Annotated in this window: 48 protein-coding genes, 1 tRNA gene and 1 pseudogene (2 of these 50 cut by a window edge); 21 read left to right on the top strand and 29 right to left on the bottom strand. The window is 70.2% G+C overall.

The features are described from left to right. The 6 genes from Microterr_RS02675 to Microterr_RS02650 form a co-directional block, all read right to left on the bottom strand. On the bottom strand, window positions 1-385 hold the beginning of the coding sequence (locus Microterr_RS02675) for an ABC transporter ATP-binding protein (protein WP_263796283.1). It extends 386 nt beyond the left edge of the window; 385 of the gene's 771 nt are visible here — the first part of the coding sequence; it begins with the start codon at window positions 383-385; its stop codon lies off the left edge, out of view. Further along, a complete protein-coding gene (locus tag Microterr_RS02670) occupies window positions 382-1,104 on the bottom strand; it encodes an ABC transporter ATP-binding protein (RefSeq protein ID WP_263796284.1) in 723 nt (240 codons plus the stop codon). The genes Microterr_RS02675 and Microterr_RS02670 overlap by 4 nt, the downstream gene beginning before the upstream one ends. A gap of 200 nt (window positions 1,105-1,304) precedes the next feature. Then, window positions 1,305-2,039 (bottom strand): glucose 1-dehydrogenase, encoded by a 735-nt coding sequence (locus tag Microterr_RS02665; RefSeq protein WP_263796285.1) that lies wholly within the window; start codon window positions 2,037-2,039, stop codon window positions 1,305-1,307. Beyond that, window positions 2,036-3,037, bottom strand: a complete 1,002-nt coding sequence (locus tag Microterr_RS02660) for an NADPH:quinone oxidoreductase family protein (RefSeq protein ID WP_263796287.1) — start codon at window positions 3,035-3,037, stop codon at window positions 2,036-2,038. The genes Microterr_RS02665 and Microterr_RS02660 overlap by 4 nt, the downstream gene beginning before the upstream one ends. Then, the gene (locus Microterr_RS02655) at window positions 3,024-3,614 is read right to left on the bottom strand and encodes a TetR/AcrR family transcriptional regulator (RefSeq protein ID WP_263796288.1); all 591 of its coding nucleotides are present in this window, start codon (window positions 3,612-3,614) and stop codon (window positions 3,024-3,026) included. Before Microterr_RS02655 ends, Microterr_RS02660 begins: the two co-directional genes overlap by 14 nt. 19 nt (window positions 3,615-3,633) lie before the next feature. Beyond that, window positions 3,634-4,407 (bottom strand): SDR family oxidoreductase, encoded by a 774-nt coding sequence (locus Microterr_RS02650; protein ID WP_263796289.1) that lies wholly within the window; start codon window positions 4,405-4,407, stop codon window positions 3,634-3,636. Window positions 4,408-4,560: 153 nt separating this feature from the next. Between Microterr_RS02650 and Microterr_RS02645 the strand changes: the two genes are divergently transcribed. Genes Microterr_RS02645 through Microterr_RS02630 form a run of 4 tightly spaced genes read left to right on the top strand, consistent with a single transcriptional unit; the run spans window position 4,561 to window position 8,288 of the window. Next, entirely contained in the window at window positions 4,561-5,796 is a 1,236-nt protein-coding gene (locus tag Microterr_RS02645) for an acyl-CoA dehydrogenase family protein (protein ID WP_263796290.1), read from the top strand. A gap of 55 nt (window positions 5,797-5,851) precedes the next feature. Then, a complete protein-coding gene (locus Microterr_RS02640) occupies window positions 5,852-6,028 on the top strand; it encodes a hypothetical protein (protein ID WP_263796291.1) in 177 nt (58 codons plus the stop codon). A gap of 59 nt (window positions 6,029-6,087) precedes the next feature. Then, window positions 6,088-7,242: an AI-2E family transporter gene (locus tag Microterr_RS02635; protein WP_263796292.1), complete on the top strand. Its 1,155-nt coding sequence runs from the start codon at window positions 6,088-6,090 to the stop codon at window positions 7,240-7,242. A gap of 2 nt (window positions 7,243-7,244) precedes the next feature. Continuing rightward, a complete protein-coding gene (locus Microterr_RS02630) occupies window positions 7,245-8,288 on the top strand; it encodes an ATP-dependent DNA ligase (protein WP_263796293.1) in 1,044 nt (347 codons plus the stop codon). Between the two features lie 2 nt (window positions 8,289-8,290). On the opposite strand, the gene ligD is transcribed toward Microterr_RS02630, so the two are convergent. The 9 genes from ligD to Microterr_RS02585 form a co-directional block, all read right to left on the bottom strand. Further along, window positions 8,291-9,334, bottom strand: a complete 1,044-nt coding sequence (gene ligD, locus Microterr_RS02625; RefSeq protein WP_263796294.1) for a non-homologous end-joining DNA ligase — start codon at window positions 9,332-9,334, stop codon at window positions 8,291-8,293. A 32-nt stretch (window positions 9,335-9,366) separates the two neighbouring features. Continuing rightward, window positions 9,367-10,425, bottom strand: coding sequence for an SseB family protein (locus tag Microterr_RS02620; protein WP_263796295.1), 1,059 nt, complete (start codon window positions 10,423-10,425; stop codon window positions 9,367-9,369). Between the two features lie 136 nt (window positions 10,426-10,561). Further along, complete coding sequence (locus Microterr_RS02615; protein WP_263796296.1) at window positions 10,562-12,127, bottom strand: MSCRAMM family protein; 1,566 nt, start codon at window positions 12,125-12,127, stop codon at window positions 10,562-10,564. 173 nt (window positions 12,128-12,300) lie between these two features. Continuing rightward, window positions 12,301-16,314 carry a carboxypeptidase regulatory-like domain-containing protein gene (locus tag Microterr_RS02610; RefSeq protein WP_263796297.1) on the bottom strand — a complete coding sequence of 1,338 codons (4,014 nt, stop codon included), beginning with the start codon at window positions 16,312-16,314 and terminating at the stop codon, window positions 12,301-12,303. 200 nt (window positions 16,315-16,514) lie between these two features. Continuing rightward, a complete protein-coding gene (locus Microterr_RS02605) occupies window positions 16,515-19,013 on the bottom strand; it encodes an ATP-dependent helicase (protein WP_263796298.1) in 2,499 nt (832 codons plus the stop codon). Window positions 19,014-19,054: 41 nt separating this feature from the next. Next, entirely contained in the window at window positions 19,055-19,822 is a 768-nt protein-coding gene (gene ppk2 / locus Microterr_RS02600) for a polyphosphate kinase 2 (protein ID WP_263796300.1), read from the bottom strand. Window positions 19,823-19,869: 47 nt separating this feature from the next. Beyond that, window positions 19,870-22,881, bottom strand: a complete 3,012-nt coding sequence (locus Microterr_RS02595) for a hypothetical protein (protein ID WP_263796301.1) — start codon at window positions 22,879-22,881, stop codon at window positions 19,870-19,872. Window positions 22,882-22,935: 54 nt separating this feature from the next. Then, on the bottom strand, window positions 22,936-23,718 hold the full coding sequence (locus tag Microterr_RS02590) for an ABC transporter permease (RefSeq protein ID WP_263796302.1): 783 nt from the start codon (window positions 23,716-23,718) through the stop codon (window positions 22,936-22,938). Next, a complete protein-coding gene (locus tag Microterr_RS02585) occupies window positions 23,715-24,749 on the bottom strand; it encodes an ABC transporter ATP-binding protein (protein ID WP_263796303.1) in 1,035 nt (344 codons plus the stop codon). Before Microterr_RS02585 ends, Microterr_RS02590 begins: the two co-directional genes overlap by 4 nt. A 61-nt stretch (window positions 24,750-24,810) precedes the next feature. On the opposite strand from Microterr_RS02585, the gene Microterr_RS02580 reads away from it, so the two are divergent. From Microterr_RS02580 to Microterr_RS02565, 4 genes are all read left to right on the top strand, one after another. Then, complete coding sequence (locus Microterr_RS02580; RefSeq protein ID WP_263796304.1) at window positions 24,811-25,806, top strand: helix-turn-helix transcriptional regulator; 996 nt, start codon at window positions 24,811-24,813, stop codon at window positions 25,804-25,806. 128 nt (window positions 25,807-25,934) lie between these two features. Beyond that, window positions 25,935-26,010, top strand: a tRNA-Met gene (locus Microterr_RS02575). 169 nt (window positions 26,011-26,179) lie between these two features. Further along, window positions 26,180-26,611 carry a hypothetical protein gene (locus Microterr_RS02570; RefSeq protein WP_263796306.1) on the top strand — a complete coding sequence of 144 codons (432 nt, stop codon included), beginning with the start codon at window positions 26,180-26,182 and terminating at the stop codon, window positions 26,609-26,611. Between the two features lie 63 nt (window positions 26,612-26,674). Beyond that, window positions 26,675-27,010 carry a helix-turn-helix domain-containing protein gene (locus tag Microterr_RS02565; RefSeq protein WP_263796307.1) on the top strand — a complete coding sequence of 112 codons (336 nt, stop codon included), beginning with the start codon at window positions 26,675-26,677 and terminating at the stop codon, window positions 27,008-27,010. Window positions 27,011-27,042: 32 nt separating this feature from the next. Here the strand turns inward: Microterr_RS02565 and Microterr_RS02560 are convergent. Continuing rightward, window positions 27,043-27,438, bottom strand: a pseudogene (locus Microterr_RS02560) (tyrosine-type recombinase/integrase); the annotation flags it as partial. A gap of 137 nt (window positions 27,439-27,575) precedes the next feature. Here Microterr_RS02560 and Microterr_RS02555 point away from each other — a divergent pair. Then, entirely contained in the window at window positions 27,576-29,612 is a 2,037-nt protein-coding gene (locus Microterr_RS02555; protein WP_263796308.1) for a heavy metal translocating P-type ATPase, read from the top strand. Between the two features lie 68 nt (window positions 29,613-29,680). Here Microterr_RS02555 and Microterr_RS02550 read toward each other — a convergent pair whose 3' ends face one another. After that, a complete protein-coding gene (locus Microterr_RS02550) occupies window positions 29,681-29,995 on the bottom strand; it encodes a YkvA family protein (RefSeq protein WP_318528810.1) in 315 nt (104 codons plus the stop codon). Between the two features lie 280 nt (window positions 29,996-30,275). Here Microterr_RS02550 and Microterr_RS02545 point away from each other — a divergent pair, with 280 nt between their 5' ends. From Microterr_RS02545 to Microterr_RS02530, 4 genes are all read left to right on the top strand, one after another. Beyond that, complete coding sequence (locus Microterr_RS02545; RefSeq protein ID WP_263796309.1) at window positions 30,276-31,328, top strand: DMT family transporter; 1,053 nt, start codon at window positions 30,276-30,278, stop codon at window positions 31,326-31,328. Window positions 31,329-31,526: 198 nt separating this feature from the next. After that, window positions 31,527-32,108 carry an N-acetyltransferase gene (locus Microterr_RS02540; RefSeq protein ID WP_263796311.1) on the top strand — a complete coding sequence of 194 codons (582 nt, stop codon included), beginning with the start codon at window positions 31,527-31,529 and terminating at the stop codon, window positions 32,106-32,108. Between the two features lie 86 nt (window positions 32,109-32,194). Next, complete coding sequence (gene dinB / locus Microterr_RS02535) at window positions 32,195-33,391, top strand: DNA polymerase IV (protein ID WP_263796312.1); 1,197 nt, start codon at window positions 32,195-32,197, stop codon at window positions 33,389-33,391. Between the two features lie 72 nt (window positions 33,392-33,463). Next, a complete protein-coding gene (locus Microterr_RS02530) occupies window positions 33,464-34,351 on the top strand; it encodes a zinc-ribbon domain-containing protein (protein WP_263796313.1) in 888 nt (295 codons plus the stop codon). A gap of 33 nt (window positions 34,352-34,384) precedes the next feature. On the opposite strand, the gene Microterr_RS02525 is transcribed toward Microterr_RS02530, so the two are convergent. From Microterr_RS02525 to Microterr_RS02515, 3 genes are read right to left on the bottom strand one after another with little or no spacing between them, the layout of a single operon-like run. Beyond that, entirely contained in the window at window positions 34,385-34,978 is a 594-nt protein-coding gene (locus Microterr_RS02525; protein WP_263796314.1) for a hypothetical protein, read from the bottom strand. Window positions 34,979-34,983: 5 nt separating this feature from the next. Further along, on the bottom strand, window positions 34,984-35,274 hold the full coding sequence (locus tag Microterr_RS02520) for a DUF1330 domain-containing protein (protein WP_263796315.1): 291 nt from the start codon (window positions 35,272-35,274) through the stop codon (window positions 34,984-34,986). 46 nt (window positions 35,275-35,320) lie between these two features. Further along, window positions 35,321-36,517, bottom strand: coding sequence for a glycosyltransferase (locus Microterr_RS02515; RefSeq protein ID WP_263796317.1), 1,197 nt, complete (start codon window positions 36,515-36,517; stop codon window positions 35,321-35,323). 276 nt (window positions 36,518-36,793) lie between these two features. Here Microterr_RS02515 and Microterr_RS02510 point away from each other — a divergent pair, with 276 nt between their 5' ends. The 7 genes from Microterr_RS02510 to Microterr_RS02480 are packed head-to-tail and all read left to right on the top strand — an operon-like array spanning window position 36,794 to window position 44,850. Continuing rightward, complete coding sequence (locus tag Microterr_RS02510; RefSeq protein ID WP_263796319.1) at window positions 36,794-36,883, top strand: potassium-transporting ATPase subunit F; 90 nt, start codon at window positions 36,794-36,796, stop codon at window positions 36,881-36,883. Beyond that, window positions 36,883-38,565 (top strand): potassium-transporting ATPase subunit KdpA, encoded by a 1,683-nt coding sequence (gene kdpA, locus Microterr_RS02505; RefSeq protein WP_263796320.1) that lies wholly within the window; start codon window positions 36,883-36,885, stop codon window positions 38,563-38,565. Before Microterr_RS02510 ends, kdpA begins: the two co-directional genes overlap by 1 nt. A gap of 3 nt (window positions 38,566-38,568) precedes the next feature. Next, the gene (gene kdpB, locus Microterr_RS02500; protein ID WP_404810170.1) at window positions 38,569-40,764 is read left to right on the top strand and encodes a potassium-transporting ATPase subunit KdpB; all 2,196 of its coding nucleotides are present in this window, start codon (window positions 38,569-38,571) and stop codon (window positions 40,762-40,764) included. A gap of 22 nt (window positions 40,765-40,786) precedes the next feature. Next, window positions 40,787-41,392, top strand: a complete 606-nt coding sequence (gene kdpC / locus Microterr_RS02495; RefSeq protein WP_263796321.1) for a potassium-transporting ATPase subunit KdpC — start codon at window positions 40,787-40,789, stop codon at window positions 41,390-41,392. 8 nt (window positions 41,393-41,400) lie between these two features. Beyond that, window positions 41,401-43,905 carry a DUF4118 domain-containing protein gene (locus Microterr_RS02490; protein WP_263796322.1) on the top strand — a complete coding sequence of 835 codons (2,505 nt, stop codon included), beginning with the start codon at window positions 41,401-41,403 and terminating at the stop codon, window positions 43,903-43,905. Beyond that, window positions 43,902-44,579 (top strand): response regulator, encoded by a 678-nt coding sequence (locus tag Microterr_RS02485; RefSeq protein ID WP_263796323.1) that lies wholly within the window; start codon window positions 43,902-43,904, stop codon window positions 44,577-44,579. Before Microterr_RS02490 ends, Microterr_RS02485 begins: the two co-directional genes overlap by 4 nt. Window positions 44,580-44,595: 16 nt before the next feature. Continuing rightward, window positions 44,596-44,850, top strand: a complete 255-nt coding sequence (locus Microterr_RS02480) for a hypothetical protein (protein WP_263796324.1) — start codon at window positions 44,596-44,598, stop codon at window positions 44,848-44,850. Window positions 44,851-44,933: 83 nt separating this feature from the next. Here the strand turns inward: Microterr_RS02480 and Microterr_RS02475 are convergent, their stop codons facing one another. The 4 genes from Microterr_RS02475 to Microterr_RS02460 form a co-directional block, all read right to left on the bottom strand. Next, window positions 44,934-48,026: a S8 family peptidase gene (locus Microterr_RS02475; RefSeq protein ID WP_263796325.1), complete on the bottom strand. Its 3,093-nt coding sequence runs from the start codon at window positions 48,024-48,026 to the stop codon at window positions 44,934-44,936. 102 nt (window positions 48,027-48,128) lie between these two features. After that, complete coding sequence (locus Microterr_RS02470; RefSeq protein ID WP_263796326.1) at window positions 48,129-49,181, bottom strand: ABC transporter permease; 1,053 nt, start codon at window positions 49,179-49,181, stop codon at window positions 48,129-48,131. Beyond that, window positions 49,178-50,113 (bottom strand): ABC transporter ATP-binding protein, encoded by a 936-nt coding sequence (locus Microterr_RS02465; protein WP_263796327.1) that lies wholly within the window; start codon window positions 50,111-50,113, stop codon window positions 49,178-49,180. The genes Microterr_RS02470 and Microterr_RS02465 overlap by 4 nt, the downstream gene beginning before the upstream one ends. A 9-nt stretch (window positions 50,114-50,122) precedes the next feature. Beyond that, on the bottom strand, window positions 50,123-51,139 hold the full coding sequence (locus Microterr_RS02460; protein ID WP_263796328.1) for a glycerophosphodiester phosphodiesterase family protein: 1,017 nt from the start codon (window positions 51,137-51,139) through the stop codon (window positions 50,123-50,125). Between the two features lie 161 nt (window positions 51,140-51,300). Here Microterr_RS02460 and Microterr_RS02455 point away from each other — a divergent pair, with 161 nt between their 5' ends. Next, window positions 51,301-52,218, top strand: coding sequence for a Bax inhibitor-1/YccA family protein (locus tag Microterr_RS02455; RefSeq protein ID WP_263796329.1), 918 nt, complete (start codon window positions 51,301-51,303; stop codon window positions 52,216-52,218). Window positions 52,219-52,276: 58 nt separating this feature from the next. On the opposite strand, the gene Microterr_RS02450 is transcribed toward Microterr_RS02455, so the two are convergent. From Microterr_RS02450 to Microterr_RS02430, 5 genes are all read right to left on the bottom strand, one after another. Then, window positions 52,277-53,668 (bottom strand): glycosyltransferase, encoded by a 1,392-nt coding sequence (locus tag Microterr_RS02450; protein ID WP_263796330.1) that lies wholly within the window; start codon window positions 53,666-53,668, stop codon window positions 52,277-52,279. Window positions 53,669-53,786: 118 nt separating this feature from the next. Then, on the bottom strand, window positions 53,787-54,230 hold the full coding sequence (locus Microterr_RS02445; protein ID WP_263796331.1) for a nitroreductase family deazaflavin-dependent oxidoreductase: 444 nt from the start codon (window positions 54,228-54,230) through the stop codon (window positions 53,787-53,789). Between the two features lie 48 nt (window positions 54,231-54,278). Further along, the gene (gene guaA, locus Microterr_RS02440) at window positions 54,279-55,862 is read right to left on the bottom strand and encodes a glutamine-hydrolyzing GMP synthase (protein WP_263796332.1); all 1,584 of its coding nucleotides are present in this window, start codon (window positions 55,860-55,862) and stop codon (window positions 54,279-54,281) included. Further along, window positions 55,859-56,359 (bottom strand): DUF3817 domain-containing protein, encoded by a 501-nt coding sequence (locus Microterr_RS02435; RefSeq protein ID WP_263796333.1) that lies wholly within the window; start codon window positions 56,357-56,359, stop codon window positions 55,859-55,861. The genes guaA and Microterr_RS02435 overlap by 4 nt, the downstream gene beginning before the upstream one ends. A gap of 9 nt (window positions 56,360-56,368) precedes the next feature. After that, window positions 56,369-57,093: the 3' portion of an SURF1 family protein gene (locus Microterr_RS02430; RefSeq protein WP_263796334.1), read on the bottom strand. Its footprint extends 118 nt past the window's final position; the window shows 725 of its 843 coding nt (coding positions 119-843); its start codon lies off the right edge, out of view; it ends in the stop codon at window positions 56,369-56,371.

Raw genomic sequence — 57,093 nt, 5'->3', positions numbered from 1 at the left:
GGCCGCGGTGCCGCCAGAGGGCGCCGAGGCGCAGGTTCTCGTCGACGGTGAGCTCGGCGACGACGCTCTGCCCGTCCGGGACGAGGGCGAGCCCGCGGCGTGCGCGGTCTTCGGTGCGGGTGCGGGTGAGGTCGGTGCCGTCGAGCCGCACGGTGCCGGATGCGACATGCACCAGCCCGGCGAGCGCACGCAGCAGGGTGGTCTTGCCTGCGCCGTTCGCGCCGAGGAGGGCGACCACCTCGCCCGGGTGCAGGTCGATGGAGACCCCGTGCAGCACCGGAGCCCCGCCGTAGCCGACCGTGAGCCCCTCGATCTGGAGGGCGGCGCCGGTGGCGGTGGGCACGCCCGTGGCGGTGGGCGCGCCGGTCGCGGTCCGGCCGCTCATGCCGACACCGTCACACCGAGGTAGGCCTCTTCGACGCGCGGGTCGGTCCGCACCTGGGCGGGCGTGCCGCGGGCGATCACGCGACCGAAGTCGAGCACGACGATGCGATCGGCCAGGCCCATCACGAAGTCGACGTGGTGCTCGACGAGCAGCACCGCGCAGCCGGCGCCGGCGACGGCGCGGATCACGTCGCCGAGGGCGGAGATGTCGTCAGCGCCGAGGCCGCCGGCCGGCTCGTCCAGCAGCAGCAGGCGGGGCGTGGTGACGAGCGCACGGGCGAGCGCGACGCGCTTGCGGTCGGGATACGGGAGCGCGGCGACCGGCAGGTCGGCGACCGCCGCGAGGCCGCGCTCCTCGAGCTGCCGCTGCACGAGTGCGCCCGCGTCGCGACGCCCCGCCACGGGCACCCGCACGTTCTCGCGGACGGTCATGCCGGCGAACAGCCCGAGTCCCTGGAGTGTGCGCGACACCCCGCGTGCCGTCAGCGCGGAGGGACGGTGGGGAGCGGGTTCGCCGTCGATCAGCACGGATCCCCGCCGGCGGACCAGGGCGCACACCGCGTTGAACACGGTGGTCTTGCCTGCCCCGTTCGGGCCGATCAGCGCGACGATCTCGCCGGAGGCGACGTCGAAGCCGACACCGTCGACCGCCGTGAGGCCGCCGAACGACACCGTGAGATCGGCCACGGCGAGCCGCGGAGTGGACGGAGTGGGAGACATCGGCACCTCTTCGTGTCGGGTGCGCCCACTATACCCAAGAAACCGACCAGGCGGTATGTTTCAGTTGCACGGGTGTCCTCGGCGTCCTCGCCCGCCCCGAGCCGGCCCCCGTTCACCTGTCACGAACGGCGCGCGAACGCGCACTTCGCGACAGGCGAGCAGAACCCCCGAAGGGGGACGAGCGGATGCGGCGGCCGCCGCTACTTGTGGGGAATCCCCGCGATCATGCCGCCGTCGACCACGAACTCGGCGCCGCTCGTGAACGCCGACTCATCGCCGGCGAGGAACACGATGGTGCCCGCGACATCGGCGGGCACTCCGGCTCGCCGGAGCGGGATGTCGAGGTGCGCGGGGTCGATCCGATCGGTCATCTGCGTGCGGATGAAGCCGGGGTGCACCGAGTTGACGCGGATGCCGGACGGCCCGAGTTCGACGGCGAGCGACTGCGAGAGCCCGCGGACGCCGAACTTCGCCGCCGTGTAGCCGTGCAGGCCGGGACTCCCCCGCATCCCCTCCACGGACGAGATGTTGATGATGGAGCCGCTCCCCTGCGCCTTCATGGTCGGCACGACCGCCCGGCACCCGAAGAAGACGCCCGTGAGGTTGACGGCGATCACGGCGTCCCACTTGGCGGTGCTGAGGTGCTCGATCGGCGCGGCGTTGGCGATGCCCGCGTTGTTGACCAGCACGTCCAGACGCCCGAACGCCGCCAGGGACGCCGCGACGGCGGCATCCCACTGCTCCTCGTCCGTCACGTCGAGGTGGACGAACCGCGCACCCTCACCGAGCTCGTCGGCGAGCGCGGCGCCCTCGGCGTCGAGCAGATCGGCCACGACCACCCGCCCGCCCGCAGCGTGCAGCGCGCGGACGTACGCCTCGCCGATGCCGCGAGCCCCGCCGGTGACGAGGCAGACCCGGCCGGCGAGATCGCTCATGACGCCGCGAGCACGATGACGACCCGGCCCACGGTCGCGCCTCCGGCAAGAGCCGTGAGCGCCTCAGGAGCGCGCTCGAACGGGACGACATGGTCGACCACCGGCTGGAGCGCGCCCGCATCGGCGAGCCGAGCGAGCTCACCCCGCGCGACGTCGATCAGGTCGGGCCGGATGCCCGGGTACATCCCCCAGTGCAGTCCGAGCACCGAGTAGTTCTTGACCAGCACGTGACCGGCCGGCAGCTGCTGGATCGTGCCGCCGGCGAAGCCGACCACCACGATGCGCCCCTCGAACGCGATGCACTTGGTCGAGGCGTCGAACGCCGCCCCGCCCACCGGATCGAACACCACGTCGGCGCCGTGACCGCCGGTCGCGGCCTTGACGCCGCCCACGAGATCGTCGGCGCCGCGCACCAGCACGACCTCGCAGCCCGCGGCGCGGGCCACCTCGGCCTTGGCCGCCGAGCCCACGACGCCGATCACGCGGGCACCCGCGGCGACGCCGAGGTGCACGGCCGCCAGCCCGACACCTCCGGCTGCGGCGTGCACGAGCAGCCATTCGCCCTCCTGCAGGGCCGCCCGGCGATGCAGGCCGAACCATGCGGTCTGGTACGCCACGGTCAGCCCGGCGGCCTCGGCATCGCCGAGGCTCTCCGGCGCGGTCCAGACATCGGATGCGGGCAGCACCGCGTACTCCGACAGCACGCCGATCTTCGAGCCGACGACGCGGTCGCCGATCGCCCGATCGGCGACACCCTCGCCGAGCGCGACGACCTCGCCGACGAGCTCGATCCCGGGAGTGAAGGGCAGCTCCGGCTTCACCTGGTACTCGCCGCGGCACAGCAGCACGTCGGGGAAGTTCGCGGCGACGGCGCGCACCGCCACGAGAACCTCACCCGCCGCGGGAGCGGGCAGCGGGACGTCGTCGAGCGAGAGCGCATCGGCGGGCTCGCCGAGCCGGGTCACGCGCCAGGCGCGCATCGTGTCAGGCAGCGGCATCCGGACTCCTCAGACTCACCAGGAACAGCTCGGTCAGCTGGCTCGCGACGAGCGACTTGCTCTCCGGCCCCTCCGGCGAATACCAGTGCGAGAGGTAGTGCACGTCGCTGAAGAAGTGCGCGACGAGCATCGCGACCGGGATGTCGGTGCGGTAGCGCCCCTCGCGCTGGCCGCGCTCGATCAGCGCGGCGAACTCGACGTGGTACTCCCGCCGGCGGCGGGTGACCTCCTGCTGGCGCGGTGCCGAGAGCATGTGCGCGCTCCGGAAGAACACCGTGCCCTCCGGCAGCGAGTCGATCGACGTCTCGAGCACGTCGATGCAGACGGCTCGCAGCACCTCATCTACCTCGCCGCCGCGCCCCACGATCTCGTCGAGCCGGTTCTTCTGCAGCGACAGCAGCGAGTCGTAGATGCCGAAGAGCAGATCGTCCTTCGACTCGAAGTAGTGGTACATCGCGCCCTTGGTGACACCGGCCGCCGCGACGATCTGCTGCACGCTGGTGTTGGCGTAGCCCTGGGTGGCGAACAGGTCGACCGCGGCACGCATGACGTCGTCGGCGACGTGGGAATCCCTCATGCTCTTATCTTTCACCCGGTCAGAGGAACGGGCGGATGCCCGCGCCGCCGTCGATCGGCAGGGTCTGCCCGGTGATCCACGCGGCGTCGTCGGAGAGCAGGAACGCCACCGGCCCCGCGACGTCAGCCGTCTCGCCGAGCCGCGCGAGCGGATAGGCGGCGGAGGCCTCGGCCTCGTGTCCTTCGTAGAGTGCGCGCGCGAACGCCGTCTTGATGACCGCGGGGGCGACCGCGTTGACCCGGATGCCGGGGGCCAGCTCGTACGCGAGCTGCATCGTCAGGTTGATGACCGCCGCCTTCGAGATTCCGTAGAACGCGATGCCGGGGCTGGCGCCGAGACCGGCGACCGAGGCGATGTTGACGACCGAGCGGCGCAGACCCGCGGCGACCGCGGCGCGCGTCCAGTCCAGGGTGGCGACGACGTTCACCTCGAGGATCTTCCGCGCGGCATCGGCGTCGATGTCGACGACCGGGCCGTACACCGGGTTGATCCCGGTGTTGTTGACCAGGTGATCGAGCCGGCCGTGCCGCTCGGCGACGTGAGCGAAGACGGCGGCGCGGTGCTCGGCGTCGTCGGCGCGACCGGCGACAGCGGTCGCCGCATCCCCGAGGCGATCGACCGCCGCATCCAGTGCGTCCTGCTTGCGACCGGTGAGGATGACGGCGCCGCCCTCGGCCACGAGGCGCTCGGCGATGGCGAAGCCGATGCCCCTGCTCGACCCGGTGATGACCGAGACGGTGCCGGCGAAGCGCGCGGGTCCGGACGGCACGGCGGACGGATCGGGAACGGGCATGGGCGCCTCCTTGCGCTGGCACATACCGGACGGTCGGTTTCGGGATCGACAGTAACACGCCGAATCGTGTGACACTCAGTTCCACTGGCGTTGGGATTGAGTTCCGCTAGAATCGCCGTGGCGGACGACGCCGACGATCGAAGGCAGCATCCCATGAGCGATTTCATCCCCGTGCCCGGTCAGCAGGTCGATTCCTACGACACCGCGGCCCCGCTCGACACCGACTACTACGCGGTGTTCGCCGACCTCTCGCCCGTCGAGCGCGACGCCTGGGACCGCGCCCGCATCTTCACCGGCGAGGTCGTTCCCGAGGTCGACGAGTACTGGGACCGCGGCGACTACAACCTCGCCTTCGCCCGCCGGATGGGCGAGCTCGACCTCTTCGCGGACGGCATCCAGCATGAGGGCCTCACCGCCCTGTCGCCCCTCGCGGCCGGGCTGATCAATATGGAGATCTCGCGCGGCGACGGCTCGATGGGCACGATCCTCGCCGTGCAGGGCGGCCTCGCACTGCGCACGCTCGCCCTGTTCGGCAGCGAGGAGCAGAAGGCGCAGCACCTGCTGCCGATCGCGCGCGGCGAGGAGCTCGCCGCCTTCGCCCTCACCGAACCCGACCACGGCTCCGACTCCGTCTCGCTGGAGACGCGCGCCGCGCGCCAGGCTGACGGCTCGTGGGTCGTCGACGGCGCCAAGAAGTGGATCGGCAACGGCTCCTCCGGCGGCGTCACGTTCGTGTGGGCACGGGTCGACTCCCCCGGCGCCGACGACCACGGCGCCGTGCGCTGCTTCCTCGTCCCGCAGGAGACGGAGGGGTACCGCGGCGTCCCGATCCTGGGCAAGGCCTCGCTCCGCGCGATCCACCAGGCGCACATCACGCTCACCGGCGTCCGCCTGCCCGCCGACGCGCTGCTGCCGGGGGCGCACAGCTTCAAGGACGCCTCGACCGTCCTGTACTCGACCCGCTCCGGCGTCGCGTGGTCGGCGCTCGGGCACGCGACCGCCTGCTACGAGGCCGCCCTCTCGTACGCGCAGCAGCGCGTGCAGTTCGGCAAGCCGCTGGCCAAGTTCCAGATGGTGCAGGAGCGCCTCACCCATATGCTCGAGGACCTCACCGCGATGCAGCTGTACTGCCGCTGGATGGCCGACCTCGAAGCCGCCGGCGACCTGCGCCCGACCCAGGCGTCGCTCGCGAAGTTCCACAACACGCGCGCGGCACGCCGCATCGCCGCGACCGCCCGCGACCTGCTGGGCGGCAACGGGATCCTCCTGGAGTACCGGGTCATGCAGCACATGACCGACATCGAGGCGATCCACACGTACGAGGGCACCGAGAGCGTGCAGGCACTGCTTATCGGCCGCGACATCACCGGGATGAGCGCGTTCGTCTGATCCTTCGCGGCCGCCGGCCGCGTATCAGGGACCGCGGCACGGCCTCCTGACAGACATGAGCCACACCATCGATCACCTCGGCATCCGCGCCGCCGACCGCGATCCCGCAGCCCGACCGCAGCGCCTGGAGCGCCCGGCGTCGCCGATCGAGCGCCTCATCGTCGCGATGCCGTCGGCGCGTGAGATGCGCACCCGGATCGCCCACCCGTTCCATCTGCACGGCGCGCACTGATCCGCGACTTCGGGGCCGACCGGATGCCGCCCCGCACCGCGGGCGGTTAGCCTCGGCCTATGGGCCTCTTCCGCAACGATCCCCAGCGCGTGCAGCTGGAATCCACCCAGACCGAGCTGCGCGCCACCGCTCCGCCGTGGAGTCTGTGGGCTGACGGATTCGGCAGGCTCGGCATCCGCTCGATCCAGCTCATCGTCGTCGTCGCGGTCGCCGCGGGGATCATCTTCGTCATACAGTCGCTCACCCTGGTGACCATCCCGCTCGTGATCGCCCTCATCCTCTCGTGCGCGTTCGCGCCGGTCATGCGGTGGATGAGGCGCCGCGGGGCGCCGGCTGCGCTCGCGACAGTCATCACCCTGCTCGCGATCGTCGTCATCCTCAGCCTGCTCGGATGGCTGATCGTCTGGGCGGTCCGCGATCAGTGGGATGACCTCTCCACCCAGGCCGAGGAGGGGTTCGCGCATCTGCTCGCCTGGGTGCGGACGTTGCCGTTCGACTTCGTGCAGCCCGATCAGATCGATGAGTGGGTCGAGACGCTGAAGGACTTCGTCACGAGCTCGCAGTTCGGCTCCGGCGCGCTCGCGGGCGTGAGCGCCGTCGCGAACTTCGTCACCGGACTGGTCCTGATGGTGACGATCCTCTTCTTCTTCCTCAAGGACGGCCCGCAGATGTGGGAGTTCCTGCTGCGGCCGTTCCATGGCGGTCACTATGTGCGGGCCCGGCGGATCGGCGACAAGACGGTCGGAGTGCTGGGCTCGTACGTGCGCGGTACGGCGACGGTCGCGTTCGTGGATGCCGTGGGCATCCTGATCGGTCTGCTCATCCTGCAGGTCCCGCTGGCCGTGCCCCTCTCCGTCCTGGTGTTCCTGCTCGCCTTCATCCCCATCGTCGGCGCGACGCTCGCCGGCATCCTGGCCGCCCTCGTCGCCCTCGTCGCGAACGGCTGGGTCAACGCCTTGTTCGTCGTCGGCGTGGTCGTGCTCGTCAACCAGCTGGAGGGCAACTTCCTGCAGCCGGTGCTGATGGGCCGATCGATGAAGCTGCACGCGTTCGTGATCCTGGTCGCCCTGACCGTCGGCACGGTGCTCGGCGGCATCGTGGGCGCGATCCTCGCCGTTCCCATCGCCGCAGCAGCCTGGGGTGTCATCCAGGTGTGGGACGGCCCCGACCTGCCCGCCCGCTGGGCGCGGCCCAAGTCGCCGATCGAGGCCTAGCCATGTCGTACGAGATCCCCGCACCGATGCTCGCCAAGGCAGTGCCCGCCATTCCCGACCCGGCCAAGACCCCCGGCGGGCTCAGCTTCGAGCCGAAATGGGACGGCTTCCGGGGCCTGGTCTCCTGGGACGGCGAGAACGTCGAGATCGGCAGCCGGGGCGCCAAGCCGCTCACGCGGTACTTCCCCGAGCTGGTCGAGGCGTTCACCCGGCTCCTCCCCGAACCGTGTCTGATCGACGGCGAGATCGTGGTGCCCCGCGGCGAGGTCGGCGCTCAGCGCCTGGACTGGGAAGCGCTGTCGCAGCGCATCCACCCCGCCGCCTCACGCGTCGAGAGGCTGAGCGTCGAGACACCCGCGATGTTCATCGCGTTCGACCTGCTCGCCCGCGGCGACCGCGACCTGCAGGGCGAACCGTTCTCGGTGCGCAGGGCCGAGCTCGTCGACCTGATCGGCGACCTGCCCGACCCCGTGCACGTGACCCGCACCACCGACGACCCCGCGCGCGCCGAGCGCTGGCTCGCCGAGTTCGAGGGTGCGGGGCTGGACGGCGTGGTGGCCAAGCCGCTCGCCCAGCCGTACGCACCCGGCAAGCGCACGATGCTGAAGATCAAGCATGCGCGCACGGCCGACGTCGTCGCGCTCGGGTACCGCATCCACAAATCAGGCCAGGGCGTCGGCTCGCTCCTGGTCGGGCTGTACGCGGCAGACGGCGCGCTCGTCCCGGTCGGCGGGGTCGCCGCATGGAGCGACAAGCGGCGTCTCGAGCTGATCGACGAGCTCGAGCCGCTCGTCGACCGCGACGCCGAGGGCGGGGCGGCGACCGGCGAGACCGAGCGCTCGCGGTTCAGCGGGTCGAAGGACGTGTCGTTCGTCAAGCTGCGCCCCGAGCGCGTGCTCGAGGTGCGCTACGACCAGCTGGAGGGCTGGCGGTTCCGCCACACCGTGCAGTTCGACCGCTGGCGGCCCGACCGAGACCCGGCCTCGTGCACGTACGAGCAGCTCGAGACGGTGTCGGCGTACGACCTGGGCGACGTCCTCGACTGACGTCACTCCGAGGCGGCCGGCCAGTTCTCCGGGTTGATGCGGCTGGGCTGCACGCGCGGCGGCTCACCCGGCATCTTGGGGAACTCGGGCGGGAACGGCAGCTCGCCGAGCCCGTTGTCCAAGTCGCGCTGCCACCACTCCAGGAGCGTGTCGATGCGTCCTGGCGCGCCCTGCAGGTCGGCCCAGGGGTCGCCGATGTCGGCGAGGCGCTGCGGCACGGTCCGCACGGTGAAGACGGTCGGGTCGACGCCGGCGGCCAGTTCGTCCCAGGTGACCGGCGTCGCCACGGTCGCCGTCGGCAGCGCGCGGGGGCTGTAGGCGCCCGCCATCGTGCGGTCACGGTTGGCCTGGTTGAAGTCGATGAAGATGCGCTCGCCCCGCTCTTCCTTCCACCAGTTCGTGGTCACCTTGTCGGGCAGGCGGCGCTCGAGCTCGCGGCCGGCGGCGATCACCGCGTGCCGCACATCCAGGAACTCGTGGGTCGGCTCAATCGGGCAGAACACGTGGATGCCCCGGTTACCGCTCGTCTTCAGCCACGGCTCGAGCCCCGCCTCCTGCAGCACCTCCCGCAGTGCGGGGGCGACGGCGGCCGCGTCGGTGAAGTCGGTGCCCGGCTGTGGGTCGAGGTCGATGCGCAGTTCGACCGGGTTGTCGGTGTTCGCGGCGAGGGAGGCCCAGGGGTGGAACACGACAGTGTTCATCTGCGCGGCCCACACGATCGCGGCCGGCTCGTTGAAGACGATCTGCGGATGCTTTCGCCCGCTGTTGTAGGTGCAGATGACCGAGTCGACGTAGTCGGGCGTGCCCTTCGGGGGGTTCTTCGAGAAGAAGCGCTCGCCCTCGATCGACTCGGGGAACCGCTCGAGCGACACGGGCCGGTGGCCGTTCGCGGAGAGGAAGGGACCGGAGACGGCGAGGAAGTACTCGGCGAGCTCGTGCTTGGTGATGCCGAGCTGGGGCCACAGCACGCGGTTGGGGCTGGACAGCCCGACTTCGCGATCGCCGTCCGCGCCCGGGACGGTCAGGGTGATGCGCTCGCTGGCCATGCTCCGACCCTAGGGGCGGGGCGCAGCATCCGTCACCCCTCGGTGCCCTCCTGCGCGAGGACGGGGCCGAGGTCGGCGCGTTCGATCTGGATCCATGGTCCGGCGGGATCGACGATGACGCCTGTGATCTCCTCGTCGGTGCGCAGCAGATGCGCGAGCTTCTCGACCGGGAGCGCGGCGGACTGGTCGCCACGGGCGGTGCCGGCGATCTCGACCGGGTGCGAGTACAGCTCGAGATAGCGACGACCGTCCGGGAGCCGGGTCTCGGCGATGCCGGTGCGCTGATCCGCGTCGGTGTTCACCGCCACCCAGACCGGCGCGGTGGCGAGGGCCGCGGCGACGACGGCCGCGGTCTCCGGCGTGCGTTCGCCCGCGAGCAGGGTCTTGACGGTCAGCTCGGGGTCGACGCTCGCGAGCAGTCGCTCGATGAACGGTCGAGGCAGGATCGCGCGATGCGGAGCGGACGCGTGGTCGATGATGAGTCCGCCGTAGGTGCCGCCCATGACGTACCTCAGCACGGTCAGGACGGGCTGACCCATCGCGGAGGTGTCGGCGTCGCCGTCGCCCGTGACGCTCGCCTGCAGCGCGGCGCCGCTCGCGTAGGCGAGCACATACTGCTGATCGTTGAGGATCGCGACACCGAGCGGCAGCTCCTTGCCCGCGGCGAGCAGGGCGCGCGCGTCGCCCTTCACCCGGAGGAACAGGTGGCCCTGCAGGAGGGCACGGCCGATGTGGATGAGATCCTGCGGCTTCGACTCCGCAGTGAGCTCCGACAGCGCGTGCCGCAGCAGCACATTGTCCTTGAGCCCGGGCACCGTCTCGGACGGCGCGGGCGCCTCGGCCGGCGGCGGCATGAATGTCGGGCGCGCGGGAGGCTGCTGCACCCCGAGGCCACGGAACGATGACGTCGAGATGCCGACCGCCGGGCTCGCGGGCGCGGGCCCTCTCTCCGTGGCGTGCTCTGCCTCGACTGCCGGATCGGGTGTCGGTGCGGGTGCGGGCTCCGGTTCGCCGGACGGGGTGGGCGCGCTCGTCGTGGCGGGCTCGACCTCAGCCGAGTCATCCTTCTTGCGCCGCGAGAACATTGCCATTCGGCCAGCCTACGTCGCCGCGCCGCACCCCTGAACCCACCGGCATCCCCGCGGGAAACCACTCCTCGTCCGAGACATCACGCGTGGCACGACGTCTCGGTGCAGGAGTGGTTTCCCGCGGACTGGGGGATGCCGGTCAGCCGACCTTGGCGGTGGCCTTCGAGGTCTTCGCCACCTTGGGGTAGCCCGACAGCTTCCCGGTCACCTTCACCGTGATCGTCTTGCCCTTCTGCGCACTCGTGAGCTTGAAGGTCGACTTCGTGGCCTTGCTGATCGCCTTGCCTGACGCGTACCACTGGTACGTGAAGGTCGTCTTCGCCGTCCACGTGCCGGGCTTCGCCGTCAGCGTCTTCCCGACCTTCGCGGTGCCCGAGATCGTCGGCGTCGCGACCACCGCCACCTTCAGCGTCTTCGCGCTCGTCTTCGCCACGACTCCGTACCCCGGCTTGATGCCCGTCACGGTCACGGTGATCTGCTTGCCGCGCTGGGCGGAGCCGAGCGTCAGCGTCGACTTCGTCGCCCCGGAGATCGTCACCCCGTTCGCGTACCACTGGTACGAGAACGTGGTGCCGGTGGACCAGGTGCCCGGCTTGGCGGCCAGCTTCGAGCCCGAGACCGCGGTCCCGGTGATCGTGGGAGTGCCGGCCGAGAGCTTCTTGGTGAGGACGGCGTTGACGCCGGTCTTCGCCTGTCCGGCCGTGAGGGCGAAAGTCTTCGCGGTGGTGAACGAGGTGCCGCCGCCGTAATACACGTCGGAGTAGCCACCGCCCGACGGGCCGACGATGCGGACCGCCCACGTGCCCGCGGGCAGGCCGGACACCGCGTAGACGCCGCTGTCATCGACGGACGTGTTGTAGTACTCCCAGAACGGACTGCCGTCGACCGTGATCTTGCGCGCGACGTACGCGTAGCTGTTCACGAGCGGCTCGCCCGCGGAGTCGGTGACCTTGCCCGAGACGCTCGCGCCCGCGACGAGCGATCCGTTGATGCCCGAGCGGGTCGTACCCTTGCCCACGGTGAAGGAGCCGGCGAGCGTGATGTTGTCGGTGCCGCCGTAGAACGAGTGGCTGAGACCGGATTCCTCGCTGCCGAAGAAGGCGGCGGTGTAGGTGCCGGCGCGCAGCCCGTTGACCGAGAAGTTCCCTGATGCGTCAGTCTGCGCGACCGCTCCGGACACGCCCTTCCACCGGTAGTAGCCCGTGGGCTGGTCGGGCTCGAAGATCTGCACGTACGCGCCCTGGAGGTTCGCGCCGCCCGTCGTCACCTTTCCGGTGACCGTCGCGCCCGTTGCGAGCGCGACATTCGCGCCGATGGCCGTCGAGGTCGCCGAGATCGCCGTCGCACTGTCGCGCGTCGCCTTGTCGTTCCACCACTCGTCGACGTAGTTCTGCCCGCTCGGTGCCGTGATCTCGAGGGTGTAGGAGCCGGCATCCAGCGCGGTGAAGGCGTACGCCCCTGCGCTGTCCGTCCGCACCGACTTCTGGTACGACCAATAGGCAGATGTGCCGGAGCCCGATCGCTTGTAGAGCGTCACGCTCGAGTTCGCGATAGCGGCGCCCCCGGACTCGGCGCTCACCGTCCCGGTGATGCTCGCGGTTCCGGCGGCGTGCGCGGCCTGCGGCAGGACGAAGGTGAACAACGACAGGACAAGCGCTGCGGCGACGGCGAGCGCCGCCGTCCGAGCGCGCGAAACGACACGCATGAAACTCCCCAAGTACCCGCCCCAGCGGGTGACGAACTCCCAGGGCCCGAGCCGTGGCTGCGAGCCGGCGTCACGAGGTCGTGGCGCTGGCTCCTTCCTAGCACGGAGACATCACGCGAACGGTCCACTCTTCGCGCCGACACGCGACGCGCGGCGCGGAGAGGGGATGCCGGTCAGCCGACCTTGGCGGTGGCCTTCGAGGTCTTCGACACCGTCGGATAGCCCGACAGCTTCCCGGTCACCTTCACCGTGATCGTCTTGCCCTTCTGCGCGCTCGTGAGCTTGAAGGTCGACTTCGTGGCCTTGCTGATCGCCTTGCCTGACGCGTACCACTGGTACGTGAAGGTCGTCTTCGCCGTCCACGTCCCCGGCTTCGCCGTCAGCGTCTTCCCGACCTTCGCGGTGCCCGAGATCGTCGGCGTCGCGACCACCGCCACCTTCAGCGTCTTCGCGCTCGTCTTCGCCACCGAGGTGAAGCCCGACTTCTTGCCGGTCACCTTGACGGTGATCTGCTTGCCCTTCTGCGCGGCTGCGAGCTTGAGCGTCGACGCCTTCGCGGCAGTGATCGCGGTGCCGTTCGCGTACCACTGGTAGGTGAAGGCGGTGCCGGGGGTCCAGGCTCCCGGCTTCGCCGTCAGTGTCGCTCCGACGACCGGGGTCCCCGAGATCGTCGGCGTCTTCGACGTCAGCGCCGGGGGCGGGGCAACGCCGAGCCGGAGATCCGTGTCTTTCAGGTCCGCGCCGGCCGCGACGGTCAGTGCCGAACCGCCTGCGGGCGTGCCCGCCAGCGTGGTGCTCGTGATCCGGCAGCCGCCCGCAAGCGGTGTCCCCTTGTATGAGTCGTTCCCCACGCAGATCTTGTAGGTGCCCGGCTTGACGGGCACGGAGTACCGGCCGAGCTCGCCGTCGGTGGCGAAGCCGCTCGCCACCTCGACTCCCGCGGTGGTGTACAGCCGGAGCAGCGCATCGTCCAGCCATACCGTCGTCCCGGCCTCCGGCACCCCGCTGATGTTGCCCGAGATGACGCCGGCGCGCCCCAGCTGACCGGCAGCGACGGCCACGTCCCCACCGGCGGTCACCGTGAAGGTGGTCGCCTCGGCTCGCACGACCTGTCCGCCGAGCCACTCGGGGGCGTAGTACGAGTCACCTCCGGCCGGCCCGTCGAATCCGTGCGCTCCGAAGCGGATGCTGTACGTGCCCGGCGCGAGACCGCCCACCGAGTAGGTGCCGTCCTCGAGGGTCACCCCGACCTCGGTGGGGAAGCTCGACGTCGTCTTGTAGACGAACACGTCCATGTCGGGGATCGGCGTCGACGTGCCGCGCTCGGTGAGCTTGCCGTGCAGGGCGCCGGCCTGCACGAGGGAGATGTTCTTGGTCTGCGTACCTGCGACGGCGGTCAGCGTCACGGACTGCGGCACGAATGACTCATCGAACGTGTCGACGTCGACGCGGTAGTTGCCGCCGGCGCGGAGACGGTTGGTGAAGGCGTACGTCCCACCCGCGCCGGTGTCCACGCTGGTGACGTAGCGGCTCGAGCCGTCCCCGTAGATGCGGGAGAGCATCACGGTCGCGTCGGCGACAGGGCCGCCGCCGCCGGTCACCGTGCCCGTGAGCGTCGCGTTGTTGGGGAGCAGCGTGATGTTCTTCCCGGTGACCGTCGCCGCTGCCACGGTGATCGTCGCCGCGGCCCCGAGCGTCTCGTCGTCGTCGAACCAGCCGTCGGCGAATCCGGGCACTCCGGTGACCTGCACCTTGTAGGTGCCGGCGGGAAGATTCTGGATGGCGTAGCTGCCCGAGGTCACGACGCCGGAGCGCGTGCGGAACGTCGATGTGTTCTGCGCGGTCACGAACACCCCCGACCAGTTCGACACCCCTGCCGCCGCGATCGTGCCGCTGATGCCGCCGGTTGGGCGAGGCAGGAACGTGGTCATCCCGGTGGCCGTCGTGGCGCCGTTCGCCGCGCTCACGTGGGTCGCGCTCGCCGCGGTCGTCGCACCACCCAGCCAGAAGTCCGGGTACGTCGAGTCGGTGGGGTCGAACTGGAGGGTGTACTCCCCCGCGATGAGGCCCGAGAACGCGAACGTTCCGTCTGCGGCAGGCATGCGCGATTGGGTGAAGCCCACCGAGCCGTTCGCCGCCCAGGTGTACGCCGTGACGTAGACGTCATCGGTGGCCGTGCCGTTGGGCAGCTTCACGGATCCGGTGATCTTCCCGCCGGTCACGAGTGCGATCGGCTGCGTCACGTTCGCCGCCGACACCGCGAGTGTCTTCGCCGTCGCCGACTCCGTCCCGCCGCCGAGCCACCACTCGAGGTAGTCGACGGAGGAGCCCGCCGCGACGTGCAGGGTGTACGTGCCGGGGGCGACCCCGGTGAAGGAGTACGCACCGCCGGCGGGGGTGGTGAGGGACCGCACGGCGCCGTCGTTCTTGTCGATGAGCGTCACCGTCTGTCCGGTCAGCGCAGTGCCTCCCGCGGTGACGGTGCCGTTCACGGTGACGCCGGTGTACGCCTGGTTCACCGTCTTGGTGGCGTCGGCGGCCAGCGTGAAGAAGGTGGCGGCGGCGAGCCTCGTCGCGCCGCCGGCGAACACGGTGTCCAAGTCGGCGGGCGCGAACCGCAGGGTGTACGAGCCCGCAGCCAGTCCCTTGATCCGGTAGGTGCCGTTCGAGGCGGTGACGCCTGTCGCGACCTGTCCTGACGGCGACCACACCTCCACCGTCGCTCCGGCTACGGGCGCACCGCCCGGTCGGGTCACCGTGCCGGTCACGGTGGCGCCGGCGGGCAGGACGAAGTCGCGATCCTGGTCGACACCGCTCGCCACCGAGATCGGTACCTGCGTCGGATCGCCGGTGTGCTTGACCCGCAGGAGGTAGTCGCCCGGTCGCACCTGAGTGAGCGAGTAGTCGCCGGTCGCCGAGGTCGTCACCGATCTCGGGTTGCCTGTCGTTCCTTCGGTCGGAGTCAGAGTCACGGTCGCGCCGGACACCGGGTCGCCGGCCGTGTCGGTCACGGTCCCCGAGACGGTCGCCGTCGCGAGCAGCGCCACGTTCCGGGTCAGTGTGGCGTCGGACGCCAGGGCGAACGCGTCGGCGTCAAGCGGGTCGCTGACGTACTTGCTGTCCCAGTACTCGCTCAGCATCGCGCTGCCGGAGGGCGCCTGCGTCTCGAGCGTGTACGTGCCGGGGGCCAGCCCGGTGAAGCTGAACGCGCCGTTGCCGGCGGTCGACGCCGAGTCCGTCCACAGCGCGTCGCCGCCGGTGATCTCATAGAGGGTCACGTTCGCGCCGGCGACGCCGACCGCGCCACCCGCAACCGTGACCGTACCGCTGATGGTCGCGCCGGCCGAGAGCAGCGCGTTTATGCCTGTGCGGTGCTGCCCGGCGGTGAGCGGGATCGGCGTCGCGGCGGCAGCATCCGGTTTGTTGTCCCACCATTCGGTCATCAGGGTGAAGTCGCCGTCGTCGAACTTCGCCTTCCACGTCCCGGCCGGCAGAGCCGGGGAGACATAGGCACCGTCATCTCCGGCATACGCGTAGGCGGCGGGATTCGTCTCGCTGCCGTAGTAGAGGCTCACCGTGCTGTTCGCCCGCGGACCCCCGGGCCCGGTGACGGACCCCGCAATCGTTGCGCCCACGGCCAGCTCTGCGCTGCGCGTGAGGTTCCCCGACACCGGGAAGGATTGCGCGGTCGCCTCGGTGGGCTTGTTCTCCCAGTACTCGGTGGCGAAGGGACCTTCCCACGGCCCCTCGAACTTCACGCCGTAGGTTCCGGTCTCGACCCCGGAGATCGCGTAGAGCCCGTTCTCATCCGTCGGCGCGCTGCCGTAGTAGTTCCAGAAGTCGAACTGGTCATTCCAGATCTGCAGGGTGACATAAGCCCCCTCGATCGGCCCACCACCGCCGGTCACCGTGCCGCTGATCGTCCACGGCCCGTCGCCCTGTTCATCAGGGGCGACGGGAGCCCGGCGAGTCCCTCGGTCGGTCTCGGTAGGCGGTGCCGACGACGTGGGGGACGCCGCCGGCACCGGGTCTGCGGGGGTGGAGGGTTCGCCGGTCGGCTCGGCGGACGCGCCGGCATCCTGCGCTCCGGCGCGAGCCGGGTCGGCCGGCGCATCGTCAGCGAAGGCCGGCGGCGAAACGGCCGTCAGCAAGCCCGCAGCGAGCGCCACGGCTCCCAGCCGCGCCACCCATGTCCTCGCAGCGTGTCCGCGCGCAGCAAGCATCGTCGCCCCCCAGCTCCGGGCGTCAATGCCCGATCCCCATGACGAGTGTCAGTCCCCAAAAATGCACTCGTGGGCATATGAATATCACAGGAATCGGGTCCCGCGACAGAGGGATCTTGCTCAGCCGACCTTTCCGGGCGTCAAACGCCCCGGATCGGGACGAATCAGACCTTCTCGATCGGCGCGATCTTGATCAGCAGCTTCTTCGCGCCGACCTTGTCGAACCGCACATGCGCGACGCGCTTCGCGCCCTCGCCGGTGACAGCATCCACGCGTCCTTCGCCGAAATCGTCATGGCGGATGCGGTCGCCCGCGGCGAGCTCCATGTCGCCGTTGTCGCGCACCTTGGCCGGGATGCGGTTCGCGAACTGCTCGATGGAGCCCGAGCGCTCGCGCCTGGGCAGCGGAACGAGATCGTCGCCGTACCGGGACCCGCCCGAGCCACCTGAGCCGCCGAACCCGCCGCGGCGCGCGTTGAGCGCGCGCGACTGCGTGCCGCCGCGCGAGTTCACGTCGCCCGGCGACTGACGCCAGTGCATGAGCTCGACCGGGATCTCCTGCAGGAACCGGCTCGGCATCGCCACCGATACCTCGCCGAACTGCGCCCGGGTCATCGCCAGCGACAGGTACAGGCGCTTCCGGGCGCGGGTGATGCCCACGTAGAACAGTCGCCGCTCCTCCTGCGGCCCACCGGGCTCGCCCGCCGAGATGCGGTGCGGAATGAGGTCTTCCTCCACCCCGGTGAGGAACACCGCGTCGTACTCGAGGCCCTTCGCGGTGTGCAGCGTCATGAGCGAGACCGAGCCGGACGAATCCTCCAGGTCGTCCGCATCGGAGACCAGTGCGACCTCGGTGAGGAAGTCGAGGACGGTGCCCTCCGGGTTGTTGCGCGCGAACTCGCGGGCGACGGCGACCAGCTCGTCGAGGTTCTCCAGCCGCGCCTCGTCCTGCGCGTCCTTGCTCGCACGCAGAGCGTCGCGGTAGCCCGACTTGTTGAGCAGGAGCGAAAGCCCGTCGGCGACGGCGGTCGGCGGCGCGAGCTCGCCCGACGTGGGCAGCATCAGCGCGGAGGCCTCCGCGAGCACGGCGTCGAGGTGCGCGATCGATGCCTGGATCTTCGGACCGACCCCGAGGGAGGTCGAATTGGCGAGCGCGTCGCGGAATGTGATGCGCTCGTCGACGGCGTAGCGCGCGATCGTCTCGATGGTCACGTCGCCGATTCCCCGCCGCGGCCGGTTGATGATGCGGCGCAGCGCCATCTCATCTGCCGGGTTGGCGACCGCGATGAGGTACGCGAGCGCATCCTTGATCTCGGCGCGCTCGTAGAACTTCGTGCCGCCCATGATCTTGTAGGGCACGGCGGCCCGGATGAAGATCTCTTCGATCGCACGGGACTGCGAGTTGGTGCGGTAGAAGACGGCCATCTCGGAGTAGTCGATGCCGGCGCGTCGCAGCGCGTCGACTTCGTCGGCGATGAACTGCGCCTCGTCGTGCTGCGAGTAGCCGGTGAAGCCGATGATCTTCTCGCCCGCGCCGACGTCGGTCCAGAGCTTCTTGTCCTTGCGGTCGAAGTTGTTGCCGATCACGGCGTTCGCGGCGGTCAGGATGTTCTGCGTGGAGCGGTAGTTCTGCTCGAGCAGCACCACGCGCGCGCCGGGGAAGTCGCGCTCGAACTCGCTGATGTTGCGGATGTCGGCGCCGCGGAACGCGTAGATCGACTGGTCGGAGTCACCGACGACGGTGAGCGATGCACCGTCGGACTCGGACCCGCCACCGCTTGCCGAGCCGCCCCCGCTCACTGAGCCCGTCGAAGTGTCCGGCCCCCAGATCATCATCCCATTCGACGCCTCGACGGGCTCGGCTCCGGATGCGCCGGAAAGCGGCCGGGTCAGCTCATGGATGAGCGCGTACTGCGCGTGGTTCGTGTCCTGATACTCGTCGACCAGGATGTGCCGGAACCGGCGGCGGTAGACGTCAGCCACGTGAGGGAAGGCGCGGAAGAGGAACACGACCTGCCCGATGAGGTCGTCGAAGTCGAACGCGTTCGCCCGCTGCAGCTCGCGCTGGTAGTCGCCGAAGATCTCGACGAACAGCCGCTCGGCAGGGTCGGAGAGATTCGCCGACCGCGCGTACGACTCGGCATCGGCGAGCTCGTTCTTGAGCTTGGAGATCTTGCCCTGCACGGACGCTGGGGTGAGGCCGTACGCGTCGGCCTCATGCTGCTTCACGAGCCGCTTGATGAGGGCGCGTGAATCGCCGGAGTCGTAGATCGTGAACGCCTTGGTGAAGCCGAACTGCTCGGCCTCGCGGCGGAGGATCCGCACGCACGCGGAGTGGAACGTCGAGATCCACATGCCCTGCGACGCGTCGCCGACGAGGTGGGCGACGCGCTCGCGCATCTCGCCTGCGGCCTTGTTGGTGAAGGTGATGGCGAGGATCTGGCTCGGCCACGCCTCACGGCCGCGGAGGAGGGATGCGATGCGCCGCGTCAGCACGCTGGTCTTGCCCGATCCGGCGCCCGCGACGATCAGCAGCGCCGGACCGCGGTAGGTCACTGCTTCGCGCTGCTGGGGGTTGAGCCCCTCGAGAAGGTCTTCGTCGGGGCGTCCGCCGCGCGGGCCCGCATCCCCGCCGACGATGATGGGCGTGGAACCGTCACTCATGTCCCTACGAGTCTAGGCGCGCCCGCCGACAGCCGTTCCCGTCAATAGGCCTCCGGCACGAACCGGTACGGGTAGTCGGGGTCGACGTAGTCGCCCTTCTCCTGACGGGCCGGAAGCACGATCTCCTCCTGCGGGAGGGGCTCGTGCGGGATCTGGGAGAGCAGGTGGGCGATGACGTTCAGCCGCGCCCTCTCCTTGTCGTCCGAGATCGCGACGTGCCACGGCGCATGCTCGGTGTCGGTGACTCGGAACATGTCGTCGCGGGCGCGGGAGTAGTCGTACCAGCGGTTGTACGACTTGAGGTCCATGGGCGAGAGCTTCCAGGTCTTCCTGCCGTCGTTGATGCGGTCCTCGAGCCGGCGCGTCTGCTCCTCCGGGCTCACGTCGAGCCAGTACTTGAGGAGGATGATGCCCGCATCGACCACCGCCTGCTCGAACGCCGGCGTCTGGCGCAGGAACGCGAGCGAGGTCGCCTCGTCGGTGAATCCCATCACGCGCTCGACACCCGCGCGGTTGTACCAGCTGCGGTCGAAGATGACGACCTCGCCAGCGGCCGGGAAGTACTGCAGGTAGCGCTGCATGTACATCTGGGTCTGCTCGCGCTCATTGGGCGCGGACAGCGCGACCACGCGGAACACCCGGGGGCTGACCCGCTCGGTGAGCGCCTTGATGACCCCACCCTTGCCTGCCCCGTCACGGCCCTCGAACACCACGACGACCTTGAGTCCGGCGTGCTTGACCCACTCCTGCAGCTCGACCAACTCGACATGAAGCTTCTTGAGCTCCTTCTCGTACTGCTTCTTCTTCATGCCGCCCTCCCCGTCAACCCGCGACACGGGCGGGCGTGCCCGTCAGCTTAGACCCGGTCTCGACGACCCCACCGCAGTGACAGCAGCACGCCCGTGACCGCGAGCGCGAGGCCGACGCCGAAGGCGACCCACGCGGCGTCGCCGGGGATCTCCAGATAGGTCGTGATGCCGAGGATGCGGGACAGCCCCCACGGAAGCAGCCCCATCTGGTCGTTCCAGACGGTGAGCGCCTGCTCGAGTCCCACGACCGCCACGACGAGGGACGGGACGGCGAGCCCTGCACCGACCGCACCGAGGACGACGCCGGTCGCGCGCCGCCGGCCTATCTGCACGGACATCGCCCAGCCCGCCGCGATGAACACCCACACGAACAGTGAGAACGCGACGGCGATGTAGACCACGCGAAGCACGGGGTCGGTCCAGAAGGCGAACCAGTAGCCGCCGGGCCCTGTGAACGACAGCGCGAACAGCGTGACGATGCAGCGGAGCACCACGACGCCGCCGACGGACGCGATCAGCGGCCACGGCGATCTTCCCGATCCGAGCAGCAGGCGCGCGATGAGCGCGAACACCGCCCACGCGCCGAGGACAACCGCGAGCTGCGTCCACGACAGGAACGACGTCTGCACCGCCCGGGTGGCGATGAGCAGGGCTGCCGGCACGCCGAGGATCAGCACCTGGTCGAGCGTCAGCATCCCGAGTGTCGATTCGCGAGCACGCCACGGCCGGGTCGAGGCCACCCACGATGCCCGCGCGGCCGCCGCCCCCGGCTTGCCGACGAGGCTGGTGCGGGTCGCCAGCATACCGATGAACAGCCACGCCAGCGCGAGCACGAGCAGCACGCGTGCGGTCCATGCCATCGCCAGGTCGCGGTCGGCGCGCTGGACGCCGAGTTCGGCCGCGGTGAGGTTCCACGCGGGGTGGTCCACGTCGCCCTGGTAGGCCGCGAGGTGCTCGTCGGCGAGCGCCATGTAGGCGTCGCGCGCCGTCTCCCACTGGGCGTGCACGTCGGCCGAGCCGGTGTCGTGCCACTGCGCCTGACGGAGGAACATCTCCCGGTAGGACGCGAGCAGTCTCAGGGTGTCGGCCTCGTAGGCGAGGGCGCTCGTGAACGCCTCCCGCAGAGCGGGGTCGTGCCAGGTGTCGGGGTCGGTGCCCTCGACGAGCGCGAGCATGTCCTCCGCGGTGGCGACGGCATCCTTCCCGAGCGCGATCGTCTCGTCGACACGGTCGCCCCCGATGATGGCGTACAGCACGTCGAGCGTCGCCGAGTCTCCGGTGAGGATGTCCCACTCGAACAGCCACATCTGAGGCGGCGGCTCGAGCCCGATCGCGAAGGTGCGCTGCTCGGCGAACGGCTCCAGGTACAGCCCCTGTGTGATCGCCTGCCGCGACAGCGCCATCGCCTCGGCGATCGCCGTCACGGTCCGCGGATCACTCGAGAACCACTCCCGCGCCCAGTCGACCGTGACCTGCCCCACGTCGGTCCCGGGGTCGCGGGCGAGCGCCGCCGACACCTGGGTGTTGAGCGAGTACAGCTGCCAGAAGCCGGCCTTGAGGTACAGCGACATCGGACCCGCCCGCCACGGGCCGCCGTCCTGCGTCCAGGTCCAGATGCCCTCGATCTGCGGGTTGTCGGCGAGCAGCGTCTGGAGCGCCCATTGGTACTCGGGACCGAGGTCGTTCGCGAACGACCCGAACGCTTCGAACTCGCGCCGGCTCTGGAACTCCACGATCCTGCGCTGGTCGCCGGTCGCGAGCGTGTCGTTCAGGGGCAGCCAGCTGTAGAAGTCACCGAGCGTGAACTTCGTCGACACGATCAGCGCGGGCGAATCGAGCCCCTCGAGCACGGCGTGATACGACGCCGCGTCCGTGTGCATGTCGCCGACGTCGCCGATGCCGACGCTCCAGGTGCGGAAGACCACCTCGCGCCCGGTCTGCTCGGCCTGCGCCGTGTACGCGTCCAGCATCGTGCGCACCGCGGCGGTCGTGCGCACCGCGATCGCCGAGTAGTAGTCCCAGCCGGGCTCCTGGTAGACCTCGCCGCCCTCGCCGATGCGGATGAGGATGCCGGACAGCGCGGGCTCGGCCTCGTACAGCTCGTGGAGCCCCGCCGTGTAGACGGACCACAGCTCGGGGTTCTCGGTGTCGAGCGAGCCGAAGCGGTCGACGAGGTAGTCCTCGAGCTCGGGCGTCAGGGTGGGCATGTCCGTGCGCAGGAACACCTTGACCCCGAGGTCCTGGGCGCGATCCCAGAACGGCCCGAACGCCTCACGCAGAGCGAGCGCCCGCGCGACGTGCGGGTCGCCGTCGGGGTAGACGCCGTCGACACCGGCGAAGGTGGTGAATTCGACGAAACCCGGCCAGGCGACGGCGTTGTAGCCGTCGGAGAGGATCGCCCCCAGGAACTCGTCCCAGTCGTCGTACGCCTCGGCGAGCGCGGCCTGGTCGATGTACGGGTCGTCCTCGAGATACACGTCCTCGAAGGCGCGTGACACGTGCGAGTAGTCGGTGCCGTCGACCCACTGGGCCGGATCCGGGTCGACCCCGACGGCGCCGAGGTCGGCCATGCGGAACGACAGAGCGGATGCCGTCGCCTCCCCGACCAGGTCGGTGACCGCCCGGCCGGCCCGGATCGCGGCGGCGAGGTCGTAGATCGCCCGTACCGCGCCGGCTTCCTGCCCCGCGTCGATGACGAGGGATGCGGCGTCCCCGGTGACCCGGTAGTCATCGGCGGCGGCGTCGCCGTCAGCGGGTGGCGGAGTGACGGCGAGGGTCGCCTGGCCGACGCGTGCGGGGGCGTCGGCGACCGCGTCGCGCAGCTCGGCCACGGCGACCTCGTAACGTGCGCCGTCGGGGACGGTGATCGAGGTGAACTCCGGCGGCGCGACGGCCTCGGCGACCGCGGGGACGACCGGGTCGGCCGGTGTCATCTGCGCCGAGGGCTCCGTGCGGATGCCGAGCGCGTCGCCGACGACGACGCCGACCCCGACGCTCACGGCCACCAGGACCATGGCGGTCGCGACAGCGAGGATGCCTCGCCGTCGCGCCGTCGTCATGGGATCACGCTACCTGGTCGCGCCCCGGCAGCCGTGCACGCGACTCTGCCGCACTCAGCTGCTCTTGTGGATCGCGCGGACCCCGGCCCACAACCCGACCGCGGCGAGGGCGAGCGCCGAGATCCAGCCCCACATCACCGCGGATGCCCCGAGGTCGCCGACGAACAGCGCGCGCTCTGCCTGCACGACCCAGTTGACCGGGTTGACGGCCGCGACCGCCTGCATCCAGCCGGGCCCCTCATCAAGGGGCAGCAGCATCCCGGAGAGGATCATCAGCGGGAAGATCAGCGTCTGCTGCACACCCCAGAACAGCCACTCGCGGTCCTTGGTCTTCAGAGCGAGGGTGTACGAGAGCGAGCCGAGCCCCACGCCGAACACCGCGAGGAGTGCGAGCCCGATCACCATGCCCGCGGGGTTCACGGTGAACCCGAACGGCCAGGCGATGAGCACGATGATCAGCGACTGCACCACGATCGGCGCGATCTCCTTCAGGGCGCGGCCGACGAGCAGCGAGGAGCGCGCCAGCGGCGCCACCAGGGTGCGCTCGTGCGAGCCGGTCATCATCTCGTACTGCAGGTTGGAGCCGGTGGCACCCGTGCCGAACAGCACGATCATGACCAGGACTCCCGGCACGAACCACTGCAGCGTCTCGCCGACGGGGGCGCCGGACTGGCCGACCAGCAGGGGCCCGAACAGGCCGAGGAAGATCAGCGGCTGCACCAGGCTGAAGATCAGCGTGAATGGGTCGCGCACGACCGGCTTGAGCTCACGTGTGAGGACATGCCAGGTGTCGCGGGCCGGATTGGCCCGCACGGCGGTGTCGATGGGGGCGGTCATCGGTCTGCTCCTGCCTTCTCGGTCTGTGCGCCTGCATCCGGATCCGGCTCCACAGGATCGGTCGCTGAGCCTGTCTCGCGCAGGGTGCGGCCGGTGAGCGCGAGGAACACGTCGTCGAGCGTCGGGGGCACGCCCGTCGCTGAGCGCACGGTCAGCCCTGCTGCGTCGAGCGCGCGCACGGCGGCGGGCAGCAGGGCGTCGCCGTCGGGGGCCGTGACGGTGACGGATGCCGCAGCATCCCGTCGCACATCGCGATCCGTGAGCGTCCGCACGACGTCGAGCGCCCGATCGGCGTCGGCGGGAGAGTCGAACCCGAAAGTGACGACGTCGCCGGCGAGCTCGGCCTTCAGCGTGCTCGCGGTGTCGTCGGCGATCACGCGGCCCTTGTCCATCACCATCACGCGCTCGGCGTAGCGGTCAGCCTCTTCCAGGTAGTGGGTGGTGAGGAACACGGTGGTGCCGTGCTGTGCCCGCAGATCGATGATGTGCTGCCACAGGTTGGCGCGGCTCTGCGGGTCGAGCCCCGTGGACGGCTCGTCGAGGAACAGCAGCGGCGGGGCGTGCATGAGTCCGAGGGCGACATCGAGCCGGCGCTTCTGCCCGCCGGAGAGCTGCTGCACCGTGCGCGTGGCGAACGAGGCGAGATCGAGCGACTCGATCAGCTCGTCCGCTCGGGCACGGGCGGCCGGCTTGGCCATGCCGTAGAACGCGCCCTGGCTGATCAGCTCGTCGCGCACCCGCTGGGCGAAGCTGCCGCTCGTGAGCTGGCCGACGTAGCCGATGCGCGCGCGGACCTCGGCCGGCTGTCTGAGGATGTCGAAGCCGACGACGGACGCGGTGCCCGAGGTCGGCGGGATCAGTGTGGTCAGCATGCGCAGACTCGTCGACTTTCCTGCGCCGTTAGGGCCCAGGAAGGCCACGAGCTCGCCGCGGGCCACCTGGAAGGTGAGGTCGGTGACGGCCTCGACGGTCTTCTTCTTCACGGTGAAGCGCTTGGTGAGCCCGCGCGCTTCGATGATCGGTTCGGTCATGACGACACGGTAGGACGGTTTGCGGACAGATTCGGTCCGCAATAGATGGGATTATTCGGTCATGTCCGATACGACGTCGCGGGCCCTCTCGCTCCTCAATCTGCTGCAGACGCACCGCCACTGGCCGGGCGCAGAGCTCGCGAGCCGGATGGGGGTGACCGAGCGCACCGTCCGTCGCGATGTCGAGCGGCTGCGCGATCTCGGGTACCGGATCGAGTCCAGCCCCGGCGCGGCCGGCGGTTACCGGCTCGAGGCGGGCAGCGCGGTGCCCCCGCTGCTCCTCACCGATGAAGAGGCCGTGGCGATGGCGATCGGGCTGCGGGTGGCCGCATCCCAGCGCCTGGTGAGCGGGCCGGAGACGACGCTGACCGCGCTCGCGAAGCTCGAGCAGGTGCTGCCGGCGCCCCTGCGCCGGCGCGTGTCGGCCCTCGCCGAGGCCGTGCAGCCGACCGGACTCAACGCCGGCGCGGCCGTCTCGAGTGAGGTGCTCGGCGATCTCGCCCTCGCCTGCCGCGACGGCGAGCGCGTGCGCTTCCGCTACACCGCCGCCTCCGGCGAGGTGACCGTGCGGCGCGTCGAGCCGCACTCGCTGGCACCGGCCGACCGGCACTGGTATCTGCTGTGCTGGGATCTCGACCGCGACGACTGGCGCACGTTCCGGGTGGACCGGCTCGCCGACGTGCAGCACACGCGCGTGCTGTTCCCCCGGCGCGAGCTGACCCCCGATCAGGTGGAGGAGTTCATCACGGTCGCCCGGTCGTGGGTGCGGCAGCCGGTCGAGGCCGATGCCGTCATGGAGCTTCCGCTCGACGAGATGCGCGCATGGTTCGGGCAGTGGGGGCAGGGCGCCGAAGCAGAGGATGCTGCGCACACGCGATGGCCGGTGGGAGGCGCCGACTGGCGCGAGACGATGTACGGGCTGTCGTGGATCCCCGCCGGCGTCGAGTACACCACCGATCTCGCCGAGCCCTCGCGCGGCGAGGTGCGCGAGATGCTGGAGCGGATGCTGCGGGCCCTCGCCGCTCCCCCGCCCCCGCCGCGCGTCGCGGGTCGCTGAGCGCCCTTCGACAGGCTCAGGAACCGCGAGCGAGACGAAGGGCCCCCGGTCGTCACACGGCGTCGCACAGAGCAACCGCCCGTCACGCTCGGGCCGGATGTCGTGGCCGCCGATTAGCGTGGGGTCATCGCGGCGATCCGGGTGGTCCCGGGCTCCGGTTCATACCCGGAAGCGTTGCGGGTTCGACTCCCGCCGTCGCGTCCACTTTTGAAGGGCCGCGATCCCAGTGTTTACAAGGGATCGCGGCCCTTCGTGGTTTCGTCAGAAGTGGTTTTGCCCACACTTTGCCCACACTTTTCGAGGCCGCCAAAGGAAGATCGACACCCCGGTGCGTCAGGACGTCCGTGTCAGTCCTCCCGCCTACGATCAACAAGTGAGCAACTGGACCGTCGAACTCTTCGATGCGAAGCAGTTCGATCGCTTCGTCAAGAAGCTCGGGCGGTACGAGGAAGTTGTTCTGTTCGCGGCCATCGATCATTTCTTGAAGCCTCTGGGCCAGGACATCTGCAATGGCGAGTGGGGCAAGGCGCTCGGCGAGGGACTGTTCGAGTTCCGTGTGCGCCGATCTCTTTCAGCCATCTACAGTGCTGCCGGACTCGACGAGACCGATCTTCCAGACGACATCAAGACCCCGCATCGAGAGGTTCTCCTTCGCGTCTTCTGCACCTTTCACGGCTCCAGGATCGTTCTGATCCTGAGCGGTTACGACAAGAGGAGGGATCCGTCCCCGAGGCGGCAGCAACGTGAGATCACGAAGGCGCGATCCTTGCTGAAGAGGTGGAAGGAACAACAGAAGCGGTCTTGAGGTTCTATGTGCCATGACCCATAATCGGGTGACGGCTTACGCTGAGGCACATCTGGAGACATCATGACCACCTCGTTCGAGGACTACGCCAGCAGGCGCAAGTCTCGTTGGAGCGCCGGCCAGCGGGCGGCGTACGAGGTCGCCGAACAGGTCTTCACCGACGAGCGTGAGAGCCACCTCGCCTTGGGCGCGGACCTCGCGGCCCGGCGCAACGAGCTGAACCTGTCCCAGCCGCGTCTCGCCGAGCTGTCAGGTGTTCAGCAGAGCGAGATCAGCCGGATCGAGCGCGGGGTTGCAAACCCCACCCTCTCGACGATTGATCGCCTCTCACGCGCCTTGGGCTTGCGGGTCGTGCTGACGACGTCCGAAGCACCCGACCGACACCACGTATCCGCCTGAGCTCATTCACTTCGCGGGCTATCGCCGTGGAGCTACTGACCAGAGGCGATCGCCCGGCTCCGCGCCTCGTTCAGCGACGCCGACACGGTATCCAGGTCGTCGTCGAACAGATCCGCGTAGACATCCAGAGTCATCGCCGCCGATGCGTGGCCCAGCATCCGCTGCACCGCCTTCACGTTCGCGCCCGAGCTGATCGCGAGCGACGCGGCGGTGTGGCGCAGGTCGTGCACGGTCATCCGCTCGAGGCCTGCAGCATCCAGTGCCGTCATGAACCATGATCGCGACGCTCCCGACGAGCGCGGACGGCCGAGGTAGCCGACACCATCACCGAAGAGCAGACCGTCGCGCGGCTTGCCCTCGCACAGCCTCGCGATCGGCAGCTCGAGGAACTCCGGGTAGGGCACCGATCGCACCTCGTGCGTCTTCGGCTGGAATACCCCCATGGGGTATCCCGTTATACCCTTCTGCACATCCTTGCAGGGACGGATGCACCGAGGAGGACTTCGCCATGACGGATCCACATGCGGCGCGCGACATAGCCGTCAACCACGATCACACAGCTCAAATGGCTCACGACACCGGGCACAGCGAGCACAGCGCACATGGCGGTCACGGCGCCGACCATGTCGCGCAGTTCCGGCGCCTGTTCTGGATCAACCTGCTCCTCGCGATCCCGGTGGTCGGGTTCTCAAGCATGTTCGCAGTGCTGATCGGCTACTCGCTGCCGGAGCTTCCCGGTGTTCAACTGATATCGCCGATCCTCGGGACGGTCATGTACGTCTGGGGCGGGTGGCCGTTCCTGACCGGGGCGGTCAGTGAACTCCGCGCCCGCAAGCCCGGCATGATGCTGCTGATCGGCCTGGCGATCACCGTCGCCTTCGTCGCCTCGTGGGGCGCCAGCCTCGGTCTGCTGGATCACGAGCTCGAGTTCTGGTGGGAACTCGCGCTGCTGATCGTCATCATGCTCCTCGGCCACTGGATCGAGATGCGGTCGCTGGCACAGACCACGTCGGCATTGGATTCGCTCGCGGCACTGCTTCCGGATGAGGCCGAACGGGTCGAAGGCGACCGCGTCGTGACGGTGGCACCGTCTGCCCTGCGGGTGGGTGATGTGGTCGTGGTCCGCCCAGGCGGCAGCATCCCCGCCGACGGAAGGATCGTCGACGGCCGCGCAGACATGGACGAGTCGATGGTCACCGGCGAGTCCCGCACCGTTGCACGTGGCATCGGCGAACCGGTCACCGCGGGCACGGTCGCCACCGACTCTGGCCTGCGCGTTGAGGTCACCGCGACGGGAGAGGACACGACTCTCGCCGGTATACAGCGGCTCGTCGCCGAGGCGCAGACCTCCACGTCGCGTGCCCAGCGCATCGCGGACCGTGCCGCGGGTTGGCTGTTCTGGTTCGCTCTGAGCGCCGCCGCGCTGACCGCGATCGTCTGGACGCTGCTGGGAAACCCCGATGCGGCGGTTGTCCGTACGATCACCGTTCTCGTGATCGCCTGCCCTCACGCGCTCGGACTCGCGATCCCGCTGGTCGTCGCGATCGCCACCGAACGTGCCGCGCGCGGCGGGGTGCTCATCAAAGATCGGCTCGCACTGGAGAGCATGCGCACGATCGACACAGTGCTCTTCGACAAGACCGGCACACTTACGAAGGGCGAGCCGACCGTGACCGCCGTCGCACCCCAGGGTGACATCGACGCCGACACGGTCCTCGCACTCGCAGCCGCAGCCGAAGCCGACAGCGAGCACCCGCTCGCGAAGGCCATCGTGCGAGCCGCGACCGACCGCGGCCTCGGGATCGCCGCAGCGACCGGATTCTCGTCATCGCCGGCGGTCGGCGTCGTAGCGACCGTCGAGGGCCGGCAGATCCACGTCGGAGGACCGCGTCTGCTCGAGGGCGTCGGCGCCGGCGAGGTCTCGGCCGCGGCCCAGTGGAGCCGCGACGGTGCGATCGTCCTCCACGTCGTGCGTGACGGAGTGGTGATCGGCGGGTTGAAGCTCGCCGACGAGATCCGCCCAGAATCGAGCCAGGCGGTCGACGCGCTGCACAGGCTGGGCATCCAGGTGGTCATGATCACGGGCGACGCGGACGCCGTCGCCCGGTCGGTCGGGCGGGATCTCGGCGTGGACCGCGTCTTCGCCGGCGTACGCCCCGAGGACAAGTCCGCGAAGGTCGCCGAACTCCAGCGCGAGGGCCGTCGGATCGCGATGGTCGGAGACGGCGTCAATGACGCACCCGCCCTCGCGCAAGCCGACGTCGGCATCGCGATCGGCGCCGGCACCGACGTCGCGATAGCCTCCGCCGGCGTGATCCTCGCCAGCGACGACCCTCGTTCAGTGCTGTCGGTCATCGAGCTCTCGAGGGCCAGCTACCGAAAGATGAAGCAGAACCTGTGGTGGGCAGCCGGCTACAACCTGATCGCCGTTCCCCTCGCCGCGGGGGTTCTCGCGCCGTTCGGTTTCGTGCTGCCCATGTCGGTCGGCGCCATCCTGATGTCCTTGTCCACCGTCGTCGTGGCACTCAACGCACAGGTTCTTCGGCGCCTCGACCTGGGACCGGAGGCGAGCGTCCAGGCGATTCTGGATCGGCAAGCCTGACCGCTCGACCGAGGCGCCGCTTCAGCGGAAGCACAACCCGCTACAGATATGGCCGCAGAGCACGCCCGCTACGCTCTCGCTGTGGGAGGGCTCGACGGCAGTCCTGCGAGTTTGAGCACGCCCGCGAGGCCCTCGGGACTTCCCGGCCAGTGACGCTCGACCGCGCCCATGCCAGCATGACGAATCGCGAATCGCAAGACGATCGCAACTACGACAGCATCATCGGCGAACCCGAGCACCGGAATGAAGTCCGGCACGAGATCAAAAGGCAACAGCAAATACGACAGCAGCCCCAGCAACCACCACCGAGTCGCGCGAGGCACCGAACGATCGAACGCAAGGCGCTTCACCAGCCGAATGACGTCGGGGACGACCCGCATCATTGCTCGCCAATCGACGGATGATCCCGTTCGCCGCTGCTACACCCACAGCGACCCGATCAACACCGACCACAACAGCACCAGCCCACCGACCACGCCGAGCACGACAATCAGCCACTCAGGCATCGCACTCCTTTCGCAATCAGTGGCTCAGTCTGGACGATCGACCGCAACTCGCCAAGATCCCTTGACAAACCATAGAAGGGGGTTCGGCCCCGTCTCGCGATCGTTCCCTGGGATCCGACCCGGGACAGCACGAGTTCCTGGGTGGGACACTCGAAGCATGCTCCGCAACGCCTTTTCCAACCGTGGCGTGCAGGCGGCGTTGCTGGCTGCGCTGCTGTTCGGGGCGGGCACCCCGCTAGCGAAGCTGCTGCTCGGCGGAGAGGTCAGCCCGTGGCTGCTGGCCGGGTTGCTCTACTGTGGCTCAGGGATCGGGTTGGGCATCCTCCGCCTGACCACCCGCGCACCACGGGTCCGGCTCGCGCGAGGGGAACTCCTGCCGCTCGCCGGCGCGATTCTCAGCGGCGGCATCATCGCCCCCGTGCTGCTGATGGTCGGCCTCTCGAACATGCCCGCCTCCGGCGCATCCCTGCTGCTGAACGCGGAAGGTGTCTGCACCGCACTGTTGGCATGGTTCGTGTTCCGGGAGAACTTCGACCGTCGCGTCGCGCTCGGCATGGTCGCGATCGTCGCCGGCGCCGTGCTGCTGTCCATCCCCAACGGCGCAGAGCTGGGCAGCCCCTGGCCCGCCCTGGCGATCCTGGGAGCATGCTGCTTCTGGGGACTGGACAACAACCTCACCCGCAAGATCGCGCTCAATGACGCCACCTGGCTCGCCTCCGTCAAGGGACTCGTCGCGGGACCCGTCAACCTGACCCTCGCGTTCGCCCTCGGCGCCACCCTCCCCGCGGCAGCCAGCTTCGCCGCCGCACTCGTCGTCGGTTTCTTCGCCTACGGCGTCAGCCTCGCCCTGTTCATCATCGGCATGCGACACGTCGGCACGGCACGTGCTGGTGCGTACTTCTCTGTCGCCCCATTCTTCGGCGCGGTCCTCGCGATCCTGCTCGGCGACCCCGTCACCTGGCAGCTCATTGCTGCGGGCTTGCTGATGGCGCTAGGCGTGTGGCTGCACCTGACCGAACACCACCGACACGAACACACCCACGAAGCCGTCGTCCACGACCACTGGCACACCCACGACGACGAACACCACACTCACGAGCACGCGGAACCCGTCCCCGCCGGCACGCGCCACAAGCACGAGCACTCACACGAACGCCTCACCCACACCCACGAGCACTACCCCGACACCAATCACCGCCACACCCACTGAGCCGCCCAACCGCATTACAGAGCCCGGAGGAAGATTGGGCCGTCTCGCGTAATTCCGCGGTTCTCGCGCCTCTAGGCCGGATTCCTCCGGAGCCCGAGCGAGTTCGAGTCCCGCTGTCGCGTCCACTTCCTCACCGCACCCGAGGCGCGCTGGGCTGAACGCCTTCCGGTCGGCTCCACCGCGTGCCAGGGTGGCCGCATGGCGCATGTGATCAAGCCGCTCACTCCGGAGACATTCCCGGCGTGGCTGGCGCTCGCGCAGAAGCACAACGGAGTCTGGGGCGGGTGCTACTGCTCCTACTTCCACAGCGACACAGAGCAGACCGTCAAGCGCGAGTACGACGGACCGACCTTCAAGCAGCGACTCGTCGTGGAGGGCGTCGCGCATGCCGCGCTCGTCTTCGACGGCGACGACGCGATCGCGTGGTGCGAGTACGGCAGTCCCCTCGAACTGCCGAACATCTACCACCGCAAGCAGTACGACGCGGGCGAGACCCATCCCGCCCCGTGGCGCATCACCTGCTTCTTCGTCGACCGCGATCACCGCCGTTCGGGCGTGGCGCGAGAGGCACTGGACGGCGCGCTCGACCTGATCGCCCGGGCCGGCGGCGGCGAGGTAGTCTCGTTCCCGAATGAGCTCGCGGAGGGCAAGCGGACCTCGTCCTCGTTCCTCCACAACGGCACGCGGGCGATGTTCGAGAAGGCGGGCTTCACGTTCGAGCGGCACATCGGCAAGAGCAAGACCGTGATGCGCAAGACGATCCCGGCGGCCGCCGGCTGACGACCTGACGGCCGCTGTCGCCCGGAGCGGCCGTGTCGCCGGCTGATGCGATGATCCGCGAGGACGGATGATCGAAGGGAGGCCGGATGCGGGGCGAGGCGACCGTGCTGCACGCCGACCTGGACGCCTTCTACGCCTCGGTCGAGCAGCGCGACAAGCCCACCCTGCGGGGCAGGCCGGTGATCGTCGGCGGCGGCGTGGTCCTGGCGGCGAGCTATGAGGCGAAGGCGCGAGGGGTGCGCACCGCGATGGGCGGACGGCAGGCGCGCGAGCTGTGTCCGGATGCGGTGGTCGTCCCTCCACGGATGGATGCCTACTCGGCGGCGAGCCGAGACGTGTTCGCGATCTTCCGCGACACGACACCGCTGGTCGAGGGACTGTCGATCGATGAGGCGTTCCTGGAGGTCGGCGGACTCCGCCGCATCGCGGGGACACCGGAGCAGGTCGCGGTGCGACTGCGCGAGCGGGTGCGCGCGGAGGTCGGACTCGCGATCTCGGTCGGAGTCGCGCGGACGAAGTTCCTCGCCAAGGTCGCCAGCGCCGTCAGCAAGCCGGATGGGCTGCTCGTGGTCGAACCCGACCGGGAGCAGGCATTCCTGCTGCCGCTGCCGGTCGAACGGCTGTGGGGCGTCGGTCAGGTCACGGCTGAGAAGCTGCACCGCCTCGGCATCAACACCGTCGGGCAGCTGGCGGAGCTCGAAGAGGCGACCGCCGAGAGGCTGCTGGGCCGGGCGACCGGAGCCCATCTGCACGCGCTGGCCCGCCTGCGGGACCCGCGCCCGGTCGACACCACCCGACGTCGCGGGTCCATCGGCTCCCAGCGCGCGCTCGGCAACCGCCCACGTTCAGCCGAGGAACTCGACCTGATCCTCACCCAGATCGTGGATCGGCTCGCCCGTCGTCTCCGGGATGGCGGGCGCGTGTGCCGGACGGTCGTGCTGCGCCTCCGTTTCGGCGACTACGCGAAGGTCACCAGGTCGCGCACCCTCGGCTCCCCGTCCGACCGCACAGCCCTGCTGGTGCAGGTGGCTCGCGGGCTGCTCGCCGCCGCGCAGCCCGAGATCGCGGAGCGCGGCATCACCCTCATCGGCATCTCGCTGTCGCAGCTGGGACGCGCCGACAGCATCCAGCCCGAGCTGCCGATCGACTGGGGCGACGGCACCCGTCTCGACACGGTGCTCGATGCCGTGCGCGACCGATTCGGCGCGACGTCGGTGTCGCGGGCCGCGCAGCTCGGTCGCGACCCCGGCCTTTCGGCGCCGCTCCTGCCGGAGCACGAATGACCGAGCCTGCCGCCGACGCACCGACCTGGAGCGCACAGGAGTGATGTCGGCGGCCGCGCATATTCTGCTCACATGCCGGAGCGTGTCGAACTGTGGTGGGCCCGCCGCCAGTTCTCGAAGAGCACAGACATCCCCTATCCGGTCGGCACGTACCGCGGGGCCTGGGCATCGTTCCCCGCACTGATCCGCCAGTACCACCCCGAGCTCAACGCCGGCATCGTCCTGACTCAGATCCCCCCGGCGGCCGATGTGCTGCTGCGCTGGCAGTGCGAGAGCGGCCACCTGTTCGCGGCCACCCCCGACGAGCAGCGCAATCGGCCCGGGCGGGAACGCCGCCGCTCGGCCTGGTGTCCCGAATGCGCCGCGCTCGCCCGTCCTGCCGCTGCGCTGCCGATGCGCGATGTGGTGACGGTCGCTGGGCGACCAGCATCCACCCCTCCGGCGAGCCCGGCCCGACCCGCGGTGCTGAGACCGCGGAAGCCGAAGCCCCGACTGCAGGTGTGTCCGAAGACGCCGGATCTTCCCGTCGGCGAGCCGTTCCACTCGATCTGCGCGCCGAAGCCGGCGTCGCGCATCGAGGCGCAGCTGCGCGCCGATCTGTTCGCGCGTCTGTCCGTGACGCAGGGCCTCAACGCCGTGCGGGTCGCGCGACCGTTCTTCGAGCACGTGGAGGTGTGGCCCGACATCCTGCTGCCGGAGCTGCGTGTCGCGATCGAGTACGACACCACAGGGCGGCACGGTCTCGAGCACGTCGGCCGGCGTGCCGATGCGGACCGGCGCAAGGACCGGGCGCTGCGTGCGGCGAAGTGGGAGGTCATCCGGATCCGCACCGGCAACCTCACCCCGCTCGGCCCGCATGACCTGGAGATGTCGGCCTGGAGCCGCAAGGGGCTCGAGCGTCTCATCGACACGCTCAGAGACATCCGCGGGCCGCTGCTGGTCGACCCCTACCTCAGCTGAGGGCGCTGCTCCGAGCGTCGGTTCTGCGCAGACTCAGCATGCGCCCCTGGCCTGCATCTCGAGGTTCGCTCGCGCCGCAGCCGACAGCGGTTCGGGATCGTTGAGCGCACCCTCTCCGGGAGATGCGGCTGTCGACACTTGCCCGTGCCAGGACGCCGCCGTGGTGGAGGTCTGGCGCAGGATCGCATCCGCCGCGGGCGGCGCCGGCCACAGTGCCAGCCACTGACGGGCGGTCGCGGGCCCGGCGTCCCTCTGCGATTGCTCCTCGTCCATCCCCGAGACACTCCAGCGGACGCGGTAGCTCGCCTCGGGCAGGGCGAATGCACACTCCTGGATGCCCGTGACCCCACGCAGAACCGCGTCGGGCGTCGCGGGCGCGAGGCTCGCCTCGACGATCTCCTCCCAGTCGCCGAGCTCGGGCGCATGCTCCAGCAGGCTGATGCGAATGGGGGTGCGCCCCGTGTGCAACCCCGTGATCAGGGCAAGCACCCCGTTCTGCTGCGCGCCGCACAGACCGTTGGACTGACCGGCGAATGCGCCGCCGAAGTCGTCGACGAAGAGCTCACCCGTGACCAGGTGCACGTGCCCGTAATCCACATCGAACGGTCCGTCGAAGATCTCGGTCATGGGCGTCACACGATCGTGTCGACGGTCAGGATCTCGGTGCGTGCCACCACGCGGCGATGCACGTCCGCCAGGGCGACACGCTCCGGGTCCGACATGTACGCCTGCAGTGCGGCGTCATCCGGGAGGTGGATGACCTGCACTTCGCGCGGTCCGTCGCCGTCGCTGATGCGGCGGACCCGGCTGACGACCCTGCCACCGTGTTTCGGCACCAGGGCGAGCACGGTGTCCTCGTATTCCGTGAGGGCGTCGTCGAGGTTCTCCGCTGCCCAGAGCAGAACGCACAGTTCGAGTGTCATAGGAGGCCCATTATGCCGCGGCCGTCACGACGCGCACCCGATCCCGTCAGGCCGCAGCTTCCGCGAACACCGCGACGCTCTCGACCGCCGCGCGGTACTCGCCGATCATCCGGTCGCGCCCGAGCCGGGGGCGCGCCTCCAGGGCACGGTCACGCAGCTCGCCGCGCCGGTCCAGCACGCGCTGCCAGGTCGCCGCGATGTGCGCGGCGTCGTGCCGTGTGACCACGCCGAACCCGTCCACCATCTGCGCGGCATCGCCCACGCGGGTGGTCACGGGCGTCGCCCCGCACGCCGCGCCCTCGATCAGGCACAGCGGCGACGCCTCACCGAACGCGCTCGTGAGCGCCACGATGTCGGCGAGCTGGTAGATCGCCGGCATGTCATCGCGCACGCCGAGCGCGTGCAGGTGGGCGGAGGAGTCGACCCCTGACTCCGCCACGAGGGCACGGAAGGCGTCGTTCTCGAGGGTCATGCCCGCTCCGCACAGCAGATAGTGCGTCTCCGGGTGGCGCTTCGCGTGGATCGCGACCGCGCTCAGGAACAGGCCGGGGTTCTTCATGGCGTCGAATCGCGCGGCGTATGCGACGACAAGTGCCCCGGAAGGGATGCCCAGCAGCGCACGCGACGCCGCGACCTCGTCGGCCGTTCCCGGCCGGAACCGGTCGGTGTCGATCCCGTTCGGGATGACGTGGCGTCGCGTCGCCGGGGCGAGGAACCGCGCGTACGCGTCGCTCGTCGACTGGGCACACGAGACCGTCGCCGCGACGAGTCCGGTCGCCGCCGCCTCGGCGAGCCAGCCCAGCGCCGGCCCGGAGTGGGTGGGGTCGGAGCGGTGCAGGCACGCGATCACCGGGATGTCGGGCATGAGTCCGTGATCCTGCAGGGCCAGCAGGAGTCCCAGCGGCTGCTCCTTCAGCGAGAGGATCACATCGGCGCGGGCGACAGCATCCGCCGCGATCCGCAGCTCGGCCATCGTGAAGCTCCCCCGCTCCGGCGGGTCGGCGTCCGCCGTGCGTCCGAGGCTCGTCACGCTCACGCCCGCGTTCGTGAGCCGCAGGTAGCGCGGATCGACGTGCATCGGCTGGACGGTCGACTCGCGGCGCGCCTGGGAGGCGATCGAGAGCACGCTGTGCTGCTGGTCGCCGGCGGAATGGAGCCCGGCGATGACATCGGTGTGCAGGATGCGCGCGCCACCGGCGAAGAAGCCTTCGTAGAGCGAGAGCACTCGGATCGGTCGAGTCATCGCGGCACCTCTCGTTGCGTGACACCATGCTCGGGCGTGGGGCGACGGATGTCGATGAATCGCGCGTGTGCAGTGGGTGAACGACGTGCGCGCCACCCGACCGGAACCATGAGCGGCGCGTAAGGCTCGTCGCCGCCGCCGTATGGAAACCGTCAGGATCGGCGTCCGGCGATCCTGCGCCGGGTTGGATCGGCACGTGCCAGATCTCCTCTACGTCGTCCTCACGCTCGCGCTGTTCGCGCTCGTCGGCCTCGCCGCGAAGGGGGTGGGGAGACTGTGATCGTCTTCTCGCTCATCGCGGCCCTCCTCGCTGCGGCGGCGCTCGTGTACCTCGTCGTCGCCCTCGTGAAGCCGGAGCGGTTCTGATGGATGCCTTCACCGTCTGGGCGGGCGTCCTGCAGATCGCCACCGTGCTGCTCGCCCTCGCGCTCCTCTACCGGCCGCTCGGGGACTGGATCGCCCGCACGTACACCTCCGAGCGCGACTGGGCCGTGGAACGCGGCGCCTACCGGCTGATCGGCGTCGACCCGAAGGCCGAGCAGACGTGGCAGTCGTATGGCCGCGGCGTGCTCATGTTCTCGGCCACCGGCGTCCTGTTCGTCTACGCGCTCCAGCGGTTCCAGGCGATGCTCCCCTACTCGCTCGGCCTCCCCGCGGTGCCCGAGGGGCTCGCCTTCAACACCGCCGTGTCGTTCGTCACCAACACGAACTGGCAGTCGTACTCGCCCGAGCTCACGATGGGCTACACCGTGCAGCTCGCCGGGCTCGCCGTGCAGAACTTCGTCTCCGCCGCTGTCGGCATCGCCGTGGCGATCGCGCTGGTGCGCGGTTTCGCGCGCCGCGGCTCCGGCACGATCGGCAACTTCTGGGTCGATCTCGTCCGCGGTGTCACGCGCCTCCTGCTGCCGCTCGCGATCGTGTCCGCGATCGCCCTGCTGGCCGCCGGCGTCGTGCAGAACCTCGCCGGCTTCACCGAGGTCACCACACTGACGGGTGCGACGCAGTCGATCCCGGGCGGCCCCGTGGCTTCGCAGGAGGCGATCAAGCAGCTCGGCACGAATGGCGGCGGCTTCTTCAACGCGAACTCGGCGCACCCGTTCGAGAACCCGGCGCCCTGGACGAGCGTCTTCGAGATCGTGCTCATGCTCGCCATCCCGTTCGCGATGCCGCGCGCGTTCGGACGCATCGTCGGCGACGACCGTCAGGGCTACGCGATCCTCACCGTGATGGGCTCGCTGTTCGTCGCCTCGATCGTGGCGGTCTCCTGGCTCGAGGCCCTGGGCTCCGGCACGGCGCCGCAGCTCGCCGGTGCGCCGATGGAGGGCAAGGAGCAGCGCTTCGGCATCTTCGGGTCCACGCTGTTCGCCGGCGCCACGACGCTCACCTCCACCGGCGCGGTCAACTCGATGCACGACTCATACACCGCGCTCGGCGGCATGGTCCCGCTCATCAACATGATGCTCGGCGAGGTCGCCCCCGGTGGGGTCGGCGCGGGTCTCTACGGGATGCTGGTGCTCGCCGTCATCGCGGTGTTCGTCGGCGGGCTGCTGGTCGGGCGCACGCCGGAGTACCTCGGCAAGAAGATCGGCCCCCGCGAGATCAAGCTGGCGAGCCTGTACATCCTCGTCACCCCCACCCTCGTGCTGGCCGGGACCGCGCTGAGCTTCGCGATCCCGGGCGTCCGGTCGGACGTCGAGTCCACGTCGATCTGGAACCCCGGCGTGCACGGCCTCACCGAGGTGCTCTACGCGTTCACGTCCGCGGCCAACAACAACGGCTCGGCGTTCGCGGGCCTCACGGCCAACACGGTGTGGCTCAACACCGCCCTCGGCATCGCCATGCTGCTGGGCAGGTTCCTGCCGATCGTGCTGGTGCTGGCGCTCGCCGGCTCACTCGCCCGGCAGACGCCCGCACCGTCCACCGCGGGCACGCTCCCCACGCACCGACCGCAGTTCGTCGGCCTGCTCGCTGTCGTGTCCGTCGTCATCACCGCCCTCACCTACTTCCCCGTTCTCACGCTGGGTCCCCTGGCAGAAGGTCTCGTCTGAACCATGTCCACTCACACCGAATCACGCACTACCCCCGTGCTCGTTGAGGAACGGAGCGCGGTCCCCGCGGCGATGCGCGCCGCGTCCCCCCGGTCCTTCAGCGGAGCACAGCTCCTGCACGCCCTCCCCGGAGCCGTGCGCAAGCTCGATCCCATCCAGCTGTGGCGGAGCCCCGTGATGTTCCTCGTCTGGGTCGGCGCCGCCCTCACCACGGCGATCGCGATCGCCGAGCCCTTCCTCGGCGGTCCGGAGGCCTCCGGCGGTACACCGGTGCCTGCGGGCTTCACCTGGGGCATCGCGGTCTGGCTCTGGCTCACCGTGCTGTTCGCGAACCTCGCCGAGTCGGTCGCGGAGGGTCGCGGCAAGGCGCAGGCCGCGACCCTGCGCAAGACCCGCACATCGACGCTCGCGCACCGGATCACCTCAGGCGGCGCAGCCGCGACCGATGACCAGACGGTCGACGTCGCCTCGTCCGACCTCACCCTCGACGATCTGGTCGTCGTGTCTGCGGGCGAGCTGATCCCGGGCGACGGCGACATCGTCGCGGGCATCGCGACGGTCGACGAGTCGGCCATCACCGGCGAGTCGGCCCCCGTGGTGCGCGAGTCGGGCGGCGACCGCTCGGCGGTGACCGGCGGCACCCGCGTCCTCTCCGACCGCATCGTCGTGCGCATCACCTCGAAGCCGGGCGAGACGTTCGTCGATCGGATGATCGCGCTCGTCGAGGGAGCGAGCCGGCAGCGCACCCCGAACGAGATCGCGCTGAACATCCTCCTCGCCAGTCTGTCGATCGTGTTCGTCGTCGTCGTCCTCACCCTCAACCCGATCGCCGGCTATGCCGCGAGCCCGGTCAGCATCCCGGTCCTGGTCGCTCTGCTCGTCTGCCTCATCCCGACCACCATCGGCGCGCTGCTCTCCGCGATCGGCATCGCCGGAATGGACCGCCTGGTGCAGCGCAACGTGCTCGCGATGTCGGGTCGCGCGGTCGAGGCTGCGGGCGACGTGACGACGCTGCTGCTCGACAAGACCGGCACGATCACCTACGGCAACCGCCGGGCGTCGGATTTCGTCGCGGTGGCCTCGACCGGATCGGCTGCCGATCTCCAGGACCTCGCCAGGGCCGCGGCCCTCTCGTCCCTCGCAGACCCGACGCCCGAAGGCGTCTCCGTCGTTGAACTGGCGGCCGCGCGCAGCATCCGCGTGGAAGAGCCGGTCGGATCGGTGTCGGTGCCGTTCACGGCGCAGACGCGCATGAGCGGGATCGATCTGCCCGACGGCACGCAGGTGCGCAAGGGTGCGGGCAGCGCCGTGCTCGCGTGGCTCGGGGCGTCCGGAGCGCCGGTGCCTGCGGCCACGCAGCTGCAGCTCGCCGGCGAGACGGATGCGATCGCCCAGTCGGGCGGCACCCCGCTGGTCGTCGCGACGCTGCGGCCGGCTCCGGGAGGCGCCGAGGCGATCGGCACCGTGCTCGGCGTCGTGCATCTGAAGGACGTCGTCAAGGAAGGACTGCGCGAGCGGTTCGACGAGCTGCGCAGCATGGGCATCCGCACCGTGATGATCACGGGCGACAACCCGCTCACGGCGGCCGCGATCGCGCGGGAAGCCGGGGTCGACGACTTCCTCGCCGAGGCCACACCGGAAGACAAGCTCGCCCTGATCCGGCGCGAGCAGGAGGGCGGCCGGCTGGTCGCGATGACCGGCGACGGCACGAACGACGCGCCGGCCCTCGCGCAGGCGGACGTCGGCGTCGCGATGAACACCGGAACCTCGGCCGCGAAGGAGGCCGGCAACATGGTCGACCTCGACTCGGACCCGACCAAGCTGATCGACATCGTGCGGATCGGGAAGCAGCTGCTCATCACGCGGGGCGCGCTCACGACGTTCTCGCTCGCCAACGACATCGCCAAGTACTTCGCGATCATCCCGGCGATGTTCATGGGGGTCTTCCCCGGACTCGCGGCGCTGAACGTGATGCAGCTGCACTCCCCCGCATCCGCCGTCACGAGCGCGATCGTCTTCAACGCGATCGTCATCGTGTTCCTCATCCCGCTCGCGCTGCGCGGTGTCCGCTATCGGCCGGCGAGCGCGTCGCAGATCCTCAGCCGCAACCTGCTCGTCTACGGTCTCGGCGGGATCGTCGCCCCGTTCGTCGGCATCAAGCTGATCGACCTCGTCGTCAGCCTCATCCCGGGCTTCTGAAGCCCCGCATCGGAGAGAACCCATGTCACTGACACGCACGACCGCCCGCACGACGGGTGTCGCCCTGCGGGCGATGCTCGTGTTCACGCTAGCCCTCGGCATCGGCTACACCGTGCTGATCACCGCAATCGGCCAGCTCGCGCTGCCCTGGCAGGCCAACGGCTCCCTGCTCACCGACTCCGACGGGCAGACCGTCGGCAGCGCTCTGATCGGCCAGCAGGCATCGGATGCTGACGGCCACCCGCTTCCGGAGTACTTCCAGCCGCGACCCTCGGCCGTGGGCTACGACGCGGGCGGGTCGAGCGGCTCGAACCTCGGCCCGGAGAGCGACGACCTCATCGCCGCGATCGGCGAACGACGCGCTGCCGTCGCCGGCTTCGAGGGCGTCGATCCGGCCGCGATCCCCGCGGACGCGCTGACCGCATCGGCCTCCGGCCTCGACCCGCACATCAGCGCGGCCTACGCCCTGCTGCAGGCGCCTCGGGTGGCAGCAGCCCGCGGGCTGGACGCGGCGGAGGTGCGCGAGCTCGTGGAGTCTAGGATCCAATCGAGAGACCTGGGATACCTCGGCGAGCCGCGGGTGAACGTCCTCGAGCTCAACCTGGCGCTCGACGAGTCGCAGGAGTAGGAGGCGTGATGAGACGCGGGCGACTGCGCGTGCTCCTCGGAGCCGCCCCCGGCGTCGGCAAGACCTACGAGATGCTCGAAGAGGGCCGGCGACTGCAGGCCGACGGTCGCGACGTGGTCATCGGCGTGGTCGAGACCCACGGCCGGTCGGCGACCGCGGCTCAGGCCGAGGGCCTTCCCGAGATTCCGCGGCTCCTGGTGCGGCACCGTGGCGTCGAGCTGTCCGAACTCGACGTCGACGCCGTCGCAGCGCGGCGCCCGGACGTCGCCCTCGTCGACGAGCTCGCCCACACGAACGCGCCGGGCTCGCGCAACGAGAAGCGCTGGCAGGACGTGGCCGAGCTGCTCGACGCGGGCATCGACGTGATCACCACGGTGAACGTGCAGCACATCGCGTCGCTGAACGACGTGGTCGAGCAGATCACGGGGGTGTCGCAGCGCGAGACCGTGCCGGATGCTGTGGTCCGCGCGGCGGATCAGGTCGAGGTCGTCGACCTCGCGCCACAGTCGCTGCGCGACCGGCTGTCGGCTGGGCTGGTGTATCCGGCTGAGCGGGTCGACGCGGCGCTGTCGAACTACTTCCGGCTCGGCAACCTCACCGCGCTGCGGGAGCTCGCGCTGCTCTGGCTCGCCGACGAGGTCGACAGCGCCCTGAAGGCCTACCGCGAAGAGCACGGCATCACCGGCAGCTGGAAGGCGCGCGAACGGGTGGTGGTCGCCCTCACCGGCGGCGCGGAGGGCGAGACGCTCATCCGCCGCGGGGCTCGGATCGCCGCGCGGGCCGCCGGCGGCGAGCTGCGGGCGGTGCACGTCTCCACCCAGGACGGCCTGCGCACGACGACGCCGGGGGCGCTCGCGCAGCAGCAGGCGCTCGTCGAGTCGCTCGGCGGCACCTACCACCAGGTGGTGGGTGAGGATGTGCCGCGCGCGCTCGTCGACTATGCGCGCTCGGTCGACGCGACTCAGCTCGTGCTCGGCGTCAGTCGCCGCGGCCGCCTCGCCTCGGCACTCTCGGGACCCGGCATCGGAGCCACCGTGATCCGGGCGTCCGGCGACATCGACGTGCACATGGTGACGCACGCCGCGGCGGGCCGCGGCCTCACCCTCCCCCGCCTGCGCGGCGGGGCCCTCAGCGCCCGGCGCCGCATCCTCGGCTTCGCCGTCGCGATCGTCGGCGGGCCGCTGCTCTCGTGGCTGCTGCTGTCCTTCCCAGGTGACGAGGCGATCACGTCCGACGTACTGGCCTACCAGCTCCTCGTCGTCGTCGTCGCGCTGATCGGCGGCATCTGGCCCGCGCTGTTCGCCGCCGTGCTGTCCGGCCTCACTCTCGACTTCCTCTTCATCGAGCCCCTGTACACGGTCACGATCGCCGACCCGCTGCACGTCCTGTCGCTGGTGCTCTACGTCGTCATCGCGATCCTCGTCAGCGGGGTCGTCGACCAGGCGGCCCGTCGCAGCCGCAGCGCCCAGCGCGCCGCCGCCGAATCCGAGCTACTCGCCACGGTCGCGGGCAGCGTGCTGCGCGGCGAGAGCGCCGTGCCCGCCCTGGTGAGCCGCACCCGCGAGGCGTTCCGCGCGACCGGCGTCCGTCTCGTGGCGGCCGACGGAGCCGTGCTGGCGACCGACGGCGAGCCGGTGCCGGACAACCGAGCGGTGCACCTGCCGGTCGGGGCGCCCCACGCACCGCAGGCGACCCTCGAACTGCACGGCATCGACCCCGACGCGTCCGAGCGGCGACTCCTCGACGTCATCGCCGCCCAGCTGGGGGCGGCCCTGGAGCACGGCGAGCTGGCCCGCTCCGCCCGTGAGGCGGGAATCCTGGCCGAGACGGACCAGGTGCGCTCCGCCCTGCTGCGGGCGCTCAGCCACGATCTGCGGCGCCCGCTCGCCGCCGCCGTCGCCGCGGTGGGCGGGCTGCGCGCGGAGGGGGCCTCGCTGTCCGACGCCGACCGCGCCGAGCTCGTCGCGACCGCCGACGAGAGCATGGGCACCCTGTCCACCCTCGTCACCGATCTGCTCGACGTGAGCCGCGTCGAAGCCGGGGTGCTCGCCGTCGCCCTCTCGCCGGTCGACCCCGCCGAGGTGGTGCTGGCCGCGCTCGACGAGCTCGGTCTCGGCCCAGCCGATGTCGAACTGGCCCTCGATCAGGACCTCGGCCCCGTCGTCGCCGATCCGGTGCTGCTGCAGCGCGTGCTCGTCAACGTCCTCGCGAACGCGCATCGGCACGCTCCGGTCGGTACCCGCGCGCGCCTCACCACGAGCCGGCTGGGCGGAACCGCGGAGCTTCGGATCATCGACCACGGGGCCGGCGTCCCGGCGGACCGGCGGGACGACATGTTCGCGCCGTTCCAGCGGATGGACGACACCGACAACACCGTCGGGCTCGGCCTGGGTCTCGCGCTGTCGAAGGGGTTCACCGAGGGAATGGGCGGTACGCTCACGGCCGAAGACACGCCAGGAGGCGGCCTCACCATGGTGATCGCGCTTCCGACCGCCCCGGAGGTGACGGCATGAAGGTCCTCGTCGCCGACGACGATCCACAGCTCGTCCGCGCGCTGCGGATCACGCTGGCCGCGCACGGCTACGACGTGGTCGCGGCGTCCGACGGCGCCGCGGCGATCGCCCTCGCCGCCCAGGCCCACCCGGACGTCGTTCTGCTCGATCTCGGCATGCCTCATCTCGACGGCGTCTCGGTCATCCACGCCCTCCGAGGCTGGACCGACGTGCCGATCATCGTCGTGTCAGGGCGCACCGGTTCAGCCGACAAGGTCGACGCACTCGACGCAGGCGCCGACGACTACGTCACCAAGCCCTTCCAGATCGACGAGCTGCTCGCACGGCTGCGCGCGCTGGCCCGCCGCAGCGGCGCGACCGCGAAGGAGCCGGTGATCGCGTTCGGCGACGTCGTGATCGACCGCGCCACCACGAGCGTCCTGCGCGACGGAGTGCCCGTGCATCTCACGCCGACGGAGTGGCGGATGCTGGAGTTCCTGGCCAGGAACGCGGGCGCGCTGGTGACGCGCCAGACGCTGCTGAAGGAGATCTGGAGCAGCGAGCAGGTGAGCGACTCCGGGTATCTCCGCCTCTACATGTCGCAGCTGCGGAAGAAGCTCGAGGCGGATCCCGCGCATCCCCGCCATCTGCTCACCGAGCAGGGCATGGGCTACCGCCTCGTGCTCGACGACTGATCGGAGGAGCGCCGACGTGGACCGCACTGAACTCTCCGCCGTCCGCTGGGAGGCGATCGTGGCCGACCTGCGGCGGCGCGACATCGACGGCGAGCCCTTGCTCGTCTCCGTGGAAGCCGTCACCTGGCCGGACGGATCCCTCGGCTGCCCCCGTCCCGGCCGCAGCTACACCCACGCGCTCGTCCCCGGCATGCGCGTCGTGGTGTCGGTAGGCGGAGAGACGTACGACTACCGCTTCGGGCGCTCCGACTCACCCCGGCTCTGCCCGTAGGAGCCGAACGCACCGCGGGGGCGACCACCGGAGTCCGGCGTCGCCCCCGCGGGCTCGAGCGCTCAGCTTCGCTGAGCTCCCGATCACTTCTTGACGAGCAGCGCCTCTCCGGCGCCCGACTTGTTGTCGGTCACCACGACCATGCTGCCAAGCGGCTTCTGCGTCGCGACCTGCGACGAATTCACCGTCACCGGCACCTTCACGCTCTTGCCCTTGGGCACGTTCACGTAGTCGCCGTTGCTGATCGCCGGCTTGGCCAGGTTGTACCCCGCCCAGCTGGTGAAGGCGTCCTCCGTGCCCTCCGACGTCCCGAAGGCCTGCGCAGAGTAGTTGAACGCTCCGGTGATGCCGAGATCCTCGGCGTACACCGGCAGCAGGATCGTGCTGCTGTCGGTCGGCGCCTGCGCGAGGAAACCGGCATCGAAGAGGTCGCCGGTCTTGTAGTTGACGACGAACACCTCGGCGAGGCCGTTGGCCGAGCCGGCGCGCACCGCTCCGGAGTCGTACGAGAGCACGATCCAGTCAGGCTCGCCGTCGCGGTTGGTGTCGATCACGACGTCGTACTCGTTGCTCGCCGCGTTCGACCACCGCTTGTGGGTGCTGAGCGCGAAGACCAGCACGTCGTCGCCGTTGTCGTCCTCCCATGACTGCACGCCCGCCGCCCGCAGGTCGTAGCCGGTGTCAGGCAGCGAGGTCGGTGCGTCCTTGGCGTCGCTCAGACCCCATTGGTACACATCGGCGATCGCCGGGATCGCGCCCTGGGCGTTGCTCAGCGTGAGCGTCTTGGCGTTGCTCTTGAGCGGCGTCGCAGACGCGGTGACCTTGCTGTTCGAGCGGGGCACGAGCAGGTAGGGCACGCGCAGGGTGGAGCCAGACGCGGTGAGCACGATGTCGCCGGAGATCTCGTAGAACGAGAACTGGTCGTCACCGAGCGAGGTGGGCACGTCCTTGGCGGCAGCGGAGACCGTCACGAGCAGCTTGGCGCTCCCGCCGGGCCGCACCGTCACCTTCTTCGAGCTCAGCTTGACCTTGGCCTTGATCGACTCCGCGGACGGCGTCGAGCTGACCTTGTACGTCACCGCCTTGGTGCCGCTGTTCCTGACCGTGATGGTCTTGAACCCGCCGAAGCCGACGTTCGAGTCCTGGAACCCGAAGCTCAGCGCCGACTCGCGCGCCCAGCCGCTCTCGGTACGGAACGCGTCGCCCGTGGCGGTGACGGTGGTACCCACGGCCTGCGCCGTGTCGACCAGTCCCACGCCGCCGAGCGTCAGGCTCTGACCGGCGACCTTCTCGGGGTCGGCGGTCGACACGATCGCCGACGACACCTGCGGAGCGTTCCACTTCGGGTGCGCCTGGACCGTCAGCGCCGCGACGCCCGCGACATGCGGAGCGGCCATCGACGTGCCGGACAGGATGGCTGCCGCGTTGCCCGTGCCGACGCCGGCCGACGCGATCGAGACACCGGGCGCCGCGACGTCCGGGCTGATCGCCGAGTCACCGCTGCGCGGCCCCGACGAGGTGAACGACGCGTAGCCCTTGAACCCGGGGTTGCTGATCTCTGCGGCCGCGAGGGTCGCCGTCTTGCCGGTGGTGAAGGTCGGCCCAGCCGTCGAGGGCACACCGAGGAACGGGATCGTGACCTCATAGGGCTCGCCGGTGTCGGGGTTCGACGTGATCAGGCCCTCGTACGGCGGCAGATCGGCGCTCGTGTTGATCATCAGCGCCGCGGCTGCACCGGCCTGCTGCGCGAAGATCGCCTTCGCCGCCCGCGCACAGGTGCCACGGGTCGACGCGGCGAGCTGGTGCCCGCCGGCCACGACGCCGTTCGCCGTGTAGGCGGCAGCCGAGCAGCCCAGCGACTCGTCCTCCGTCGTGCCGGCGATGTTGGCCAGCCTGACCACGTTCAGGGTGCCGAGCCCGGTCAGCGAGGCGCCGTTCGCGTTGATCGCGGTGACGTCCTGGCCGCCGACCGTGATGGTCGCGCCGGGGAACCGCTCGCTGGAATCGACGGCCGAGACCGCGATGACGCCGTCGCCGGTGCCAGGGGATCCGGTCAGGTACGGGTTGTGGCCCGAGTTGCCTGCCGAGGCCACCACCACGACGCCCGCGCCGACCGCGTTCGACGCGGCGACAGCATCCGGGTCGTCACCGCGGCCGAACGACGAGCCGAGCGACATGTTGATGACGTCCATGCCGTTGGCCACGGCCCAGTCGATGGCGGGGACGACCACGTCGGTCGAGCCCTCGCAGCCGAACACGCGTACGGCGTACAGGTCGACCTCCGGCGCGACGCCGGGGCCGACGCGGAACGACTTCGATGGCGTGGTGCTGTCGTAGGGACCCGTGTAGGTCGAGCCTGCGCTGGTGACGCCGCTGCCGCCGGTGGTGCCGGCGACGTGCGAGCCGTGGCCGTTGCAGTCGAGCGGGTTCGCGTCCGGGTGGGGTGTCAGGGCAGGGTCGCCCTCGTCCGCGCCCGCGTCGTACTCGTCGCCGACGAGGTCGATGCCGCCCTTGATACGCGGTGCACCGGGGCCGAACAGGGCCGGGTCCGCCGGGGTCTCCGACGTGGCCGCCGCCTCATCGAATGCCGCGATCGTGCCGGGGCCGCCGAAGGTGGCGTGCGTGTAGTCGATGCCGGTGTCGATGATGGCGACCTTGACGTCCTCGCCGGTGTAGCCGGTGCTCTGCCAGACCGCCGGAACGCCGAGGTACGGCACCGAGACAGCGTTGTCCAGGGTGTACGTGCGCACGGGGTGGATGGCGACGACGCCGGGCAGCTCTGCCACGGCGTCGAGTTCGGAGGCGGGCACCGAGACCTGGAACCCGTTGTAGGCGGACTGCATCTGGGCCTGGATCTTGCCGCCCTTGTCGGTGAGCGAGCCGCGGATCTTGTCCTGCTTGCTCTTGAGGCCCTTCCGGACCGTCGACCGCTCGGTGTCGGTGAGCGGTCGGCCCTTCTCCGCCTGGACGACGGCGACGGGGTCGCCGGTCATCTCGACGATGACGGTCACGCGTCCGTCGGAGCCGATCGCTCCGGGGACGAACGACGTGTCGATCTTGTCGCGGGAGCCGGTTTCATCGAAACGCGACGATGCGTCCGGTGTTGCGGCGATCGCCGCTGATGCCGGGACCGAGAGGGCGATGACGCCGACCGCGGCCCATATGCGCTTGTGCAAGGGGCACTGCCTTTCTCTGGGGTGGTAGAGACCCTCGGAGACTATGCGGGACCGGGTGTCAGCGGCAATGGCCTTCCGTCCCGTCTCATCTCCCTTTCATAATCACGCGATCCGCGTGCCCGGCGGGAGCGTCCGCGCGGGTGTGCGCGTGCGGACCCAGGCCCACCACAGCAGCCCCGCTGCGAGCAGCAGCTGCAGCCCGAGACCCACGAACCAGCTGGGCAGAGTCGATGCCACGACCTCCGCCGCGTCGGGCGACTCGTAGTCCTCGTTCGCCCCGGGGTTGCAGTCGTCCCAGGTCGATTCGAGATCCGGCTCCAGCTGCAGGGAGCGCACGCCGAACTTGATCTGCGAGAACAGGTTGTCGGGGTTGCCGTGCGCGTCGTAGGTCATCGGGACGGCGTCGGCGAGGATGACGAACGGGTTGAGCGCCAGCATCCACCAGACCTTGTCGTAGCGCGGCACGTCGTAGGTCGACGTCTCCCACTCCAGGCAGTCGTCGACGGCGCCCTGCGCGTCGTAGTTCGCGCCACGGTACGTGCTCGTGTACGGGGAGGTGATCGCAGCGCCGCTCAGCCCGAAGGCGATGAGCGTGCCGATCACCAGCGCCGCGACGACCAGGTAGGTCGAGGCCACCGAGAACAGCGGCCGCGCCAGCACCCCGCTGAAGCCGACGCCGATGGCGGCGACCACGGCGATCTCGACGAGCAGCACGAGCAGCGACACCAGCACGGTCAGCGGAGGAACGCCGCCGTCGAGCGTGCTGATCAGCAGGAACGGGACCGCGACCACGACGAACGACACCCCGGTGAGCCATGCCGCGGCGAACTTGGCCGCGATGATCTCGCCGGTCGTGGCGAGCGTCACCTGCACGGGAGCGAGGGTCGCCGCATCCCGCTCGCCGTTGATCGCGTTGCCGCTGAGGGTGGGCGAGACGAGGACCACGAGCAGCAGCACCATGTAGACGACCGTCGAGTAGACGCCGCCTCCGCCGGTGCCGCCTGCGATGCCGTTCACCCCCCACACGAGGAAGGCGAGCAGGGTCACGAGGAGCAAGATGACCGCGAACACCCCCAGCAGGACGTACCAGGCGACGCTGCGGGTGCGCTGCACCAGGTCGAGGCGGACGAGAGTGCCGATTCGGCCGAGGTTCATGCGGCTCCTCCGCCCAGGTCGAGGAATGTGTGTTCCAGCGTGCCGGTCGCGGCACTGAACTCCGCCACCGGGACCCCGGCCGTCACGAGGGCGCGCAGCGCGCTGACGGCGTCGTCATCGGACGCGAAGGCGACGAGAAGGTCGCGGCGGTCGGCCCCGATCTGATGCGGCTGGATGCTGAGGGCCGCCCCGACCTGCGCGCGCTGGTCGTCGAGGGCCGCCGTGGAGTGCAGCCGCAGTCGCCAGGTGCGGCCGCGCTGGGCGGCCTCGGCGACGCGCTCGGTGCTGACGGTCGCGCCCTGGAACAGGAAGACCGCGTCGTCCACGACCTCTTCGAGCTCGGAGAGGATGTGGCTGGAGATGAGGATCGTCCGGCCGTCGTCGGCGAGCCGGCGCAGCAGCACCCGCAGTTCCACCCTGGCCTGCGGGTCGAGGCCGGATGCGGGCTCGTCGAGCAGAAGGATGCGCGGGTCGTGCACGAGGGCGCGCGCGAGACCGAGTCGCTGCTTCTGGCCCCGGGAGAGGACGCGGGCGGGCGAGTCGGCGAGTGCGGTCAGTCCGACCTCGCGCAGGAGCACCTCGGCGCGGGCGCGCGCGGCCTCTTTCGGCAGATCGTAGAGCCGGCCGGTGACGGTCAGCGTCTCGCGGGCGGTCAGCGCGTTCCACGCCCCGAGGCTGTCGGGCATCCATCCGAGCAGGGCTCGCGCCCGCTGCGGCTCTGTGACGGGATCGATCCCGTCGAGGCGGATCTCACCGGCGTCGGGCGCCAGCAGGGAGGCGAGCATGAGCAGCAGGGTCGTCTTGCCCGACCCATTGGGGCCGACCAGTCCGGTCACCTTCCCGGTGGCCGCCTCGAGGGAGACGTCGCGCACCGCCTGCACCTGCCCGAATGCTCGTCTCACGCCGGAGACGACGATGCCGGGGGTGGTCATGCGGCAACTCTATGGGGTGGCTGTGACGCGGTGGAATAAATCGATTCCGATGTCGGGATGGTCGACGAACACCCCGTCGACGCCGGACCGGCGGATGAGCTCCCACTCGGCCTCGTAGTCACCGAACGCGGCCGGGCCGCCCCTGCTGCGGAACCGGCGGGACAGGAACGTATTCTCCGGACGGCACGTCCAGGTGAACACGCGGAGACCCCGCGTGTGGGCGTCGGCGACGAGGCTCGGGGGCTCGTCCCCGCGCGTGCCGCCGAGGATCATGCTCTTGCTCACGCTGATGCCGTCGACCGTCCCCACGAGCTCGTCGAGCCCGGCAGGAGTGGCCGTGCGCCGGTAGGTGGGCGCCTGGTCGCCGTGCGCCGCCACCAGGTCGAACGGGCGACCGGCCGCCTCGAGCAGGTACACGTACGTCGCCCGGATGCTGTGCGCCCGCAGCTGCGCGAGCACGGTCGATTCGAACGCCTCGATGACCAGCGGGAGCGCGCCGTCGGCCCAGCCCGCCTCTCGCAGCTCGGCCTCGACGAGACCGGCGAGGCCGAGACCCAGACGCTCGAAGTAGGTGGCGTGCTTGAGCTCGAGCACGACCCCGATCTCGCGGCCCTGCTCCAGCGAGGCTGCGCGCACCAGATCGAGCACGTCGCGCAGCCTGAGCACGGGCTGCTGGTCGTCGAAGGTGGCGCTGCCGGGGCGGAGCCGCGGCAGCCGCTCGCGGCAGCCGAGGGTCGACAGCTCGTCCCAGGTGAAGTCCTCGGTGAACCAGCCGGTCAGCTCAGTGCCGTCCACCGTCTTGGTGGTGCGGCGGTCGGCGAACTCGCGGCGCTCGGCGACGTCGGTGGTCCCGGAGATCTCGTTCTCGTGCCGCACGACCAGCACACCGTCGCGGGAGACCACGACGTCGGGCTCGACGGCATCCACTCCGTACCGCAGCGCGAGGTCGTACGACGACCGCGAGTGCTCCGGGCGATACCCGGGCGCGCCCCGATGGCCGATCACCAGGGGGCGCGTGCGAGGCATCTGGCCAGGCTACCCGCGGCCTCGCGCGGGGCGGCGGGCCCAGCATCCGTTCAAAGGCCTCTCACAGACGAGATACTGCCGCGGGCGCGGGGGTTGCCGTTATCGTGGATCAACAGCACCGCGCTGTGACCTCTCAACCCCCTTGGAGTGTGTTCGAAGCCATGGCCTCGTCAAACCCCGCATTCAACAACCCGGCGTTCCAGGACCCGCGTGCCGTGCAGACCTACCCGGGCGGCGCGCAGGCGGCCGGACTCGGGTCCGCCACGCACTACTCGACCGCGTCCCACCAGGGTGTGGATGCGGCCTCCCAGGCACACCTCGAGGGCGCGTTCGCCGCCCCCGCGGCCGGTGCCATCGAGACCAACCGCATGACCGTCGAGGACACCGTCCTCAAGACGATCGGCCTGTTCGCGATCCTCCTCGTCACCGCCGTCGTCGGCTGGGTGTGGACGATGGCCCCCGTCACCGCCGCGAACCCCGAGCCCACCATGGCGCCGTGGATCATCGGCGCCCTGGGCGGCTTCGTCATGTCTCTGGTCGTCATCTTCGGCTCGCGCAAGAAGGTGCGCCCCGCGCTGATCTTCGGCTACGCCGCCTTCGAGGGCCTCTTCATCGGCGCGATCTCCGCGTTCTTCGAGTTCATCTGGCCCGGCATCGTGGTGCAGGCGACCCTCGCGACCCTCTCGGTCGTCGGCGTCACCCTGGCCCTCTTCGCCAGCGGCAAGGTGCGCGCCTCGAAGAAGGCCACCAAGGTCTTCATGATCGCCATGATCGGCTACCTGGTGTTCTCGCTGATCAACGTCATGCTGATGCTCTTCAACGTGCCGATGGCCGGTGGCGCGTTCGGCCTGCTCAGCCAGGAGATCGCGGGCATCCCGCTCGGCCTGATCATCGGCATCCTCGTGGTCATCATGGGCGCGTACTCGCTCGTGCTCGACTTCGACGCGATCCAGCAGGGCGTGCGCAACGGCGCTCCCCGTCAGCTCGGATGGCTCGGCGCCTTCGGCATCATGGTCACCGTCGTGTGGCTGTACATCGAGATCCTCCGCATCATCGCGATCGTCCGCGGCAGCAACTGACCCGCACCTCGCACGCGAAAGGGCCGCCCGGTGGGCGGCCCTTTCGTCGTCTGCGGGATCACCGCCGCGGTGGACGGCCCAGCACGTCGGTGACGGCGGCGGCGAGCGCCGACATCACGTGATCCGGGTCGAGGGCGCGGGCGGAGACGACGGCCTCGGTGGCCAGGGCCGCCCGGAGCGCGTCATCCGATAGCACGCGCACGAGCGCCTCGACCAGGGCGTCCTCGTCGCCATCGGGCACCAGCAGCCCGCCGCCTCCGGCGAGCGCATCGCGCGGGCCGTACCGGATGTCGTAGCTGACCACCGGCGTGCCGTGCACGAGCGCCTCGGCGATCGCGAGCCCCTGCCCCTCGAACGCCGAGGTCGACAGCAGCACGGCGGCCTCGTCGAGCACGCGGCCGGGCTGGTCGGTCGCTCCGCGCAGGACGACGGATGCGGTGAGCCCGAGCGCGTCGATCAGCTCCTGCAGCGCCGCGCGCGCCGGACCGTCGCCGTACACATCCAGCGTCGCTCCCGGCACGCGCTCAGCCACGCGCGCGAACGCGCGCACGGCGTGCTCGATGCGCTTGCCCGGTGCGAGGCGGTTGAGCATGACCACGCGCCCGCGGTCGCGCTGCTCGGCCGGCACGACGGCCTCGATCCCCGGCACACCGTGCGGCACGACCAGGTGCACGTCCGAGTCACCGAACCGCGCCGCCACGTCGGCCCGCTGCGCCGAGGTCGGCCACAGCACGGCGTCGAACCGCTCGGCGAGCCCGAACCAGCGAGACCACAGCGCGTTGACCGGGGCGTCGGGGGTGTACGGCGGCTCGAGGTGGATGGTGTGGATCGCGTGCACGAGCCGCACGCCGCCGGCATCCCACCCGGCGAGCAGCTCACCGAGCTGCCGCGACTCGCAGATCACGACGACCGGGCGGTCGGGCGCGGATGCCCGCACCCCCGCGACGATGTGGTCGAGCCAGGCCCGGTACAGCGCGCCGAATCCCGCCAGCACCCCGACGACCGCGCCGTGCGCGTCGAGCACGCCCACCGGGGCGGTGGAGATGTGCCAATCAGGGTCGCCGACGATCACGGGAAGCGCGACGACCGGGCGGCCGGCGGCAGCCGGGATCTCCCGGTACTCCAGCGCCGGATCGAGGTCGCCCGGACGGGCGGCCGCGCGCAGCCACGCCGCGGCCCCGCCGTCCGGTGCGCCGGCCTCGTCGAACAGGTTGCGGAAGAGCTCAGCGGATGCGGCGTCCCCGCGCTCGACGAAAGCGCTGCGGTGCGCGGCGTGCGCCTCCGGCGTGCCGGGGTCGACCGTCAGCAGCAGTGGTCCGCGCCCGCCGTCGACGCCGGCCGCGGCGAGCTGCCGTGCGCGGGCGAGGGTCGCGATCGTGTACCCGCCGTCGAGCCCGGGGATGAGCCGGCTCGAGAGGATCAGGTACTCGGCATCGGGGAACTGCGCCATGCCCCCATCCTCCCAGCCGCGACCAGCTCCCACCCGCTCACCTGTCGCAATCTGCGCGCGAAGCCGCACATTGCGACAGGCGAAGGAAAGGGAAAGGGCGAAGGAAGGATGCTGCGGCTCAGGCCGGCTCGATGAGGAACACCGGGAAGCCCGGCGCCACCTGCAGCAGCTCCTCGTCGGACGAGTGCGCGTCGATGCCCTCGAAGAAGCGGCCGACCTCCCACGCCCAGGCCGTGAGGTAGGCGCGCAGGATCGGCGGCTTCACGGCGTCCGCGACCTCCACCGCCGTGAACCGCTCGACGCGGCGTCCCGCACGCAGCTCGCCCGCGCCCGCGGCCCGCAGGTTCTTCGTCCACTGCGCGTGGCCGCGGGGCGCCACGAGATACCGCGCTCCACCGACCCGCAGGGGGTTGACGGGCGTCGTCCGCCACTCGCCGCTCGAGCGTCCGCGCACCGCGAGGACGCGACTGCCCGCGAGCGGCAGACCGATGCGAGTCAGGAATCCGACCGCACGGTTGAAGACCGCATCCATCCCGGTCGGCGTGACGAAGCGCTCACTCATGCGCCCATCATCCACCCGCCGCACGGTCGCGTCAGCACAGGCGGGAGATCATTCCCACTCGATGGTCCCCGGGGGCTTGCTCGTCACGTCGAGCACGACCCGGTTGACCTCGCGCACCTCGTTGGTGATGCGGTTCGAGATCTTCGACAGCACGTCGTACGGCAGGCGCGTCCAGTCCGCGGTCATCGCGTCTTCCGACGAGACCGGGCGCAGCACGATCGGGTGGCCGTAGGTGCGGCCGTCGCCCTGCACGCCCACCGAGCGCACGTCGGCCAGCAGCACGACAGGGCACTGCCAGATCTCGCCGTCGAGCCCCGCCTTCGTCAGCTCCTCGCGGGCGATGGCGTCGGCGTCACGCAGGATCTCGAGGCGGTCAGCGGTGACCTCACCCACGATCCGGATGCCGAGGCCGGGCCCCGGAAACGGCTGGCGGGCCACGATCGCCTCCGGCAGTCCCAGGTCGCGGCCGATCGCGCGCACCTCGTCCTTGAATAGGGTGCGCAGCGGCTCGACGAGCTCGAAGTCGAGGTCTTCCGGCAGGCCGCCCACGTTGTGGTGCGACTTGATGTTCGCGGTGCCGGCTCCCCCGCCGGACTCGACGACGTCGGGGTACAGGGTGCCCTGCACGAGGAAGCGGATGGGCTCGCCCTCGGCGGCCGCCTCGGCGATCAGGTCGCGCTGCACCTTCTCGAACGAGCGGATGAACTCGCGGCCGATGATCTTGCGCTTCTGCTCGGGGTCGCTGACACCGGCGAGCGCGGTGAGGAACTGCTCCCGCGCGTCGACCGTGATCAGGCGGACACCGGTCGAGGCGACGTAGTCCTGCTCGACCTGCTCGCGCTCGCCCTTGCGCAGCAGGCCGTGGTCGACGAACACCGCGGTGAGCTGGTCGCCCACGGCCTCGTGCACGAGTGCGGTCGAGACCGCGGAGTCGACGCCGCCGGACAGCGCCGAGATGACGCGGCCGGTGCCGACCTGCTCGCGGATGCGGCCGATCTGCTCGGCGATGACGTTGCCGCTGTTCCAGTCGTTCGCGAGGCCCGCTGCCTTGTGCAGGAAGTTCTCCAGCACCCGCTGGCCGTGATCGGAGTGCTTCACCTCGGGGTGCCACTGCACGCCGTACAGGCGACGCTCGTCGCTCCCGAACGCGGCGACCGGCGTCGCCGTCGTCGAGGCGAGCACGTCGAAGCCCTCGGGCGCGCGCGAGACCTGGTCGCCGTGGCTCATCCAGACGTTCTGCTCGGCCGGCTGTCCGCCGAGCAGCACTCCGCCGTCGCCGACGAGCGCAGCATCCGTCGCTCCGTACTCCCGCAGCCCGGTGTTGGCGACCTCGCCGCCGAGGGCCTGGGCCATCACCTGGAAGCCGTAGCAGATGCCGAGGGTGGGCACGCCGAGGTCGAAGACGCCGGGGTCCAGGCGCGGTGCGCCCTCCTCGTAGACCGACGAAGGGCCGCCGGAGAGGATGATGCCCACCGGGTCCTTCGCCGCGATCTCCTCCGCCGTGGCGGTGTGCGGCACGAGCTCGCTGTACACGCCGGCCTCGCGCACGCGGCGCGCGATCAACTGGGCGTACTGGGCGCCGAAGTCGACCACGAGCACGGGCCGCTGCGAGGTCTCGGTCTGTTCTGTCACCGCTTGTTCTCCGTCGGGATGGCGTGGGTCAGGGAGGAGTGCTCTGCGCGCGAGTGCAGCTCTGCGTCCTCACGCGAGGCGAGGTAAGCCCGCACGTCGCGGGCGGTGCGGACCTCGAGGAAGAAGGATGCCAGCGGCACCACGCCGCCGGTGGCCAGCAGCAGGAAGCGCCAGAACGGCCACCGCATCAGGCTCCACACACGGAAGCACGCGAACAGGTACACGACGTAGAACCAGCCGTGCAGGATCAGGATGCCCAGCGACAGGTTGATGCCGTCACCGGTGGAGACGAGCCCGTCGGGGCCTTCGACGACCGGGGCGAGCCAGAGGAATCCGCCCGAGCCGCCCAGGAAGACCTCGACCGCGAGGGGCGAGTACTTCAGGATCATCTCGGCGCACAGCAGCAGCAGGCCGACGCCGGTGATGATCGAGCAGATCTGGTAGAACTTCAGGGCTCCGCGGATCGCCGGAAACGTGGCGAGTTTGGGGGCGGGCATGCGTCCAGTCTAGTTGCCCAGGACGGCGCCCTCTTCGGGCTCCGCGGCCTCCTCCAGCTCCTCGACCTCGCGCTCCCAGGCGTCCTTCGCCAGGCGGTACCAGATGTAGAACGCGAGCCCGGCGAAGATCGCCCACTCGATCGCGTAGAAGATGTTGAGCCAGTTGACGCCCGAACCCTCGTCGGGAGCCGGCGACGAGATGTCGATGAGGCCGGCTTCGGCCTGCTCCGACGCGAGGTACGGCCGGTACACGTCGAGGCCGTCGATGTCGTGCCACTGCGCGAGCAGCGCGGCGGGCGACATCGAGGTCATCGTCCAGGGGTCCGCACCGGCCGGCGGCAGGGCGGCGCCCTCGTCGGAGATCAGGCGGCCGGTGACGACGTGGGATGCGTTCGCCCCATCGTTCAGGCGGTCGACCGCGTCTTCGGCGTCCGCCTCGGTGGCGGCCCACCCGATCGCGACGGCGACCGATGTCTTGGCTCCCGAGTCATCCGGCGACGGGAGCCGCAGCTGACCGGTCACCCAGAAGCCCTCGACATCGTCGTTGAACCGCGACTGCACGATGAGGAAGTCGCCGGGCACCCACGTCCCTGTCGCCTCGACCCGCTGACCCACGAGGGGCTCGGGCAGATACTCACCCGGCGCGGCGACGTCGGCGAGGGGCTCGACGCTCTCCGTGGTGCCAGGCGGCAGCGGGTCGCCGTCGATCGCGCTGGACAGCTGCCACTGGCCGA

It is taken from the genome of Microbacterium terricola (assembly GCF_027943945.1).
Classification (GTDB): Bacteria; Actinomycetota; Actinomycetes; order Actinomycetales; family Microbacteriaceae; genus Microbacterium; species Microbacterium terricola.
Note: the sequence above shows the minus strand (reverse complement) of the source record. Positions and strands in the feature narration are given on the sequence as shown.

Bases quoted from the DNA above. Each gene is read 5' to 3' on its own strand.
- Microterr_RS02435 (WP_263796333.1), bottom strand. From the start codon at position 56,359: ATGCCCGCCCCCAAACTCGCCACGTTTCCGGCGATCCGCGGAGCCCTG.
- Microterr_RS02650 (WP_263796289.1), bottom strand. From the start codon at position 4,407: ATGCCCGTTCCCGATCCGTCCGCCGTGCCGTCCGGACCCGCGCGCTTC.
- Microterr_RS02445 (WP_263796331.1), bottom strand. From the start codon at position 54,230: ATGAGTGAGCGCTTCGTCACGCCGACCGGGATGGATGCGGTCTTCAAC.
- Microterr_RS02485 (WP_263796323.1), top strand. From the start codon at position 43,902: ATGAAGGTCCTCGTCGCCGACGACGATCCACAGCTCGTCCGCGCGCTG.
- Microterr_RS02460 (WP_263796328.1), bottom strand. From the start codon at position 51,139: ATGCCTCGCACGCGCCCCCTGGTGATCGGCCATCGGGGCGCGCCCGGG.
- Microterr_RS02545 (WP_263796309.1), top strand. From the start codon at position 30,276: ATGCTCCGCAACGCCTTTTCCAACCGTGGCGTGCAGGCGGCGTTGCTG.
- Microterr_RS02620 (WP_263796295.1), bottom strand. From the start codon at position 10,425: ATGGCAATGTTCTCGCGGCGCAAGAAGGATGACTCGGCTGAGGTCGAG.
- Microterr_RS02455 (WP_263796329.1), top strand. From the start codon at position 51,301: ATGGCCTCGTCAAACCCCGCATTCAACAACCCGGCGTTCCAGGACCCG.
- Microterr_RS02655 (WP_263796288.1), bottom strand. From the start codon at position 3,614: ATGAGGGATTCCCACGTCGCCGACGACGTCATGCGTGCCGCGGTCGAC.
- Microterr_RS02590 (WP_263796302.1), bottom strand. From the start codon at position 23,718: ATGACCGCCCCCATCGACACCGCCGTGCGGGCCAATCCGGCCCGCGAC.
- Microterr_RS02465 (WP_263796327.1), bottom strand. From the start codon at position 50,113: ATGACCACCCCCGGCATCGTCGTCTCCGGCGTGAGACGAGCATTCGGG.
- ligD (WP_263796294.1), bottom strand. From the start codon at position 9,334: ATGGCCAGCGAGCGCATCACCCTGACCGTCCCGGGCGCGGACGGCGAT.
- kdpC (WP_263796321.1), top strand. From the start codon at position 40,787: ATGTCACTGACACGCACGACCGCCCGCACGACGGGTGTCGCCCTGCGG.
- Microterr_RS02595 (WP_263796301.1), bottom strand. From the start codon at position 22,881: ATGACGACGGCGCGACGGCGAGGCATCCTCGCTGTCGCGACCGCCATG.
- Microterr_RS02540 (WP_263796311.1), top strand. From the start codon at position 31,527: ATGGCGCATGTGATCAAGCCGCTCACTCCGGAGACATTCCCGGCGTGG.
- dinB (WP_263796312.1), top strand. From the start codon at position 32,195: ATGCGGGGCGAGGCGACCGTGCTGCACGCCGACCTGGACGCCTTCTAC.
- Microterr_RS02530 (WP_263796313.1), top strand. From the start codon at position 33,464: ATGCCGGAGCGTGTCGAACTGTGGTGGGCCCGCCGCCAGTTCTCGAAG.
- Microterr_RS02580 (WP_263796304.1), top strand. From the start codon at position 24,811: ATGTCCGATACGACGTCGCGGGCCCTCTCGCTCCTCAATCTGCTGCAG.
- Microterr_RS02630 (WP_263796293.1), top strand. From the start codon at position 7,245: ATGTCGTACGAGATCCCCGCACCGATGCTCGCCAAGGCAGTGCCCGCC.
- Microterr_RS02450 (WP_263796330.1), bottom strand. From the start codon at position 53,668: ATGGCGCAGTTCCCCGATGCCGAGTACCTGATCCTCTCGAGCCGGCTC.
- ppk2 (WP_263796300.1), bottom strand. From the start codon at position 19,822: ATGAAGAAGAAGCAGTACGAGAAGGAGCTCAAGAAGCTTCATGTCGAG.
- Microterr_RS02515 (WP_263796317.1), bottom strand. From the start codon at position 36,517: ATGACTCGACCGATCCGAGTGCTCTCGCTCTACGAAGGCTTCTTCGCC.
- Microterr_RS02665 (WP_263796285.1), bottom strand. From the start codon at position 2,039: ATGAGCGATCTCGCCGGCCGGGTCTGCCTCGTCACCGGCGGGGCTCGC.
- Microterr_RS02520 (WP_263796315.1), bottom strand. From the start codon at position 35,274: ATGACACTCGAACTGTGCGTTCTGCTCTGGGCAGCGGAGAACCTCGAC.
- Microterr_RS02615 (WP_263796296.1), bottom strand. From the start codon at position 12,127: ATGCGTGTCGTTTCGCGCGCTCGGACGGCGGCGCTCGCCGTCGCCGCA.
- kdpB (WP_404810170.1), top strand. From the start codon at position 38,569: ATGTCCACTCACACCGAATCACGCACTACCCCCGTGCTCGTTGAGGAA.
- Microterr_RS02660 (WP_263796287.1), bottom strand. From the start codon at position 3,037: ATGCCGCTGCCTGACACGATGCGCGCCTGGCGCGTGACCCGGCTCGGC.
- Microterr_RS02640 (WP_263796291.1), top strand. From the start codon at position 5,852: ATGAGCCACACCATCGATCACCTCGGCATCCGCGCCGCCGACCGCGAT.
- Microterr_RS02555 (WP_263796308.1), top strand. From the start codon at position 27,576: ATGGCTCACGACACCGGGCACAGCGAGCACAGCGCACATGGCGGTCAC.
- Microterr_RS02490 (WP_263796322.1), top strand. From the start codon at position 41,401: ATGAGACGCGGGCGACTGCGCGTGCTCCTCGGAGCCGCCCCCGGCGTC.
- Microterr_RS02670 (WP_263796284.1), bottom strand. From the start codon at position 1,104: ATGTCTCCCACTCCGTCCACTCCGCGGCTCGCCGTGGCCGATCTCACG.
- Microterr_RS02645 (WP_263796290.1), top strand. From the start codon at position 4,561: ATGAGCGATTTCATCCCCGTGCCCGGTCAGCAGGTCGATTCCTACGAC.
- Microterr_RS02470 (WP_263796326.1), bottom strand. From the start codon at position 49,181: ATGAACCTCGGCCGAATCGGCACTCTCGTCCGCCTCGACCTGGTGCAG.
- kdpA (WP_263796320.1), top strand. From the start codon at position 36,883: ATGGATGCCTTCACCGTCTGGGCGGGCGTCCTGCAGATCGCCACCGTG.
- Microterr_RS02585 (WP_263796303.1), bottom strand. From the start codon at position 24,749: ATGACCGAACCGATCATCGAAGCGCGCGGGCTCACCAAGCGCTTCACC.
- Microterr_RS02635 (WP_263796292.1), top strand. From the start codon at position 6,088: ATGGGCCTCTTCCGCAACGATCCCCAGCGCGTGCAGCTGGAATCCACC.
- Microterr_RS02565 (WP_263796307.1), top strand. From the start codon at position 26,675: ATGACCACCTCGTTCGAGGACTACGCCAGCAGGCGCAAGTCTCGTTGG.
- Microterr_RS02605 (WP_263796298.1), bottom strand. From the start codon at position 19,013: ATGAGTGACGGTTCCACGCCCATCATCGTCGGCGGGGATGCGGGCCCG.
- Microterr_RS02550 (WP_318528810.1), bottom strand. From the start codon at position 29,995: ATGATGCGGGTCGTCCCCGACGTCATTCGGCTGGTGAAGCGCCTTGCG.
- Microterr_RS02525 (WP_263796314.1), bottom strand. From the start codon at position 34,978: ATGACCGAGATCTTCGACGGACCGTTCGATGTGGATTACGGGCACGTG.